This window comes from Dechloromonas hortensis (assembly GCF_009469765.1).
Classification (GTDB): Bacteria; Pseudomonadota; Gammaproteobacteria; order Burkholderiales; family Rhodocyclaceae; genus Azonexus; species Azonexus hortensis.
The window spans coordinates 112,570-167,142 of record NZ_SSSQ01000005.1 but is presented as its reverse complement, the minus strand read 5'-3'; the positions used below and the strand labels follow the sequence as shown (position 1 = coordinate 167,142).

The following is a 54,573-nucleotide window of genomic DNA, read 5'->3' as shown; positions in this document are numbered from 1 at the left end:
GGTCGAGGAAATCGCCATGCTTACCGGATCAGACGCCGGCGCCACCGACGCGCTACCGGCCCCCGGCAGCATCTAGCCATCGGGCTACGGCGCTCCCTAGTGGAGCGCCGCTCACCGCACAGCACCATCCAGCACAGATAATTCTACAAATAACCGGCGCCGCCCGACGCGCGCCGACCCGTTGGGGGAGACTCTCATGAATATCCGTTCGATCCGCGTTCGCCTGCTAGGAATGATGGCCTTGATCACCATCAGCTTCGGCGTTTACCTGACGCGGGACATCGCCGCGAATTTCTTCGCGCTGCAGGAAAGCGGGCGCATCGTCGCCGTCAGCGAGGTGGCTGTCGCCGGCAGCGCCCTGGTCCATGAACTACAGAAGGAGCGCGGTCTGTCGGCCGGCTTCATCGGCAGCAAGGGCGAAAAATTCCGCAGTGAACTGGAGCAGCAGCGCCATGAGACCGACCAGCGGCTGACTGCGCTGGATGAGGCCATCAAGGCCAATGCCGCGGAACTGCCCGAAGAACTGAGCAAGCGCCTGGCCAGCGCCGCCGACCACCTGCGCGAACGGGATGCCAGGCGCAGCGCGATCAGCGCCCTGAGCCTGGCCGGCCCTGATTCCTTCATCTGGTTTAGTCGCGCCATTGAACTCAATCTCGACGCCGTTTCAGCGGTCGCCCCCAATCTCGCCAACGCCGGCATGATGCGGCGTTTTTCCGCCTATGTGATGTTCCTTCAGGCCAAGGAGCAGGCCGGTCGCGAGCGGGCCACCTTGAACAGTGCCTTCGCTGCCGACCAACCGCTCGACCTGCCCCTGCTGCGCCGACTGTCCGGCATCCTGGCCAACCAGGAGACCTATCTGGCCAATTTCCGCAATATGGCCGAGCCTGCTGACGTGGCGGCACTAAACGACTTGCTGGCCTCGCCGGCGGCCCGCGAGACAACCGAGATGCGAGGGATTGCGCTCGACAAGGCGGCCAATGGCGCCTTCGGTGTCGCCCCGGGGACCTGGTTCGCCACAATCACCCGCAAGATCGACGCGATGAAGGGCCTCGAAGACCACATCGCCACGGCAACAGTGGCCAGCGCGACGGAACTGCGCAACACAGCCCGCAACGGACTGATCATCTCGTTGCTGCTGTCGCTGATCGTATCGATCACGGCGATTGTTTTCGGAATATTGCTGGCGCGCATGCTACGCGACGTCCATGCCGTCGCCCTGACCGCGCTCCACCTTGCCGACGGCGACCTGCGTGAAACGGTGACGGTGACCCGGCACGATGAAATCGGCGAACTGCAGGATGCGATCGCCCGCACCGTCAGCAACCTGACGCAGATCATCGGCGAAGTGCGCACCGCCGCCGACAACCTGACCAATGCCGCCGGCCAGGTCTCGGCCACCGCCCAGTCGTTGTCGCAATCGTCGAGCGAACAAGCGGCCTCGGTCGAGGAAACCACTTCCTCGATGGAGCAGATGACCGCTTCCATTTCCCAGAACACCGAGAATGCCCGCGTCACCGATGGCATGGCCGCCAAGGCTGCCCAGGAAGCGGCCGAAGGGGGTGAAGCCGTCAGCAGGACGGTCGATGACATGAAGAGCATCGCCAGCAAGATCGGCATCATCGACGACATCGCCTACCAGACCAATCTGCTCGCTCTCAATGCCGCCATCGAAGCGGCCCGTGCCGGCGATCATGGCAAGGGCTTCGCCGTCGTCGCCGCCGAGGTGCGCAAGCTGGCCGAACGTTCGCAGGTCGCCGCCCAGGAAATCGGCGATCTCGCCTCCTCCTCAGTCAAACAGGCAGAACGGGCCGGCACCTTGCTCACCGAGATGGTCCCGACCATCCGCAAGACTTCCGACCTGGTCCAGGAAATCGCCTCAGCCTCCTCCGAACAGTCGAGCGGCGTCGCCCAGATCAACGGCGCCATGGGCCAGTTGAACCAGGCTACCCAGCAGAATGCCTCGGCTTCCGAGGAACTGGCGGCGACCGCCGAGGAACTCGGCTCGCAGGCCGAGCAGTTGCAGCAGACGATGACCTTCTTCCATCTGGCCCGCGACGACGGCGCCCGCTAGCGTTTCAGCCTCGACAATCGAATGGACTACAGCCAGCTCCCCACCCAGGAAATCGAGCGCCTTGCCCGGACCATCCACCCTGGCGCCTGGGCGATCGAGCCGGAACGGCCGCTGGCGACCCTGCTCGGCTCCTGCGTCGCGGTCTGCCTGTTCGACCCGCAAGCGAGGATCGGCGGGCTGAATCATTTCATGCTGCCGAATATCCGCCGGGGCAGCAACGACGATGTCGATTCCCTGCTCTCCGGCGCCTACGCCATGGAAGCACTTCTCAACGCCCTGCTCCAGCGCGGCGCAAAAAAGACCCGGCTGCAGGCGAAGGCCTTTGGCGGCGGCACCATCATCAACGTCGCCGGGCCGTCGATGAGCATTGGCCTGCGCAATGCCGAATTCACCAAGGAATGGCTGGCGCGCGAGGAGATTCCGCTGCTCGCTGCCGACTTTCTCGGCCCCTGGTCGCGCAAGGTGCTGTTCCTGCCGGCCAGCGGCGACGCCTTTTGCCGGCGCATGGTGACCAACATGGCCACCGCCGAAACGATCGCCCGCGAGGAACAGGGCTACGCCGCGACGCTGGTACAGAAACCGAAAACCACCGACAAGAAAATTGAGTTGTTCTGATGGCCGAACCCAGCCCCATCACCGATCAGGAATTCGCGCTCTTCCAGCGCCTGATCTACAAGATCGCCGGCATCAGCCTGAGCGACGCCAAGAAGGTGCTGCTGGTCGGGCGCCTGACGCGCCGGCTCAAGGTGTACGAACTGAGCAGCTTCAGCCAGTACTACCGGATGCTGGCCAGTGGCGAGCATGCCGACGAACTGCAGACCATGGTCGACCTGCTGACCACCAACGAAACCTATTTCTTCCGCGAAGCCAAACACTTCGATTTCCTGCGCGACGAGATCATCCGCAAGCGCCGGAGCCCGGGCAGCTTCCGCGTCTGGAGCGCGGCCTGCTCGAGCGGCGAAGAGGTGTACACGCTGGCCATGGTACTGGCCGAGAATCTGCCGAACACCCCGTGGGAAATCGTCGGCTCGGACATCAGCACCCAGGTCCTGGCCAAGGCGGCTACCGGCCATTACTCGCTGGCCCGCACCGAGGGCATTCCGCCCGGTTACATGAGCAAGTACTGCCTGAAAGGCGTCCGCTCGCATGCCGGCACTTTCCTGATCGCACCGGAACTGCGCAAGAAAACCCAGTTCTACCAGATCAACCTGATGAATCCGGTCGATGCCGAAATCGGCGAGTTCGAGGTAATTTTCCTGCGCAACGTGATGATCTATTTCGACCCGCCGACGAAAGCGAAAGTGGTGCACAATCTGCTCCCCCGCCTGAAGTCGGGAGGTCATTTGATCATCGGACATTCAGAAACGCTCAATGGCATCACCGACCGGGTAAGTGCGGTTCTTCCGACTATTTATCGCAAACCATGAAGGCCGCAGCCCAAGATATCGACGAGATCTTTCTCAACCCCGGCGAGTTTCACTTTGGCCATGGCAATACGCGCATCTCGACCCTGCTCGGCTCCTGCGTATCGATTACCCTGTGGCACCCGCGCCGACGCATCGGCGGCATGTGCCACTACATGCTGACCGAACGGAAGCGACCGGCAAACGCACCACTGGACGGTCGGTTCGGCAGTGAGGCTTTCGAGCTGTTCTTGCAGCACGTCGAAGCGGCCGGCACCCGTCCCGGCGAATATCAGGCCAAGCTGTTCGGCGGCGGCAACATGCTGAGCGGCCCCTCCGGCGGTCGACTGGAGATTGGCCCACGAAATGTCGCGCACGGGCGGCAACTGCTGGCTTCGCGCCATATCGCGCTGCTCGCCGAACATGTCGGCGGCAGCGGCCGGCGAAAACTGCATTTCGATGTCTGGAGCGGCGATGTCTGGCTGGCCTTTCCCGATGGTTCGGATGCTCAGATAAAGACTGCCCATGGCTGAGAACATCAAGGTAATGATCGTCGACGACTCGGCTCTGGTGCGCCAGGTCGTCTCGCAGGCGCTAACCAGTGCGCCAGGCATCGAAGTGATCGGCACCGCCTCGGACCCGCTCTTTGCCTTGCAGAAGATGAAGGCGCAGTGGCCCGACGTGCTGGTCATCGATATCGAGATGCCGCGCATGGACGGCATCTCCTTCCTGAAGAAGATCATGGCGGAACGGCCGACGCCGGTCGTCATCTGCTCCTCGCTCGCCGAAAAGGGGGCCCAGGCGACATTCGAGGCTCTCGGGGCCGGGGCCGTCTCGATCATCACCAAGCCCAAGCTCGGTCTGAAGAGTTTTCTCGAAGACGCCTCGAACGACATCGTGCAAGCCGTACGCAGTGCGGCGCGGGCCAACATGCAGGCCTTGCGCAGCACCAGCAGCAGCCCGGCTCTGAATCGCCCCAAGCTGTCGGCCGACGTCATGCTCAGCGCCGGCAGCAACCGCGCGCTGGAGCGGACCACCGATCAGGTGGTGGCGATCGGCACCTCGACCGGCGGCACGCAGGCCCTCGAAGCGGTGCTGACCAAGCTGCCGGCCACCGCACTGGGCATCGTCATCGTCCAGCACATGCCGGAAAAATTCACCGCGATGTTTGCCGAACGTTTGCACAACCTCTGCCAGATCGAGGTTCGCGAAGCGAAACATGGTGATCGCGTCATCCCGGGTCGAGCCCTGATCGCCCCCGGCGGACGCCACATGATGCTCAAGCGCAACGGTGCCCAATACGTGGTCGACGTCACCGACGGACCGCTGGTCAATCGCCACAAGCCCTCGGTGGATGTCCTTTTCCGCTCGGTCGCCAAGTTTGCCGGAGCCAACGCACTCGGCATCATCATGACCGGGATGGGTGACGATGGCGCGCGCGGCCTGAAGGAAATGCGCGATGCCGGGGCGAAAACCATCGCCCAGGACGAGGCAAGTTGCGTCGTCTTCGGCATGCCGAAGGAAGCGATCAAGCTCGGGGCGGCGGAGCAAATCCTGCCGCTCGAGCAAATCCCGGCCGCGATTGTCAGCTACGGCAGAGGACTCTGAGAAAGGAAAGCCCATGGATGTTCAGACGGTGCTGGAGACGATAGCGGCCGATGCCGCCCGTGGCGAAATGGTCTTTCCGACCCATGCCCAGATTGCGCTGCGCGTTCAGCGTGCGCTGGACGATCCCGACTGCTCGCTCGAGCAACTGAGCACGCTGATTGCGGCCGAACCGATACTGTCGGCCAAGGTGGTCGGCATCGCCAACTCGGTGGCCTACAACCCGTCCGGCCGGGCGATGAGCGATGTGCGCAGTGCCGTTTCGCGTCTCGGCTTCAACACCCTGCGTTCGCTGGTGACGGCAGTCATCATCCGTCAGATGCAGGAAATGTCCCCCTCCCCGGAACACCGGGCGCTGGCCGGACGCCTCTGGGAACACACCGCTCATGTCGCCGCGCTGGCCCGGGTGATTGCCCGACGCGTTACCAAGCAGGACCCGGAAGCCGCCTTTTTCGCCGGCATCGTCCATGAAGTCGGCGCTTTCTATCTGATTGCCCGGGCGGCAGATTTTCCGGGCTTGCTCACCAGCAATCTTGAACAATGGTGCGGCACCGGCGAAGCCCAGGTCGGGCGTAGCGTATTGCAGGCGCTAGGCGTTCCGGCCAACATTCTGACAGCGATCGAAAAGCTGTGGGATGGCTATCTGGCGATGCCAGCCACCTCACTCGGCGATACGCTGCTGCTTGCCGACCAACTCGCTCCCTGCGAAAGCCCACTGGCCGAACTGGATGGCATGAGCCGGCGGGGCATGACGGCCGATATCGATCTGCTGGTTGGCCAGGAAATGCTGAGTGCCATCCTGGCTGACTCGGCCGAAGAAGTCGATTCCCTGACGGCTGCCCTGAAGAACTGAGGCTGACCACGCGGCGCCCCGTGCAACCGGTGCTCACGGCCGGTTTTTATTCCGGGGCGACCGAAAGCGATTGGCCGATCCGCGCTATGATTTCCCGAGTTGGCATGGCGGCGGCAACGCTGGCATCTCGCTTTCCTGTCGTGGCACGCGGCCATAAAGGCTCAAACCAATCGCCGGAAGAGGAAACATGAGGCTGAAACTCCCCCTTTGGCTGCTCGTAGCATCCCTTTTTCTGCCGGCAGCAACGCTGGCCGCCGATTTCGGCAGCAAAGACGGGCCTGAGCCGGCCAATATCGACCAAATCAGCGAATTCCTGCGCAAGGATCCTTACGACCTGGAATTACTGATCAGCTTTGGCACATCCAAAGGCGGCTCGGCAGGCCACCTTGCCCTGGCCATCCGGGATGGCGTACCGGGCGACGACTTGGTCTATTCAGCCAACTTCTATGCCGATCGCACCGACAAACATGCGACTGGCTTCTACACCAAAGACCTGATGGTCGGCATTCCGAAAAAGGAATACCTGTTCAAGACAACCTCCTCGCTCGATGACACGGCATCGTTCGGACTCGATTTTGGCGAAATCTACAAACGTTCGGTCATCGGCGTTCGCGTCTACGGCGTACCGGCCAACGAGAAGGAAGCCTTGGTCGCCTACTTCAATCGCATCAACGACGACTATCACCAACAGTCCAGCAACACCGAATATCACGACCGGGAAATCAAGTACGACTACATGCACCTCAACTGTGCCAAGACCATCGGCGTTGCCTTCAAGTTCGGCGCCGGTTACCAGGATCTGGAAATCAGCGGCGTAAGACTCTTCTCCCGAGTCCGGGTCGTTGCGGCAGCCAATGCCAATATCCCCACCGAAATGGCGATGAAACTGATTGAAGAATGGCACAAACGCGGCTTTGGCATGGACGTAGTGCTTTACAAGAAATACGGTGCCTCGACCTACATCGACCCGCACGAGGAGGAACAGGTGATGTTCAAGGACCTGCCCAACCGATTTCCCTCGGTGCTGTCCCGCGATTTCCGCCGGGAACAGGGCGCGTACGAGGATTTCGACAATCTCTACGCGATGTACCTGCTCTATAACATGGGCAAATACAGCGTGCTCCTGAACGAGCGGACCAAGCTGCTGGCGACCGAGAAAAGCAAGAACCCGATGCCCTATCCAGGCGCCGCCGAACTAGCCAAACGCAGCGCCAAGTCGGACAGCGCCAAGTATCGCCGGCACCTGCTGTTCAAGCCCAAGGGCACAAGAATCGGCGAGACTGCGGACAACACGCACCTCTACAACTTCAGCGAAAGCGACAAGCGCGCCCCCTGAAAATCACGCCAACCCTGCCGCCGTGAAACCCGCTTTTGCCTTCCTGCCAGCCCTCGTCACGCTCCTCAGCCTGGGCGCCCTGATTGCTCACGGCCCAATCGCGCAACCGGCGAACTATCACGCCTTTGCCGACCCCGACCATCTGCTGGGCATACCCAACGCCAGCGACGTGCTTTCCAACCTTGGGTTTGCCATCGTTGGCCTGTGGGGAATAGTCAAACTCTGGCCGCAGCGTCATCACGCCCGCCTCCAGCCGGCAAGACCGGGCTATGCCCTGTTCCTGGTCGGCCTGACGCTGACGGCACTCGGTTCGGGCTACTACCACCTCGCGCCGGACAATGCGCGGCTGATCTGGGATCGCCTGCCGATTGCGCTGGCCTGCGCCGGCCTGCTGGCCGGGGTGTGGAGCGAAACCGCGCTGCCCAGGAAGCATGTTCCCGCGGCAACCGCGCTGCTTGCCTTGTACTCATTGGCCAGCGTGTTCTGGTGGTCTTTCACCGAGCAGCAAGGGCATGGCGACCTGCGCCCCTACCTCCTGCTGCAAATTCTGCCGATCATGCTGATCCCGCTGTGGCAGACGATCTACCGCTCGGCGACCGCCGATCGCCTGGCCTTTGCCGCGGCCCTGCTGCTCTATGTCTTCGCCAAGCTGGCCGAAATCTATGATCTAGCGCTCTACACCACGACAGACATGCTGATCAGCGGCCATACGCTGAAGCATCTGCTCGCCACCGCCGCTGCGGCCGTACTGGTCGGCCGGCTTATCAAAAGAACCCGGGCCTAAGCCGGCCGCAGGCCAAGACACAACGGCGGGTGTGATGGCTAGCCTAGAAAAATGTCACCCCCTGGGCGAGCGGCAATTCCCGGGAATAGTTGATGGTATTGGTCGCCCGCCGCATATAGGATTTCCAGGCATCGGAGCCTGCCTCACGGCCGCCGCCGCTCGCCTTTTCGCCGCCGAAGGCACCACCGATCTCTGCCCCCGAGGTGCCAATATTGACGTTGGCGATACCGCAGTCACTACCGCAGGCCGACAGAAACAGCTCCATTTCGCGCAGATCACTGGTGAAAATCGCCGAGGCAAGGCCTTGCGGAACGGCGTTGTGCAGTTCGATGGCAGCGACAAGTTCGCGATAGGTCATGACATACAGAATCGGGGCGAAGGTTTCCTGACTGACGAGCGATGTTTGGCGCGGCATTTCGACCAAGGCCGGGCGAACGTAGAAGCCGCCGACGGCTCCCTGCACCGAAACGCTTTCGCCGCCATGGATCCTGCCGCCGTCGGCACTGGCGGCAAGCAGCGCCGATTGGTGGGCGGCGAAGGCGGCGGCGTCGATCAGCGGGCCGATCAGCACCCCATCGCGGCGCGGATCGCCAACCACCAGGCTGGCATAGGCGTGGACCAGGCGGGGCAACAGGACAGGCGCAACCGACTCATGGACGAAGAGCCGGCGCAACGAAGTGCAGCGCTGCCCGGCGGTGCCGGCGGCGGCGAACACGATGGCACGCAGGGCCAGATCGAGATCGGCAGTGGGCGTCACGATCATGCCGTTATTGCCGCCCAGTTCAAGCAGGCAACGCCCGAAGCGAGCCGCCACCCGGGGGGCGACGGCGCGCCCCATGGCGCTGGAGCCGGTGGCGGAGAGCAGCGCCACCTCGGGATTGTCGGTCAGGGCGGTGCCGACGGCGCTGCCGCCAGGCAGCACGGCCGATAATCCGGCCGGCGCTTCCGGCAGCTCGTCAGCGACGGTGGCCAGCAGCGCGTGGCAGGCGAGCGCGGTCAGCGGCGTTTTTTCCGATGGCTTCCAGACCACCGCATCGCCGCAGACCAGGGCCAGCGCCGTATTCCAGGCCCAGACCGCGACCGGAAAATTGAAGGCGGTGATCACCCCGCAAACGCCCAGGGGATGCCAGGTTTCCATCAGGCGGTGGCGCGGGCGTTCGGAGGCAATCGTCAGGCCGTACAACTGGCGCGACAGGCCGACGGCGAAGTCGCAAATATCGATCATTTCCTGGACTTCGCCCAAGGCCTCGGTGCGAATTTTCCCGCTTTCGATGGTCACCAGTTCGGCCAATTCGACCTTGTGCCGGCGCAGGGCCTCGCCGAAGCGGCGCACCAGTTCGCCGCGCCGGGGGGCCGGCACCATGCGCCAGGCGAGAAAGGCGGCCTGCGCGGCAGCAACCGTCGCCTCGACTTCGGTCGGCGTTGAACTGCGCAAGTTGGCCAGACGGGCGCCATCGATCGGCGAATGGACGGCGAGATCGCCGGCCTCCAGCGGAACGGTGTTCCCGAAATCGGCCAGCAGCTTGCGGGCTTGAGCAGCGGTGTTTCCCATGGCAGCCTCCTGATTCAGGCGAATGCAGTGCCTCAATGGCTTGTTTCATTATAGGAAACGCTACGTGGAAGCTTGCCCGACTGGATGCGCAGTGCAGCGCACATGATAAAATTGGCCGCTTTTTTTCCGGAAACGGCGGAGAGCAGCATGAGCAATCTAACCCAAGGCGATCGCGTATTTCACCCCAACCAGAAGGGCTGGGGGCTCGGGAAAGTGCTCAACGTAACGCCCGACAGCATTGACGTTTTCTTTGTCGGCACAGGCGCCAAGCGCCTTTCGCAATCATTTGTCCAGCTTGAAATCGCCGAAGGAACGGCGGCGAAACACCGCCTGCTGGACAACCTGATCGAAACATCGCAAATCGGCAGCGTGGACTTCGTGACACCCGCCATGGCCATCGAACGCTTCCTGGCGATCCACCCGGATGGCTTTTCAGCGCCCAGCTTTGTCAAGGAAGAGCGCGAAGCCAGCGTCCGCGCCCACCAGTTCGCCGTCCAGTTACTCGGTGAAAGCGAGATTTCGGAATTGATCGCCGAAGGCCGCTATCAGGACGTCTGCGATCGTGCGCGGCACATCGAATCGGTGACCAATCTACTGACCAAGGGTGAAAAGACGGCTTTCTACAGCGCGCTGGAGACGCCGATGAACCAAAAGACCTTCTCGATCGGTTTGGCCGCCTACCTTTACGGGACGGATTCGGAAGAAGATCGCTTCAAGGCCTTCACGCGCGTCCTCGACCTGCTCGGCATCAACCGCTGGCCGTATGCGACCCTTTTCGGCTTCATCCGCTTCCCGCAGGAAAAGGCCTTCATCAAGCCGACCGTGATCCAGAATGTGGCCAAGGCATTTTGCTGGCGCATCATCTACAAGGCCGAACCGAACTGGCGTACCTATGCCGCGGTACTGCGGCTTTACAATCACCTGCGCACCAGCCTGGTCGAAGAAGGCCTGATGCCCAGAGACATGATCGACATGCAGTCATTCATCTGGTCGATCGGCCAAAAATAAATCCGGAACCCGCTCGCCGCTGCCGGTCAACGGCGAGCCGCCCCATTATTCGCAAAGGAAAAACATGAACTCGCAAGCATTGGCAGAAAAGCTCAACAAACTCGGTTTCACCCCGGTCGCCCTCAGCGAACCGTCGAAAAAAGAGGACGGGATGATCGTCATCACCAAGGGCGTCCACGTCCAGGTCCCGCTGCACGGCGACGAACCCAACGTGGTTCGCGAGATCAGCAAGGGCGAGTACGAGTTCTACGATGCGCACAAATCGATCAATCGCCTGATCGAGGATCTGCAGGCCGCGCTGCAGGACGAAAAGGCGATGGGTTCGCGCTAATCCCGGATTCCCGGCTCCTCGGCTCGGCGAGCGGTCAACAGCCCGTGTTCAGCGGGATGTTGACCTGATCCGATCAAAGCACGGTCTTGATCAGGAGCCCCAGTACCGCGCAGGCGGCAATGACATGGATGACATTCCGCTGGAAGCGGAACAGCGCGATGGCGGCCGCCAGTGCGATGAGTGCTGAAATCCAGTCGAAACTGCCACCGAAGCCCTTCGGCCACAGCACGTGGTAGCCGAAGAAGATGGCCAGGTTCAGGATGACGCCGACCACGGCGGCGGTGATCGCGGTCAGCGGTGCCGTGAACTTCAGGTCGTTGTGGGTCGTTTCAATGAGCGGCCCGCCGGTCAGGATGAAGATGAACGACGGCAGGAAGGTAAACCAGGTGACCAGGCTGGCCGCCACGGCGCCGGCCAGGAACAGGCTATCGGGGCCGAAGACGGCCTTGAGGTAAGCGCCGACGAAACCGACAAACGCCACGACCATGATCAGCGGCCCCGGGGTGGTTTCGCCCAGGGCCAGCCCGTCGATCATCTGCAGTGGCGACAACCAGCCATAGCCCTCGACGGCGCCTTGATAGACATAGGGCAATACGGCATAGGCCCCGCCAAAGGTCAGCAGGGCCGCCTTGGTGAAAAACCAGCCCATCTGGGTCAGGGTGTGCTCCCAGCCGTAGGCCGCGGTCAGGGCAGCCATCGGAATCAACCAGAGCAACGCACCGGCAACCAGCACCTTGAGCAGATGCGGCCAACTAAAGATGGCATGGGCCGGGGTCGGCGTATCGTCATCGATCAGCGCCCGGCCGAACGACTTATCACTCTTGCCGTGGCCGCCGCCCGCCTTGAACAGTGCCGGTGCAACCCGGCCACCAAAATAGCCGACCAGCGCCGCAGCCACGACGATGGCCGGGAACGGCACGTCAAGCGCAAAGATGGCGACGAACGAGGCAGCGGCGATGGCCCACAGCGCATTGTTTTTCAGCGCCCGCGAGCCGATGCGATGGGCCGCCTGAACGACGATGGCGGTCACCGCCGGCTTGATGCCGTAGAACAGACCGGCGACCAGCGGCATTTCCCCGAAGGCGATATAGACCCAGGACAGGGCAACCAGGATGAACAGCGAGGGCAGCACAAACAGCCCCCCGGCGAAGATGCCGCCCCAGGTACGGTGCATCAGCCAGCCGATATAAGTGGCCAGTTGCTGGGCTTCCGGGCCGGGCAGCACCATGCAGTAGTTCAGCGCATGCAGGAAACGGCGCTCGGAAATCCAGCGCCGGTTCTCGACCAATTCCTGATGCATGATCGAAATCTGGCCGGCTGGCCCGCCGAAACTGATGAAGCCGAGCTTCAGCCAAAAAAGGAAGGCCTGCCAGAAGCTGACCTCGGGCGGCGGAAAATCCGGATTTTCGCTTCGCTCGGCGGAGACTGCCTTGTTCATGATCGGGTTGTTTCTCGCAGGAAACCAGAAGTCCGGCAAAGATACAGCCTCCGGCCAAAAAAAGTCAGCGGCGCCCCCTCCTCCGGCTAAGCTTCGGCACACTCCGCCACCCAGCCCAGGGCCTTGATGCAGGCGCGGGCGATCGGTGGCGAGAGGGCGGCGTGGCCGGCGCCGGCGACCGGGAACCAGGTCGCTTCCGGCCAGGCGCGGTGCAGTTTTTCGGCCGAGCCGGGCGGACAGACCGGGTCGGCCATGCCCTGGACGATGGCGGCCGGGATATGGCGCAGGCGGTCGACGCCGGCCAGCAATTGGCCGTTGGCGACAAAGCAATGATGGGTCAGGTAGTGCATCTGCACCTGAACCTTGGCCAGTTGCCCGGCATCGGGCACGGTGGCCAGCGGTGGCTCGCCCATCAGCGCCCGCTCGTAATCGAGCCAGGCGGTGGCGGCGGCCAGCGCGGCCTGCGGCTCGTTGCCAAGGATGCGCCGGGCGTAGGCGACGAGCAGGCCGTCACGCTCGGCGACCGGCATGGCCGCAGCAAACTTTTGCCAGGCTTCCGAGGCACCGCCATTGGTGCCCTGGACATAGGCCTGGATCTCTTCCGGCGAACCGAGAAAGATGCCGCGCAGCACCAGGCCGAGTACGCGTTCGGGGAAGAGCTGGGCGTAGGTCAGCGCCAGCAGGCTGCCCCAGGAGCCGCCGAAGACGATCCAGGCGCGAATGCCGAGCGCCTCGCGGACATATTCGAGGTCCATCACCAGATCGGCGGTGGTATTGGCCGTGCGTTCGCCGCGCGGCCGGCTACGCCCGGCACCGCGCTGGTCGACAAAAATCGCACGGTAGCGCTTGGGGTCGAACAGCCGGCGCTGGGCCGGCGAGCAGCCGCTACCCGGGCCGCCGTGCAAAAACAGCACCGGCAGGCCGTCGACCGCAGCGCACTCCTCGACATAGAGCAAATGCCCGTCGCCAACTGCCATCTGGCGGGCGCAATTGGCCCGGCTGGCGGGGAAAAGGTGGTCGTCTGGCAATCAGGCCTCGATCAGTCCGTTACGGACCGCAACCAGCGTCAGCTCGGCGGCGTTGTGCACGTTGAGCTTCTGCTTGATGTGATAAAGATGGGTGCCGACCGTGCTTGGGCTGAGACAGAAGTCGGCGGCGACGTCGTTGACCGAGCGGCCTTCGGCCAGCTTCAGGAAGACCGCCAGCTCCTTTTCGGTCAGCGTCTCGACCGGGCTGGCCGAGCCGGACAACTGGGCCAGCGCGACGGTCTGCGCCAGTTCGGGGTCGAGGTAGCGGCGGTCGTTGGCGACCTGGCCGACGGCGCGCAGGAACTCGTCCGGCGACGCCCGTTTGCACAGGTAGCCACGGGCACCGAGCTTGAGGGCGCGTACCGGCACGATGTCGTCGTTATGCGCCGAGAGCATCAGCACCTTGGCCTTGGCCTCCCAGACGAGCAGGCGTTCGAGCGCGGCGAGGCCGCCGATGCCGGGCATCGAGACATCCATCACGACGACGTCGGGATTGGTTTCGGCGTAGAGGCGGACGGCGCTTTCGCCGTTGTCGGTCTCGGCGACCACGCTCGCCCCCGCCCCTTCGAGCAGCAGCCGGAAACCGAGGCGGACGACGGCGTGGTCGTCGGCGAGCAGGATGCGTTTACCTTGCAGTGAGTTGTTCATGCCACTTCCTCCACAGAGATCGCGACGGCCGCGGCCGGCAGCCGAACCAACAGGCGGAAGCCGCCGCCCAGCGGTTTTTCGAATTTGAGATGGCCGCCCAGCGCCGCCACCCGTTCCTGCATGCCGGCCAGCCCGAAGCCGCAGCCGGCCTGGGGCGACGGCCGGCCATCGCAGCCCTGGCCGTTGTCGGCCAGGCTCAACTGCAGCCAGTCGCCCTGCCGGCTGAGCCGCAGATCGACGCGGCTGGCCCGGGCATGGCGGACGACATTGGTCAGCCCTTCCTGGACGATGCGGATGACGGCCTGCGCCACCGCGTCGGCCAGCGGCGACTCGCCCGGCGCCAACTGGCTGCTCAGCGCGATGCCTTCGTTTTGCTGGCGCCAGCCGTTGAGCAACTGCTCCAGCATCGGGACCAGGGCGCGGCCGGCGGCCGGGCGCAGGCGGTGCAGGATATTGCGGACACCGTCCTGCATCTCGCCGGTGACGGCGACGATGCTTTGCGCGTGGCCGTGCAGCGCCGGCTGCTCGCCGGTGCGCTGGACGATGGCACCAGCCAGGGCGCGAACGGCGGTGATGCCCTGGGCCAGTTCGTCGTGCAGTTCGCGGGCGATCAGCTTGCGTTCTTCCTGCAACCGGGCCTGCATCTGCTCGGCGACTTCGCGTTCGGTTTCGAGGTGTACGTTGTCGTTGACCGCCGCCGTCAGGCGGTCGGCCATGCCGTTGAAGGCACGCGACAGGCGGCCCAGTTCCGGCGTCGCGAACACCGGCAGGCGGGTGTCGAAGCGGCCGCTGCCGGTCCGGTCGAGGGCCTGCATAACCTGCTCCAGCGGGCGCAGGGCGCGGTCGAGGGCGCGCCGGCTGGCGACGAAGATGCCGGCCAGCAACAGCACGGCCCAGCCGGCCATGGCCAGCAGGTCGTCCCAGGCGTCGATCAGCGAGCGCGAGGCATCCGGCTGCAGGGTCAGTTGCAAGTCGCCAACGGTCAGGCTGCGACTGGCGAACTGTGGCGCCAGCAAGGCGGCGAACCAGCCCGGCACCGAGCGCCCGGCCTTGTAGGTCGGCGGCGGCGAGCGGTAGAGCACGCTGCCGTCGACCGTCGTCACCGTCAGCGCATTGGCGCGGATGCGGCCGAGCGGCTTGACGATGCCGAGCAGGCGGCCGGGCAGCACGGCCGGCGACAGTTCGCGTAGTTCGCCGGCCAGCGCCTGCAGCCATTGTTCGGAAACCCGGCTCGCCGCTTCAACTTCCTCATGCATCGCGCTGCGCGCGCCGTGCAGCCAGAAGCCGGCGAGGACCAGCAACAGGCTGGCGGCCAGCGCCGTGAAGACGAGGCCGACCCGGGTATGCAGGCTAAGCCTGCGGTCGACCGGTAAAAAATGGCAAAAACCGCGCATCACAGACCGCCGAAGACGTAGCGCATGCCGACCCAGGCGGCACGCGGCGCACCGGGGGCAACGAAGGTTTCGCGGCGCCAGTCGCCGGAATCGTTCTGGAAGGCGCCAGCGCTGTTGAAGGGGTTTTCGGCCAGCGCCGCCGCCGTCGCGTAGCGCTTGTCGAAGACGTTATTGACCTTGGCGAACAGTTGCCAGCCGGCGCCCAGCCGGGCTTCGGCATTCAGGTTGAGGATGGCGTAGCCGGCGGTCTTGCCGGCGCCGTCGAAAGTGCGCGTATTGCCGAAGGCGTCGGTGTAGGTGCCGGCCTGGTGCTGATTGTTTTCGTTGCCGCGGGCGTACTGGCCGGAAAAGGCCTGGACGTCGCCGCCCAGGCGCAGCCAGTCGGTCGCTTTCCAGCTCAGGCCGAGCTTCAGGCTGTGCGTCGGCAGACCGGGCAGGCGGTCGCCCTTCTTGACGTAGATTTCGTCGTCCTGGCCACTGGCCGTACATTCGGCCGCCGTACCGCGCGAACTGTTGTTTTCGGCAAGCAGGCAGGCGCCGGACTGGAAGGTGGCGTGCAGGTAACTGTAATTGGCGAACCAGTCGATGCTGCGCTGGCGGCCGTTGAGGCCAAGTTCCAGACCCTGGCGCTGGGTCTTGCCGAAGTTGGTGAAGTAGCCGGCACTGGTCGAGGTGCCGACGAACAGGATGTCGTCGGTCGACAGTGTGCGGTAGACGCCGGCATTCCAGCCGATATCGGCGCTCAGCTTGCCGCGCAGGCCGGCTTCCAGGGTACGGGCGACGACCTGTTTCAGGTAAGGGTCGGCCGCCATCGAATTGGGCAGCGTGCACGGGTTGGCCGGGTCGGCGCAGCCGAGTTCGATCGGCGTCGGCACCCGGTTGCCCTGGCTGAAGCCGGCGTAGGCATTGAGCGCCGGCACCACCTGCCAGCTCAGGCCGACGGCCGGGTTGAGCTTCTTGTAGCTGTGGTCGCCGTCGAGATTGGGGGCGGTCCGGTTCAGTTCGTCGAAGGTGGTGACGCGGCTCATGTTGTAGCGGGCCGAGCCGGTCAGGTGCAGGTTGGGCAGCAGGCTGTAGGTATCGGTGACGAACAGGCTGGCCGTCCGCGTCGAGCCGTGCAGCGCATTCTGTTCGGTCTCGGCGCCGACCTCGGAGATGCCGCGCGTCGCATCGACGACGCCGAGTTCCTGCGTCTGCTGGAACTTCATCTTGGCGTAGTCCAAGGAAGCGCCGACGGTCAGTTGCTGGCGTGCCGTGTTCAGGTTCCACTGGCCGCTCAGGCCGCTGCCCTGCTGCGTCGTCCGGGTCCGGTTGTTGGCGCCGGACTCCTGGTTCGAGATGCCGTCGTAGGTACCGTCCTCGAAGTCGTCGTTCATGTCGCCGTTCAAGGTGCGCGTCTTGCTGCGCCGATGGTAGATGTTGCCGGACAGGCTTTGCGTGTCGTTCAGCCAGAGGCGGCCGCTCAGGGCGAGTTGGGTCAGGTCGTTCCGCGTCTGGTCGGGGTGGGTGAAGATCTGGTCGCGGCGGGTGGCGTACATCGATTCGGGCAGCAGGCCGTTGCCGGTCATCTTGGTGACGGCCCGGGTCAGCGTCAGGTCGGCCTCGCCGGTCGCGCTCTTGTGCGACAGCTTGCCGAAGAGCTGTTTGGCCTCGGACTTCGAATAGTCGCGCCAGCCGTCTTCCTTGAACCAATCGGCGGCAAGGTACCAGCCGAGCGAGCCGGCGCTGCCGCCATGTTCCAGTTCCAGGTTGCGGCGCCCGAAGCTGCCGCCGGAAACCTCGATCTTGCTGCCCGGATTGCTGAAACCGCTCTTGGTGCGAATGGCCAGCGCGCCGCCCAGCGTGTTCAGGCCGAACACCGGGTTGGAGCCGGGCACCAGGTCGATGCCGGCAATCGCCGAATGCGGCAGCAGATCCCAGTTCACCGTATCGCCGAACGGCTCGTTGATGCGCACGCCATCGAGATAGACCGACAGGCCCTGCGCCGTGCCGAGCAGCGGCGAGGCGGTGAAGCCGCGATAGTTCACATCGGCCTGGTAGGGGTTGCCCTGGATCTCGTTGACATTGACGCTGGGCAACTGGCGCAGCATGGCCTCGGGCAGGTTCAGGCTCTCCTGTTCCTCCAGTTGCTGGCTGCTGATCGACTGCACGTTGGCCGGCACATGCAGCTTCGGCACGCCGAGGCCGGCCAGCGGCGTGTTGCCGACGACTTCGACGGTTTCGGTTTCGATGACCTGGCCGGCGGCGACGGCGGGGCCGAAGGCGGCGGCCAGTGCCAGGGCGAGCAGGGACGGTTGCGGGAATTGTCTCTTCATGTTGCTTTTTTGAGTTTGTAGTTGATCGGAACGACGACCTGGATTTCGTTGGCTTCCAGCGCCTCGGGCAGCGGCGGCAGGCCGGGCAGCGCTTCGACCATGGCCAGCGCGTGCTCGTCGAGCACCGCGAAACCGCTGCTCCGGTCAACCTGGACGCCGAGCAACTGGCCCTTGCGCGCCACTTTCAGACGCAGCCTGACTTCGCCCTCCCAGCCGCGCAGCGCGGCAATGCGCGGGTATTCCTGCTGGCGGGCGAAGAGGTCGCCGAGCCGGCGGCGGTAGCCGTCGAGCAGTTCGCTGTCGGGGCGGGCGGCAGCGCTGGGCGGAGCGGCCGGGCTGGCGGCGGGGCTATGCTCGCTGGCCGCCGCTGCCGGAGCGGCGGGCGTTGCGGGCGCGGTCTGGGCCGGCACATTGGCCGGCCCGGCAGAGGAAGTCTCGGCACGGGCTGAGGGGTGCTCGGGACGGGACGGGAACTGCCGGGCCTTCGGGGGGATGGCGGCGGCAACGCGGGCCGCTGGGGCGGGCGTTGCGGCCGTCGATCCGGATTCGGATGCGGATGGCGCTGGTGCGAGAAAGCGCAGGGTGGCGAAAATCGGCGGCAGGACGACCGGGCTGGCCTGGCGCTGCCCGTTGATGACGGCGAACAGGCCACCGTGCAGGACCAGCGAAAGGAGCAAAATAAGGCCGAAACGGCGGTTGACCGCCGGCCTCGCGGAACGCCCTTCGGCGGCGAGGCGCAGGGAACCCTGAAGCAGCGCGGCGCTCATCATTGCGCCGCCCCCAGCGCTTCCTGCTCGGCGGCCGGGAACAGGTGGCCGACCGAACGCCGATATTCGCTGGCCGCCACCGGCAGGCCGGCGAACTCGGCCGGCAGCGGCAAGGCCAGCACTTCGTTCATGTCCAGCCCTGCGCGTGCCGCCTGCTGCATGGCGCCGCGCAGCCAGAGCAGCCAGGCGCGGGTCTGGCGGATCGGCGCCGCATCGCGGGCGACGGCGCCATGGCCGGGGACCAGCGCCGTGAAGCCGGCTTCGCGCGTCACTGCCTCCAACTGGTCGAGGGCGGCCAGCCAGTGGGCGAGGTCGGCATGCGGCGTGGTCGGGGCGCGGCCGTTGAAGACGAGGTCGCCGGCGAACAGCACGCCGCTGGCCTCGTCGTAGATGGCGAGGTCGGCACCGGTATGGCCGTCGAGGGCGATCAGCCGCAACCGGCGGCCGGCGATCTCGCTGTGGCCGGCCGCCAGCGCCCTGCTCGGAGCGACGACTTCGGTGCCCTTCATCCAGTCGCCGGTCAGGCGGTACAGGTTTTCGGCAAAGGCGTTGCCTTCGCTGGCGATGCCGTCGATGGTGGCAGGCAGCGCGGCGAGCGGCGTGCCGGCGAAGGCCTGGTTGCCGAGGAAATGGTCCGGGTGGTGATGGGTATTGATGACCAGGGCCAGCGGCCGCGGGCTGACCCGGGCGATGGCCTGGCGCATCTGCTGGCCGTAGCGCAGCGAGGACCCGCTGTCGATGACGATGATGCCGCCCGGGGCGACGATGAAGCCGGTATTGACGATATTGCCGCCGTTGGCGGTGCTGAAATCCTCGTTGCGGCCGATGAAGGCGTAAACACCCTCGGCGACCGGCTGCGCCTGCAGGCCGTAGTCGAACTCGGCGGCAGTCGCCAGGCCGGCCAGTGCGCAAAGAACGAGGCTGAACAGCTGTTTCATGGCGCGATGCTGGCCTTGAAGCGGTTGCCGTTGTTGTCGCGGCCGCTGGCTTCGACCGGGCCGCTGACCTGGCCGCGATGCAGCGTGAACACCGGGTTTTCGGCGACCGGCTCGTAAGTCTGGACGCGCATCAGGCGCTGCCCGGCGGCATCGGCGATCTCGATCTCTTCGAGGTGGAAGGCCGGCGTGCCGGCGACCAGGCCGGTATCCATCGGATGCACGATGCTCAGGCGGACGCGGCCGGTCTGCGGCCCTTCCGACCATTGCCGGCCGCTCACCGCGTTCAGCCGCTTCTGCCATTCCTTGGAGGCGGAGGCGGCGGAAGGCGCCGTACAACCGCCGCCGACCGTATTGACCCAGGTTCCGCCGACATGCCAGACGCCGTCGGCGGTGCGCACCGCGGCGCGGACCGGCGTCGATTGCTGCAGCTTGACGCGGAAACCGAGGTAGGCGCCGCTGCCTTCCGGGAAGAAGCGCAGCACCTGGACGATCGGGTTGAAGTCGGCGAAGACCAGCACTTCCTGCACATTCGGCAAGGCGGTGGCATCGATGGTGACCGGCACCTGCATCGGGTTCTCGGCGGTGGACGGAGCAATCACCTTGACCCGCGGATCGAAGAGGACCGGTGCGCCACCCAGCACGGTTTTCTGCATGTCGCCCCAGCGCGCCGAGGCCAGCGGATCGCCACTGTCCTGCAGCGCGGCGGCATCGGCCGGCGGCATCAGCGCGGCCAGCGCAATGGCGGCAATGGTCAGTGGAAATTTCATGCGGTCTGCTCCTCTCGCCCCGACGGGCTGTCCTGCCGAAGAGATGTGCAAGCGGCGTGCCAAAAGCAGCGGCTGGCCCGCCGATGCCGGCCATTCAGGCCTTGGGGGAATTTTGCTCCTTTTGAGCGGTCCACCGTAGCACTGCGATTGCGCAACTTTGGAGCACTTGTGTTCATTTGCAGCAACCCATTCCCGGCCGCGCGCAACACTACGGCAGCAGCAGGCCCGCCGATGCCCACCGGCACCAGCGGCCGGCTTGGCTCGCCGACAGCATGGCACAGCCCTTGCAGACCGCCTCTCCTGCCGGGGTTCGATTCAGGGAATGGAAGGAAGCCCCGGGCATTTCATTCCACAGCGCTGTCAGCCCTCTCCGCCAACGCCGCTGTCGGGATCAATGGATAAACCAAGGAGACAATCCATGCACAGACACACCCTCCCCCAACGGCGCTCGCTCGGCCTTGCCCTGCTGGTCGCCGCGGCCTTCGCCGGCAGCCCGGCAATGGCCAAGGACGTCACCGATGCCGATATCCTCAATGACGCCAAGTCGCCCGGCGATGTCGTCAGCTTCGGCCTCGGCACCCAGGGCCAGCGTTACAGCCCGTCCACCCAGATCAACGCCAAGACCGTCAAGAACCTGGTCCCGGCCTGGTCGATGTCCTTCGGCGGCGAGAAGCAGCGCGGCCAGGAATCGCAGCCGGTCATTTCCGACGGCAAGATGTTCGTCACCGCCTCCTACAGCCGCCTGTTCGCGATCGATGCGAAGACCGGCAAGAAGCTGTGGAAGTACGAGCACCGCCTGCCCGACGGCATCATGCCCTGCTGCGACGTGATCAATCGTGGCGCAGCGCTGTACGGCAACCTGGTCATTTTCGCCACACTCGACGCCCAACTGGTCGCCCTGAACCGCGACACCGGCAAGGTCGTCTGGAAGGAAAAGCTCGGCGACTACGCCGCCGGCTACTCCGCCACCGCCGCCCCGATCGTTGCCAAGGGCAAGCTGATCACCGGCATCTCCGGCGGTGAATTCGGCGCCGTCGGCCGCATCGACGCGCGCGACCCGATGACCGGCAAGCTGATCTGGACCCGGCCGACCGTCGAAGGTCACATGGGCTACCGCTATGAAGACGGCAAGGAAATCGAGAACGGCATTTCCGGCACGACCAACGCGACCTGGGAAGGCGACCTGTGGAAGACCGGCGGCGCCGCCACCTGGAACGGCGCCACCTACGATCCGGACACCAACCTGATCTTCGCCGGCACCGGCAACCCGGCCCCGTGGAACAGCCACCTGCGCCCGGGCGACAACCTGTTCTCGTCGTCCACCGTCGCCATCGACGCCGACACCGGCAAGATCGCCTGGCACTACCAGAACACCCCGCACGACGGCTGGGACTTCGACGGCGTAAACGAATTCGTCTCCTTCGACTACAAGGATCCGAAGACCGGCAAGCTGCTCAAGGCCGGCGGCAAGGCCGATCGCAACGGTTTCTTCTTCGTCAATGACCGGACCAACGGCAAGCTGCTCAACGTCTTCCCCTTCGTCAAGAAGATCACCTGGGCTTCCGGCTACAACATGGAAACCGGCCGGCCGAACTACATCGATGAAGGCCGTCCGGGCGACCCGGCGCAAGGGGCCGACGGCAAGAAGGGCAAGGTCGTCTTCTCGGCGCCCTCCTTCCTCGGCGGCAAGAACCAGCAGCAGATGGCCTACAGCCCGCAGACCGGCCTCTTCTACGTGCCGGCCAACGAGTGGTCGATGGACATCTGGAACGAACCGGTCTCCTACAAGAAGGGCGCCGCCTACCTCGGCGCCGGCTTCACGATCAAGGCGCTGAACGACGACCATATCGGCGTGCTGCGCGCCGTCGATCCGGCCACCGGCAAGATCGTCTGGGAAAACAAGAACTACGCCCCGTTGTGGGGTGGCGTGCTGACCACGGCCGGCGGCCTGGTCTTCTACGGTACGCCGGAAGGCTACCTGAAGGGCGTCGACGCCAAGACCGGCAAGGAACTGTGGTCCTTCCAGACCGGTACCGGCATCGTCGCACCGCCGGTCAGCTGGGAACAGGATGGCGAGCAGATGATCGCCGTCACCACCGGCTGGGGCGGCGCCGTGCCGCTGTGGGGCGGCGACGTCGCCAAGCGCGTGAACTTCCTCGAACAGGGCGGTTCGGTCTGGGTGTTCAAGCTGCACAAGTAAGCAACAGTCTCTCCTGCGGGCGCTCTGGCGCCCGACCCCCACGGCGCGGCGGCTTCGGCCCCCGCGCCGTTTTTCATGGTTTTCAGGCAGTCGACCGGCGGAATGCATCAGCGCGCCACCGCCCGGGCTTCGACAAAGGCCTGGATCGCCCAGACCAGTTCCGGGCTGAGCACGTTTTTCCACGGCGGCATGTGCATGACGCCAACAATGGTTTTTCCGTTCGCCACCGTCTTGCTGAAATAGGCGTCGTTGTCGGCCAGGCAGGCGGCCTGCACGGCCGGCTCGCCGATCCGCCGGCAATAGCGGTTGAGCTGGCGCAGATCGGGCGCCGGGGCGCCGGCCGGATTGGCATCGATGCCGTGGCAGCGGGCGCAGGCTTGGTTGAAGGCGGATTGACCGACTTCGATGGCCCGCGCATTGGCCCGATAGGGATTGGTCCTGACTTCGACGCCGAGGGGCGGCAGGCCGGATTGATCGACCACCGGGGCAACGGCGACTTCGCCAGCCACCGCCACAGCCACGAAGGCCAGGCAGCCAGCCAGCAGCCCGAAGCCGCGAGAAAGAGAAAGCCGAAGGCGCAGCGTCATTGCCAGTCCTCCGTCGGACAGCCGGTGCAGCCTTCGAAAAAGGCGTCGGGGAAAATGGTGTAGCGGCGATAGGCCCCTTCGAGATTGGCATCCTGCAGATTGACCGTGACGAACTTGGCTTCCTGCAGATTGGCGTTGCTCAGCCGGGCACCGGCGAACCAGGCGAAATTGAGCTTGGCCGCTTCGAGATTGGCCGCGGTGAGGTCGGCCCCGGAAAAGTCGGCCCGAAACAGGCGGGCGAACTCGAGATCGGCCCCCACCAGCCTGGCCTGGCGAAAGGTGGCGGTCGGGCCGCTGGCCTTGTTCAGGCGAGCCGCCGTCAGATCGGCCCTATCGAAAATGGCCCCGGCCAGATTGGCGCCGCGCAGATCGACGCGGGCCATTTTGGCGCCGGTGAAGTCGGCGCCGGCCAAGTTCTTGCCGGCCAGGTTGGCGTGGCGCAGATCGGCGCCGGGGCAGCGGGTATGCGGCCAGATGCCGCAGCCGTTGATGATCAGGGGCTCGATATTTTCCGGCGGCGCGGCGAATGCTGCGGTCGACAGCGTAAAAAAGGCAAAAATCAGGCAACGTCTCATCAATGACTCATCCGTTGGCAAAGCTGCCCCAGGCCCGGGCCGCCGACGCACCATGCGGCGCCGGCGGCTGGCGGCGGCGACCGCAGGGAGACGGCCGCCGCTGGACTTGAGGTGCTTATCGGGCTCGCAGATAAAATGGTTTGTCATTCCCGCGAAGGCGGGAATCCAGAAAAATCAATGAACTGGATCCCCGCCTTCGCGGGGATGACGAATATTTCAGCGTCTCCTTAGCGCTTGGCCATCTTCGGCAGCTTGAAGACCCACATCGAGCCACCCTGCGTCACCTGCTTGGTCAGGTCGGCCAGATCGCCGCCCCACAGCGGCACGGCGCCGCCGTAGCCGGACTGGATACCGATGTACTGCTCGCCATCCATTTCCCAGGTGATCGGCACCGAGACGACGCCGGAACCGGTCTGGAACTTCCATAGCTCCTTGCCGTTCTTGGCATCGAAGGCCTTGACGTAGCCGTCCGAAGTGCCGGTGAACAACAGGCCACCGGCGGTGGTCAGGGTGCCGGCCCAGAGCGGGAATTTCTCCTTGTGTTCCCAGGCGATCTTGCCGCTCTTCGGGTCGATGGCGCGCAGGATGCCGACGTGGTCGTCAAACAGCTTCTTGATCCGGAAGCCCTGGCCGAGGTAGGCGGAGCCGGCCTTGTAGGTCAGGTGCTCGGTCCAGTAGTCCATCGCCCAGTGGTTGGCGGGAATGTAGAACAGGCCGGTGTTCGGGCTGTAGGACATCGGGTGCCAGTTGGTCCCGCCGAGGAAAGGCGGCGAGACGAAGACCGATTCGCCCTTTTCGGCGCCCGGCTTGGGGGCCGGCGGCCGGTTGTCCTTCTCGATCGGCTTGCCGGTCTTGAGGTCGAAGCCGGAGGCCCAGGTGATGCCGTCGACAAACGGCCAGGCGCCGATCAGCGACGTCGGCTTGTTCGGGTAGCCGGCGCCGGTCGCCAGCTTTTCGCGGTCGGTGACGAAGAAGAAGCCGTTGCGATCGGCGTGGGCCGAGGCCTTGACCGTCTTGCCGCTCTTCGGGTCCTTGTACTCGAAAAGGACCACCGAGTTGTTGCCGGAAAAGTCCCAGGCATCGTTCGGCGTGTGCTGGTAGAAGCCCTTCAGTTCGCCGGTATTGGCATCGACGTAGGCCTGACCGGAGGTGAACAGGCTGTCCCAGTTGCGCGGATCGTCGCCTTCCTTGGTCCGCTTCCAGGTATTCCACGGCGCCGGGTTGCCGGCCCCGATCACCACGGTGTTGGTTTCGATGTCGAAGCTGGCCGTCTGCCACGGCGCGCCACCGCCGTGGTTCCAGGCCTCGACCAGCTTGCCGTCGGCGTCGCGCGGCCAGGACGGGGCGTTGGCATCGCCGGTCGTGACGCTGTCCTTGCCGTTCAGGCGGCCCATGTGGCCTTCGACCAGCGGCCGCGCCCAGACTTCCTCGCCGGTCTCCGGGTCGCGCGCGAACAGCCAGCCGACGACGCCGAATTCGTCACCCGACGAACCGTGCACCAGCAGCACCTTGCCGCTTTTCTGGTCCTTCACCACAAACGGCGCGCCGGTCATCGTGTAGCCGACCTTGTGGTCGCCGAACTTCTTCTTCCAGACGACCTTGCCGGTGTCCTTGTTGAGGGCGACGATACTGGCGTCGAGCGTGCCGAAATAAATCTTGTCGCCGTAGATGGCCGGGCCGCGATTGACCACGTCGCAGCACGGGCGGATGTCGTCCGGCAGGCGGGCCTCGTATTCCCAGATCCGTTTGCCGGTCTTGGCATCGATCGCGAAGATCCGGGAATAGGAACTGGTGGCGTAGATGACGCCGTCGTGCACCAGCGCCTGCCCTTCCTGGCCGCGCTGCTTCTCGCCGCCGAAGGAAAAGCTCCAGGCCGGGACCAGGGCCTCGACGTTCTTCGTATTGACCTTGCTCAGCGTGCTGTGGCGCTGCGCCTTCAGGCCGAGGCCGTAGGAGAGCACGTCGCCGGGCGTCTTGTCGTCGTTCAGGATGTCCTCCCAGCTCACCTTGCTGCCGGCCATCGCCGGGGCGCAAAGGGTGGCGGCCACGAGGGCGGCGAGAAGGGTCGGGCGGGGGTTGAACCGGGTTGCTTGCATTTTTTCTTTCGTCTCCAGATTGGTGTCGTAACGTTCCCGATGCTTCGGGCCGGCCTGGCCATGGCGACAGGCGAGCCGAGTATAGGAAGCGGATTTGCCCGCCGTCCCGGGAGAAGCTCCCCGACAAACCGGGAAAAATTCCCGAGCGCAGGGCGCTCGGTACGAAACCTGCTCTTCCCTTCTCATTGCAGACAACGGGGCCGGCGATGGATCTACGACGAAGACTGGTGGGCTATCTCGGCGCCCTGCTCGGCGGCCTGATGCTGATGGCGATCCTGATCAACCTGCATTCGCTGCGCGCCGACCTCAATGCCGAAGTCGATGCCTCGACCCAACTGGTCAAGGTGCTGCTCGCCGCCGGCCAGCCGGCGACCAGTCCGGCCCAGTTGCAGGCGCTGTTGGGCGAAGCGCCGCTGCGCCACCTCAGCATCCAGCCTGGCCCCGGGGCCGCCGCCGGCGAGAGCAGCCGCAGCTGGCTGAGCGCCCTGCTCGGCCTGGCGCCGCGCCACGAACCGGCGCAGACCATCCGGCTCGGCGAGCAGACCTTGCACATCGCGCCCAACCCGGCCTCTGAAATCGAGGAGCGGCTGGGCGACACTGTTCGACTTTGCATCACCCTGTTGTTCTATTCTGGAGCAACCCTGCTCGTTGCCTGGTGGGCGGCGCATCGCGCGCTGAGCCCGGTGCGCGAACTGGAAGCCGGCCTGCAGCGCCTGGCCCGCGGCGAAGCCGAAGCCGCCCTGCCCCCTTTCGCGCTGCGCGAGTTCAGCCGCGTTGCCGGCGCCATCGACGATCTGGCCGCCGCACTCAACGAGGGGCGGGCCGCCCAGCGCCAACTGGCCCGGCAGTTGATCGAGGTGCAGGAAGCCGAACGCAAGACACTGGCAAGGGAATTGCATGACGAGATGGGGCAGACGCTGACCGCCATCGGAGTGACCGCCGCCTATCTCGAACGCCATGCCGGCCAGCTCGACGCCGGCCGGGTCGCCGAATGCGCGCAGGACCTGCGCCGTGACGTCAAGACCAGCGGCGAGCAACTGCGCGGCATGCTCAGGCAGTTGCGGCCGCATGGCCTGGACGCCGGCGGGCTGGCCAGCGCCTTGCGCGAACTGGTCGGCAACTGGCAGCAGCGCGAGTGGGGCATCGACTTTCAGCTGACGATGCCGCCAGCGCTGCCGGCACTCGGCGAGGCCGCCGGTCTGGCGCTGTACCGCGTCGTGCAGGAGGCGCTGACCAATGTCGTCCGCCACAGCGGTGCCCGGCATTGCCGGGTCAGCATCGGCATCGCGGTGGACGAACTGCGGCTGGCGATCGAAGATGACGGCCAGGGGCTGCCGGCCAGCGCTGCCGCCCACCGGGGCGGCCTGCTCGGCATGGCGGAACGGCTGGACATGGTCGGCGGCCGGCTGGAAGTGGCCGGCGGGCCGGGCAAGGGGCTGCAGCTGCGGGTCAGCCTGCCGCTGACCGGTGAAGAACAACAGGAGGAGCAACCGTGATCCGCATCATTCTGGTCGATGACCACGCTGTCGTAAGAACCGGCTACCGTCGCCTGCTCGACGCCGAGCCGGGCCTGCAGGTGGTCGGCGAAGCCGCCAGCGCCGACGAGGCCAACGCCCTCGTCCTGCGCACGACGGCCGATGTCGCACTGGTCGATCTCAGCCTGCGCGGCAGCAGCGGCATCGAAGCCATCCGCGGCATGCTGGCCCGCTGCCCAACGCTGAAAGTGCTCGTCCTCTCCATGCACGAAGGCGCCGGCCACGTCACCCAGGCCCTGCGCAGCGGCGCCCTCGGCTACCTGACCAAATATTGCGAGCCGGGCGAGGTAATCGACGGCATCCGCCGCATTGCCGCCGGTAAACGCGTCTTTTCACCCGAAATTGCCCAGGTGCTGGCCGAAGAGGCGATCGATGGCGACGGCGCCCTCGCCCATCTGACGCCGCGCGAATTCGAAGTGCTGCGCATGCTGGTGCACGGCGAATCGGCCACCGGCATCGCCAGCTCGATGCACCTCAGCCCGAAAACGGTTCTCAACTACCTGACCCTGATCCGGCAAAAGCTCGACGCCGACAACGATTTCAAACTGCTCCACCTGGCCGCCCGCCACGGCCTGGTGGACATGAACCACGCGCTGGGCGCCTGAACCGCCCGCTTTTCAATGACCACCGGAGACAATCCATGAATAAAACCACCCTCAGATCCAGCCTGGCCGGCCTGCTCATGCTCGCCGCCAGTACGCTGGCCAGCGCCGCCGAGCACGCCACGCCGCGCGAGGCCCGCGCCCTCTTCGACCAGGCCGTCAAATACCTACAAGCCAACGGCCCGGAAAAAGCCTGGGCCGCCTTCAACAACAAGAAGGGCCCCTTCGTCAAAAAGGATCTCTACGTCTACGTCATCGACCTGCAGGGCACTTACGTCGCCAATGGCGCCGCCCCCGACAGCCTGATCGGCCTCAAGGTGCTGGACACCGTCGACGCTGCCGGCAATCCGCTCTTCCGCCAGATGATCGCCGTCACCGACAAGCAGCAGGAAGCGCGCATCCGCTACGTCTGGCTCAACCGCCAGAGCAACCACGTCGAACCGAAGGTCGCCTGGCTGCACCGCGAAGGCCAGCACATCCTCGGCGTCGGCTACTATGCCCCGCGCTCGACCGCCGACGACGCCAAGAAACTGCTCGACGCGGCCAGCGCCCAGGTCAAGAAACAAGGCATGGCCAAGGCCCTGGCCAGCTTCAACGACCCGCGCGGCCCCTTCGTGCGTGACGACCTCTACGTCTTCGCCATCAACCTGGCCAGCGGCAAGTTCGAAGCCCACGGCATGAACCCGAAATGGACCGGCACCAACGCCAGCGACCTGCACGACGTCGAAGGCCACCCGCTGGTCAAGGACATGCTCGAACTGGCCAAGAGCAAGGGCGAAGGCACGGTCGACTACGTCTGGCGCAACCCGGTCACCAACAGCGTCGAAAAGAAACGCACCTTCATCCGCCGCGAAAACGGCAGCCTGATCGGGGTCGGTTTCTACACCGAGTAAAGCCTGATCGCTCCAACCGGACGACCGCTGCGGTCGACCGGGTAAAAAGGGCAAAAAGCAAAATGGCGCATCGATCGGATGCGCCATTTTTATTGGCGGGGAGCAGATCGCCTGCGCCGGCAGGAACTACGCGTTGCCCTCGCCTTTCAACGCCAGGAATTCGTCGATCAGGCGGACCAGGATTTCTTCTTCGTCACCGTCGTCGAGGCCGAGCAGTTCGGCGACCATTTTGACCTTGCCCGGATTGACGCGCTGGCGGGGCGCAGCGGGCGGCGTGACCGGGGCGGCCGGCGCCTCTTCCCAGGGCGGGATGCTGGCGGTGGCGGGTGCCGTGGCGACCGGTGCCGCCGCTGCGGGAGCGGCTTCCGGTTCGGCTTCTTCCTTCTTGCGGCGACGGCCCCCTTCTTCGGAGAGCGCGCTGTCGATGACTTTCTTGGCCAGTTTTTCGCCTTCCGGCAGTTGCGCGGTCTGGACGATCAGCGTTTCGGCGCGAGCTTCGTTTTTCTGGGCGAGTTTTTCGAGCTGGATGGCGGCGCCGGTGCTGGCGATCTTGCCGGAATCGAGCAAGGCGCTGACTTTCGGCGACAGGTTGGCGGCGGCGGTGGCCTGGCTGAGCCAGGCGGAGCTGCGGCCAAAGTGGTCGGCGGCGGCTTCCGGCGTTTCGAAGCGCTGGGCGATGTTCTGGATGGCGTTGGCCATGTCGCGCGGCTCCAAGGCAGCGCGCACGCCGAGGCCGAGGTTTTCGAAAATGCGCACTTCCAGTACTTCGTCGGCCGGGCAGGCGTGGATCAGGGCCGGCACGCGCTGCTCGCCGGCCAGTTGGGCGGCACGCCAGCGCCGTTCGCCGACGATCAGGCGATAGCGCCCGCCACTGTCGGCCGGCTGGACGACCAGCGGGTGGATCAGGCCTTTCTTGGCAATGGCATTGGCCAGGCCCTTGAGGCTGGTTTCGTCGATTTGCTGGCGCGGATGCGCCGGGTCCGGCTCGATCAGCGTCACGTCGAGCATCTGGAACTGGATGGATGTGTCTTTGAAAGTCATGGCGGCTCGGCAAATCGGAAAGGGGCAGCATGTTCACCGGGATCGGACCATTTTTCAAGCCCAAGCGCTGCATTCGGGCAATTTGCCCTGCCCCATGGGTGCACCGCTCCAGAATTGAGCACCTGCTCCGGCGTTGATCAGGTGCATGACAAAGCAGTGTGTCACCCGCCGCCAACCAAAACACTTAAGTCATTGATTCAATGCAACCTTCAAAGCATTGGCACAGCTAGCGACGGCTTGGCACACGGCATGCACTTTATTAGGCACGAGACAGACAGGTAGCAATGTTCGATTTGAACCACGACCTGTCGGCCTTGAACCATTGTTCGCAACTCAATTTAAGAAACTGGAGACAAACATGCTCTACGCAGCTCCCGGTAACGCCGGCGCCAAAATCGCCTACAAGGCCAAGTACGACAATTTCATCAACGGCAAATGGGTTGCCCCGGTCAAGGGTGAATATTTTAGCGTCGTGACCCCGGTCAACGGCAAGCCTTACACCATGGCCGCCCGCTCCACCGCCGAAGACGTCGAACTGGCGCTCGACGCCGCCCACGCTGCTTTCCCGAAATGGGGCAAGACCGATGCGGCGACGCGTTCGAACATCCTGCTCAAGATCGCCGACCGTCTCGAAGCCAACCTCGAACTGCTGGCCTATGCCGAGACCGTCGATAACGGCAAGCCGATCCGCGAAACCCTGGCGGCCGACATCCCGCTCGCCGTCGACCACTTCCGCTACTTCGCCGGCTGCCTGCGCTCGCAGGAAGGCGGCATCTCGGAAATCGACGAGAACACCATGGCTTATCACATCCACGAGCCGCTCGGCGTCGTCGGCCAGATCATTCCGTGGAACTTCCCGATCCTGATGGCGGCCTGGAAACTGGCCCCGGCCATCGGCGCCGGCAACTGCGTCGTGCTGAAGCCGGCCGAATCGACCCCGATCTCCATCCTGATCCTGGCCGAACTGATCGCCGACATCCTGCCGCCGGGCGTGCTGAACATCGTCAATGGTTTTGGCCGCGAAGCCGGCATGCCGCTCGCCACCAGCAAGCGGATCGCCAAGATCGCCTTCACCGGCTCGACCTCGACCGGCCGCGTCATCGCCCAGGCCGCCGCCAACAACCTGATTCCGGCCACGCTGGAACTGGGTGGCAAGTCGCCCAACATCTTCTTCGCCGACGTCATGGACAAGGATGACGGCTTCCTCGACAAGGCCATCGAAGGTCTGGTGCTGTTCGCCTTCAACCAGGGCGAAGTGTGTACCTGCCCGAGCCGTGCCCTGATCCAGGAATCGATCTACGAGAAGTTCATGGAGCGTTGCCTGAAGCGCGTTGCCGCGATCAAGCAGGGCAGCCCGCTCGACACCGACACCATGATGGGTGCCCAGGCCTCGCAGGAACAGATGACCAAGATCCAGTCCTACCTGCAGCTCGGCAAGGACGAAGGCGCCCAGGTCCTGATCGGTGGCGAACGCGCCCACCTCGGCGGCGACATCGAAGGCGGCTTCTACATCCAGCCGACCCTGTTCAAGGGCCACAACAAGATGCGCATCTTCCAGGAAGAAATCTTCGGGCCGGTGCTCGCCGTGACCACCTTCAAGGACGAAGCCGAAGCCCTGGCCATCGCCAACGATACCCCGTACGGCCTCGGCGCCGGCGTCTGGAGCCGCAACGGCAACGTCGCCTACCGCATGGGTCGCGCCATCCAGGCCGGCCGCGTGTGGACCAACTGCTACCACGCCTACCCGGCGCACGCTGCCTTCGGTGGCTACAAGGAATCCGGTATCGGCCGCGAGACCCACAAGGTCATGCTCGACCACTACCAGCAAACCAAGAACCTGCTGGTCAGCTACGCCGAACAGAAGCTGGGCTTCTTCTAACCGGGCAACGCATCTCCTCCACTGGCCCAGTTGCGGGCAACTCTTCGGGGGCGGGCAACCGCCCCCTTTTTTTAGCGGGCCGTTCTGAAAATCGGGAGAAATCCATGGTCGACCGCGTCATTGCCACCGAAGCCACGCTGGAACTGATCAAGCAGCTGCAGGCCAAGCATGGCGAACTGATGTTCCACCAGTCCGGCGGCTGTTGCGACAACAGCGCCGCCAACTGCTACCTGCCCGGCGAACTGACCATCGGCGCCGGCGATGTCCTGCTCGGCCAGATCGGCGGCGTGCCCTTCTACATCAGCAAGTCGCAGTACGAGTACTGGAAGCACACGCAACTGATCATCGACGTCATCGACGGTCACGGCGGCACCTTCTCGCTCGAAGGCCCGGAAGGCAAGGCCTTCCACACCCGCTCGCGCGTTTTCAACGACGCAGAATGGGCCGAACTGCAAGCTGCCGGCCTCGTCTGACGGCAGCCATTTTTACAAGGAACCGAAACATGAAGTCATCCGCCACCGCTTTGTTGCTGCCCCTGCTCGCCGCCAGCCTGCTGACGCTGACCAGCCCGGCCCAGGCCTCCGAAGCCATCGTCAAGAAGGCACGCTGCGTCGCCTGCCATACCGTCGACGCCAAGCGCGTCGGCCCCGCCTACAAGGACGTAGCCGCCAAGTACCGTGGCGACGCCGGCGCCCCGAGCAAGCTGTTCGACAAGGTGCGCGCCGGCGGCAGCGGCAACTGGGGCGAAATCCCGATGCTCCCGCACGGTGCCGACAAGATCAGCGATGAAGATCTGAAAGCCGCCATTCAGTGGATCCTCAGCCTGAATTGATGGCGCCTTGGCAAAAAAAATCCGCCGCGCTTGACCAAAACCGGTCAAACGCGGCTATAATGCGCGCCCTTTCGCGTTCTTAGCTCAGTTGGTAGAGCGTCGCCCTTACAAGGCGAATGTCGGCGGTTCGACCCCGTCAGGACGCACCAGTGCTCTGGTGGTGAAATTGGTAGACACGCTATCTTGAGGGGGTAGTGCCGTAAGGTGTGCGAGTTCGAGTCTCGCCCAGAGCACCAAAAGAAAGTACAAAGCAGTCCGATAAAGGCCGAAACAGCTTGTTGATACAAGGGTTCCGGCCTTTTTTTCGTCTACTGCTCTCGAACATGCAATATTGAAATCCGACACTCGCTCTCGGTCAGGCGATTTTGGCTGATACGCCGGAAGCTGGGCGCATCAGGCGCAAGCGGCCGCCAGATTGCTTCAGTAGGTTGTACCGTAATAGGCGTGGACGCTCTTTTCCCAGGTGCTATCGGCCATGTTGGGCCAGTTGTCGCTATCGAATCCCGGGGCATTCTTCAGGCGTTCTTCGTCGGTATCCATAATAAGGCGCTTGTTTTCAGTGTCGACCTTCAGGGCGCTCCAGGGTACGGCAAACAGCTTTTCGCCGAGGCTGAGGAAGCCGCCGAAGGAGAGCACGGCGTAGCAAACTCTGCCGCTTTCGATGTCCAACATGAGTTCCTTGATGCTGCCCAGCTTTTCACCTTTCGGGTTGTACACATCGTCACTGCTCAGCGTGCTGGCGCTGAGTAATCTTGAGCCACGACGGGTGGTATTGATTACTTCGGTGTTGATCGTATCGTTCATTTGATGCTCCTGAATTTGTTTGGTGAATGACTGAATGGGAAAGAGATTGTTGGCTGAAGGGTTCGGCCAAGGCTTCGAATATCTATTTCCCCTTGCTGGCGTCCTTGATGTCTTCTTTCAGGTCGCCGTAGGCGGCCTGGATTTTTCCGCCAGATTTTTGAATCTTTCCTTTCAACTCCAGATCGTCGTTGCCGACGAGGTTGCCGGCAACTTCCTTGACTTTGCCTTTGGCTTCTTCGAGACGCCCCTTGGCTTGATCCTTGTTCATGGTGAACTCCTGATAACTAGATGAATGGAACGGGTGCCTGAGTTGCGATCCGGCATCCGTGATGGAGAGAATAGGTAAGGCGACGCCGAAAATCGGTGCGCTGGGACGCTTAACAAACGGGCCTGGCCAACGTTGGCGAGCAGACAAATTGGCCGTACGCGCGGCCTGATAACCGGCGTTTTTCACCGAAATCTCTCAAAGGAGATCGACTGGCAAGGCGGACGCAAAACGGTGCGTCAGCTATCTATTCAGTCGTTTTGCCGTTGAATTGCTCAGTGTCCCCCTCAGCGTCGGCACGGGTCTCGTGAACGACGCCATCCCGATGATTGGGTGGGGCATAGAGCGTATAGAGCTTGAGCGGCACGCTGCCGGTGTTGATGATGTTGTGATTCACCCCGGCCGGCACGAGTACTGCGAAGCCAGCTTGAATCGGCGTTCTGGCGCCATTCAGAACGGCTTCGCCGGAACCTTCTTCGACACGGAAGAACTGGTCGACCTGATGAATCTCTGCGCCGATGTCTTCCTGCGGCTTCAGGGACATCAGCACGAGCTGGGATTTTTTGCCGGTATATAGCACTTGGCGAAACTTGTCGTTTTTGACGGCGAGACTCTCGATGTCCTGCACAAAGCCCTTCATCACAACTCCTTTTTTACGGCGCTCGGTGCTTTATCGCAGGCCAAAAAATGAGAGTACGGCGATCACGACAACGATCAGCCCGACGATGTAGATAATGTTGTTCATTAGCGTTTCCTTTCGCTTAATCGGCTGGGCAATTCGTATTGCCCAGCCGATTTCACCTTACTCCGCACTTCCGTCACGCTCTGTACGCCAGCACGCACAAAAGCCTGCCTTGCCCTACCAAAGCAATGGCTGTTCACTGCTCTGAGTAAATTCGCTGGCGGCTGGCATCGTCGAACTGTCGGTTGATAAGGCTTCGTCGCAGAAATATGGCAACACCATGCCATTGGCAGAATTCTCGACAGCGACAGCGCGAATGACTGCGGCATGCGTCCTGACCGCACCAAAAACTGTCGCGATGGACACATCGGCCGCATCCCGGCCTGTACCGAAACGGACGAACCCCATCGGAATCCCGGTGCCGGAAGGATCGAAGATATACCAGCGGTAACCGAGGTAAACCTCGACGTAGGCCTGAAAATCGGGCGGACCGAGCGTCGGGTCGGCTCCGTAATCCGTGCCTGTGGCGAAGCGGGCCGGAATGTTGAGGGCGCGGCAAAGGGCGATCATCAGGTGAGCGAAATCGCGACAAACGCCGACACGTTGAATGAGCGTATCGATCGCCGAAGTGTTGGTGTTCGAACTGTTCAGTGCAAAGGTGACATGCCTTTTGACCCAGTCCTGTATTGCCTGGACCCGGCTATATCCTTGCGTCAGTTTTCCGAACTCGTTGTTGGCCAGCTTGATCAGCAGGTCCGACTGGCAATACCGGCTGGGATAGATATAGCCAATGACCTCGGGCGGCATGTCACACACAGGGACTTCGGCGATTTTGACCGGATCGGCCAAGTGATGCATCAGGTCGATCTGCGCGGAGTAGCCAAGACTCAAGGCACCTGGAGCCGCATGCAACTGCAGATAGCGATTGCCGGTTCCGGGCGCCGTATACATCCTGGGCGAGATGGGCTGGTTCAGCGTCAGGTTTTCGGTGGAAACCCGCTGATTCGGCGTCTGTGCGGCATGTATGTTGAAAACGAAATCGGCACCTGCGCCGTCAATTTCATACGTTAAGTCAATCTGCAAGTCGATCCGGATCATGAAGTGGGCGAGCTTTCGATTGTTGGGCAACCCAACCATAAGTCAGCCTCGCCGCAAACACTGTGCGCCGGGACACAGAGCGATGGCTGAGGTTTGCTTTGCTCATACCGTCTCCAGGAGCAAGACCTGTTTCAAGCCCGGCGCCCCAACCGCTCGGCAAGCCAAGTCCCCGGCAACTTTTCGTTAGCCACGTCCAACTGAAGCGAATCGCGGATAATTGCCACCTCTCTTCTACGGCACGACGCCAATGTCCTTCGCCCCTTTCAAACCCTACGCCATTGCCGGTGCCGTGCTCGCCGCCGCTTGCGCCGGCCTGGTCGCCAGCGACCGGATCAATACCGACGATCTCGTCCTGCTGTTGCCGACCATATTTCTGCTCGGTGGCTGTTTTGCCTTTATTCACGCCATCGTGGTCGGCATTGCCGCTTATCGCGGCAAGCGCTCACGCAAGACCGGCGAGCCGGTGCGTTTTTCCGATGGCGTCAATCTGATGCTCTTTGCCAGCATCCTGATCGGTGCCATGGCGGTGATCGGCTCGCACCCGTGACCTGCCGCCTTCTGGCGTTGCTGGCGATTACTCGGTAAGCTGCAGCCGTCCATCCCGAGCAAGCACATAGCGAGGCGAACATGAGCGATGTTGAATCGGCCCCGGCGGCGGCCAAGCAATCCAACCCCAACAAACTGCTGATCATCCTGATCGGCTGCGCACTGGCCCTCTCCCTGGTCAATACGGCCCTGTTGGTGCTCAACCCGACGGCGAGCAAGGTCGAAGCCTTCAACGAGAGTCTTAAAACCGACCTCGCCGAGAGCATTGCCAGCGTTCACAAAAAAGTTGATGGGCTGCGCAGTGCCGAAATCGAGTGGCAGGCCGTGCTGAAGAAGGCCAGCGAGAAGCCGGACGCGACCTACAAGATCGTCAAGTCCGGCGATGGCTTGCTGACGCTGACCGAAATTGAAAGCGTCGCTCCGGTGGCGGCCGAAGCCGCCGCCCAGGAGGCGAAGAAATAGCCCGGCCGGCGGTGCAAGCGCCTCGACCAACCCGCCGCCGTGCGGGTTTTTTCTTGCCTTTAATTTGATCCAGATCCTTCTGGCGGCGGCCAAACGGCGCACAATCCGATCATGCGAAGACGCTCCAGAAAAACGATTTTGCTGGCAGCGATTGCTGCCGGATTGCTCGCGGCCGGCATCGCGCTGGCCACCGGGGCTGAGTTGTACCTGACGCTGGGCTTTGTGATTGCCTGCATCGCCGTCATCGTCTGGGTCTATTGAATTGGCGGGCACCGGACAAGCTGGGCATTTTTTGCCTTTCCAGGCCGTCGACCGCCGGACTCGCCACCGGCGATGTGACAAGGCTGTGACAGAGCACTGCTCCAGCACAGCACAACTGTTCAATTCCTGAACAACTTGCCGGGCAACATGCGACGCAAGGTGCCATCACGCTGAATGGCATGCTTGGCGGCGCCAGCCACATGCAAGGCAACCAAGCCCGCTCCGCCCCAAGCCGCCGCCACGTGCAGCAGCTTGAACACGCCGTTCAGCCCCTCATCCGGCCAGCCGGCCTTGAGCACTTCCAGACCGAAGAATTTCAGCGGATAGGAGGAGAAGGACGAGGCCAGATAGCCGGCCAGCGGCGCCAGCAGCAGGAAGGCGTAGAGCGCGTGGTGGGTCAGGTGGGCGAGTTTCGCTTCCCAGTCGGAGACGGTGAGCGGTGGCGGCGGTTCCCGGCGACGCCAGGCAAGGCGGATGGCGAGCAGCAGCAGGACGAGCAGGCCAAAGGACTTGTGCAGGCTGTAGGCCGCGGTGCGCTCGGCGCCCTTGGGGAGATCGATCATCGTCCAGCCGCGCCAGAGCAGCCAGCAGACGATGACCGCCATCGCCCAATGCAGAATGATGGCCGGCAGGGAGTAGCGGGTGCCGCTCATCGGATGCTGACGCCCCAGGGCAGTTCGCCGACTTCGATATCGCTCAGCTTCTTGAAGCTGGCGGTATCGATCACCGAAACGCTGTTCGAGCGCCCGTTGGCAACGTAGAGCTTGGCGCCATCCGGCGTCAGCGCCATGTTCCACGGCCGCTTGCCGACTTCGACGCTGGCCACCACGGTATTGCTGGCGGTATCGATCGCCATCACCGACGGGTCGCGCCCATTCGAGACGAAAACCCGCTTGCCGTCGGGGTGTACCGCCAGGCCGTTCGGGTATTGCCCGGCCTGGATTTCGGCGACCACCCGCTGCTGCGCAACGTCGATCGCATAGACCTTGCCGGCCATTTCGCAGGCGACGTAGGCGCGACTGCCATCAGGCAGGAAGGCGATGCCGCGCGGCCGCTTGCCGACTGCAATGCTCGCCACCTGGCGACGGGCCGCGACATCGATGACGTCGAGTTGCTCGGCCTCTTCGGCGCTGACGTAGAGCCAGCGGCCATCGGGGCTGAACACGGCATGCTCGGGATTGCGGCCACGCACCTTGATGCGGGCCACTTCCCTGCCCTCCGGCGCGGTCAGCAGGACGACGCTGTTGTCGTCCTCGACGGCCACCGCCAGCAGCTTGCCATCGGCCGACAGGCTGATGCCTTCCGGCGAATCGCCGAGGCGAACGCTGCGCAGCAGCTTGCCGGCAGCGGTATCGACAATGAGCAGGCTGCCGGCCTTGGCGTCGGTCAGATAGAGATGCGCGCCATCGCTGGCCGAGCCGCGCGGCCGCTGGCCGACGACGATCTCGCCCTGACGCCGGTCGGTCGCCGTATCGATGATGCTGACGCTGGCCGATTTTTCGTTCGGTACATAAGCCAGCGGGCCAGCCAGCGCCGGGCCGGCAAAGGCCAGCGCCAGCGCGGCAAGAAGCGGAGTCAGGGAGCGCATATCGACCTCAGGCTGGGAGATGGGAAATACCGTGACGCTTGAAAATGGCCGCCACCGTACCATCGCGCTTCAGATCGGCCAGGGCCGCGGCAATCGCCTCAGCCAGTTCCTTTTCCTCAGCCTTGACAGCCATGCCGAGTGGCCAGCCGTCGATCTTCAGTTCGGCGAACTTCGGCGTATCGAGCGCGTACCCCTGTTGACCCTTGAGGCCGGCTTCCAGTTCAGCGCGCGGCGCCAACACGGCGGCCAGTTCGCCTTTGGCAAAGGCCTGCGTCGCCTCGCCGACCGTCGCAAAATGCACGACGTTCTCGCGCAGCCGGCCGTTCAGCACGCCAAGCAGGAAGGAGTCGGCCAGCGACGCCGTTTCGACGCCGATCTTTTCCCGGGTGAAGATTTCCAGCGCCACCGCCGCCGACCCGGACAGCGCCGGCACGCGTTCCGGCTTGCGGGCCAGGGCCAGCGATTCGCGATGATAGGCGCCGAAGATGCGCACCTTGTCGTTGGCCCGCGCCAGATGCTCGTCGACCGGCACATGCAGCATCACATCAGCCGGCTGGGTGCCCAGGTAATGGCCTTTCCAGACCATGTTGCGCAGGTCGTCGTTCATGTCCTCGTCGGCATTGAAACCGACGATTTCCGGGGCCAGGCCGAGCTTTTCGGCAATCGCCCGCCCGAGATCGGCATCGATACCTTTGCCGCCCTTCATCGAGTAAGGCGGAAAATCGTTATAGACGGCGATGCGCAGGCGGCCGCGCTGGCGAATGGCAGCCAGCCCGTCTTCATCAGCCACGGCCGGCAGCGCCAGCAGGAGCGGCGAGGCGGCGAGCGCCTTCAGCCAGAGGCGGCGATCAGTCTTCATGGACAGTTTCCAGCCAGGTACGGATGGCCCACATCGCTTCCTGGCTCAGCGTGCCTTCGAACGGCGGCATATAGACACGGCCGTCGCGCACGGCACCCTTGCGGATGCGCTGCATGAACACTTCGTCGCCTTCGTCGCCGAGCGGCAGGTAACGCAGGTCCGGGGCGATGCCGCCGGAAATGGCGCCGAGGCCATGGCAGCGGGCACAGTTCTGGTTGAAGGCGGAATCGCCGATGCGAATCGCCGTCTTGTCCTTGCGGTAAGGGTTGGCGGCCTGCCAGTCGGCGCCCAGGTTTTTCAGGCCGGTGGTGTCGACCGCCTGCGGCACGACGTCGCCGTGGGCGAAAACTTCCGGGACGGCTGCGCCAATAAAGAGGGCACCGATAACAGCACCGAGATAGCGGACAGATTTTTTCACAATGGCTCCTTTGGTGAGTACGTTTAACAGCTTGTGTGCTCAACCTTCTGCAAAGCCTGTGCCAGGGACGCGATGCTGTCCAGCGAGAAATGCAAATGCCTCCATCGCAACTATTGATCCCGGGGCCGGCAACTCCCCGAGGAAAATATGGTCCGATGTGGCACAGCATTTGCTCATCTTTCCGCAGCAGTGCTCGGTGCATTGCTTATAAAATGTGCAAGTGTTACGTTATGAAACAACAAAAAATACAAAAAACGACAACTGGAATGCTGGAGGAGAGATGGGACAACTTCAACTTGCGGCCGAGACACATGGCCAGCGCCTGCAACAAGCCCGGCAGCTGTTCTTCGACCGCGGCAACCTGCCCGAGGGCCTGGTCGATCCGCTGATCCTCCGCTCCTGGGAACGCTGCCTGCGCTTCGGCCTGACCGAGCAGCACCCGCTGCCCGGTGTTGAATCGCTCGACCGTGTCGCACTGAAGACCGAGCAGGACCGCAACCGCTACCTGCTGGCCCAGGGCCGGCCGATCATGGAACATGTGTTCGAACAGATCCGCGAATCGGGCAGCATGGTCGTCCTCGCCGACGCCAACGGCTTGCTGCTGGAAACCGTCGGCGACCCCGACTTCGTCGACCGCGCCGACCGCATCGCGCTGATGGCCGGCGCCTCCTGGGATGAAAACCAGCGCGGCACCAACGCCATCGGCACCGCCCTGGCCGAAGAAGCGCCGACCGAAGTGCTCGGCGCCGAACACTTCCTCGAACACAACGGCTTTCTGACCTGCTGCGCCTGTCCGATCTTCGGGCCGGATGGCCGGGTGATCGGCGTCCTCGACATTTCCGGCGACTATCGCAGCCAGCAACGGCACACCCTCGGCCTGGTCCGCCTGTCGTCGGCCATCGTCGAAAAGCGCCTGTTCGAAACGATCCACGCCCGCGACATCCTGGTCTGCTTCCATAGCCGGGCCGATTACCTGGGCAGCCCCAAGGAAGGCATCGCCGCCGTCTCGCCAGACGGCCAAGTGCTGGCGGTGAACCGCAAGGGCCTCGAACTGCTCGGCATCCGCCAGGTCGATGCCGTGCGCCGCGACTTCTCGATCGTTTTTGAAAGCAACCTGTCCGCCCTTGTCGACCGCCTGCGCGGCAACACGCAAGGCAGTTGCGAAATCTCGGTCAATGGCAAGCAGATCCACGTCCAGTTGCGCGGCCAGTTGCCGCCGCTGAGCATCGCCGGCCGGGTCTATGACGAGCCGACCGCCGTTCGCCCGCCCCCGCGCCGCCAGGAAAACGCTGCCGCCCCGCAACTGACGCTGGACACCCTGAACACCGGCGACGCCCGCCTGCAGGCCGCCATCGACCGCTCCCGGCGCATTCTCGGGCGCGACATCCCGATCCTGATCCAGGGCGAATCCGGGGCTGGCAAGGAAATGTTCGCCAAGGCCTTCCACAACAGCGGCTCACGGCAGAGCGGCCCCTTCGTTGCGCTGAACTGTGCCTCGATTCCGGAAACGCTGATCGAATCGGAACTCTTCGGCTACCAGGGCGGCGCCTTCACCGGCGCCCGCAAGGAAGGCGCCCCCGGCAAGATCCAGCAGGCGCACGGCGGCACCCTCTTCCTCGACGAAATCGGCGACATGCCGCTCAACCTGCAGGCCCGCCTGCTGCGCGTGCTGCAGGAACGCTGCGTGACCCCGCTCGGCAGCACCCGCGCCATCCAAGTCGATATCTCGCTGGTTTGCGCCACTCACCGGAAACTGCGCGAGGAAGTGGCGCGCGGCAGCTTCCGCGAAGACCTTTACTACCGCCTGAACGGCATGTGCGTCACCCTGCCCGCCTTGCGCGAGCGGACCGACATCCGCCAGATGGTCGGCAAGCTGGCCGCTGCCGAAACCGGCAACCGGACCCCGGTCCGCTTTACGGAAAGCGCCATGCAGGCGCTGGAAAGCTATAGCTGGCCGGGCAATATCCGCCAGTTGTTCAACGTCATCCGGGTCGCCATCGCGCTGCTTGACGACGGCGAAACGCTGATCAGCGAAACCCACCTGCCGGAAGAGCTGTTCGAAAGCCTGCCCATCGCCCCCAGCGTGCCGCTCGCCAACAGCGACGTCTGGGCCGCGGCGCCGCTCGACAATGCCGGCAGTCTCGAAGAGATCGGCCGCCAGGCCGCCCTGCGCACGCTGGAAGCGGCCGGTGGCAATATCTCGGCGGCAGCCCGCCAGCTGGGGATTAGTCGCAATACGCTGTATCGCAAACTGGGCAGGCTGTAAGGCCGCCCCCAGCGAACGCAAAAGGCCCGGTGATCCGGGCCTTTTTTACAGCCAGGGCAAGGGATTGCGGCTCAGCGCAACGCTGACGATATAGCCGTAGGCAAGCAGCGCCAGAACAAAGTAGCGGGCGCGGATCGCCTTGGTCCGGCCGCGCTTCAGGGCCATCGCGCCGAGCACGATATAGGCGAGCAGACCGCCCAGCTTGGCGGTCAGCCAACCCTGGACGAACGGATACTGACCGCTGAGAAAGGCCATGCTCAGCGCACTGCCGAGCAGTAGCGTATCGACGACATGCGGCAGGACGCGGACCAGCCGCTGCTGCAGCATCGGCGAGTCGCGCAGCATCCACCAGCCGCGCAGGCAGAAGCCGAGACCGCTGAGGACGACGCAGGTGACATGCAGATGTTTCAGGGCGAGATAGATCATTTGCTCCCGGCCAACTTGGCCGCCAGCTTGACCTGGATATCCCGGCCGAACTGGCGATAGCGGCGGATGGCGCCAAACAGGTTGAACCACAGCCAGCCGCTGGCCAGCGCGAAGCCCAGGCCGGCCGGTCGGGCCAGCCAGTCGGGGAAGAACACCGCGGCCAGCAACAGCGCCAGCGCCGCCGCGTAGGCGATCATCTGCCGCTGCATGTCGGTATCGGCCAGGATCTTGTTCATGCTCGGCGCCGGAACCTTGGCCTGCCCCTGGTTCTGCAGATGGGTCCAGGCCAGGAAGGGCACGATTTTATAGAGCATGCCGACGATGAAAGGCAGAAAACCGCCGCCGACCAGCAGGATACCAAAGAGCAAGGTCCAACCAGCTGAATCGGTGGCAGCCGGCCAGAGTGCTGCGGTCAACAGCATCAAAAGGGCAAAAATGCTCGCCGTCAGCCCCAGTTGCCAGTAATGGTAGGTGGCATCGGCCCGCGCCCGCCGCCGTTGTTGCTGCAGGCGCAGCGTCAGACCGGCGAAGGCGATGCCGACGATCGCCGCCAGCCCCTGGCAAAGCCGGATCAGCGCGCTGAGGTCAAAAAATACGGCGGCGCTCCACAACAACAGCAAGCTCAGCATGGCCAGCGGAAACCACCAGCTCGGCTTGGCCGGATAACCCGGCGTCAGCTGGAACATCGGGACCACGACGTAGGCGATGGCGGCGAGCAGCACGCCGGCCCAGCCGCCCAGGCCCCAGCCGGCATGCAGGTCGGTCAGCACCGGCAGCGGCAAAGCCCAGCCATGGGCCAGCGCGAAGGCCATCACGGCACCGAGGGCGACGACGCCGAACAGGCCGAACAAGGCCAGCTTCAGGCCACGAATGGTCGGGCTGGTCGACGGCACGCCGATCAGCGCCAGCGTCGTGGCGACCAGGAAAACCAGTACCGTCGCGGCAAGCAGCAAGGCGGCAGCGCTCAATAGCAGCGGCTGGCCCAGATAGAAGCCACCGGCCAGCAGCAAGGCACCGATACTGAGGCCGAGATGCAGAATCGTCGCGATCAGCAGCGGGCGTTTCAGGTTGGCCCCGGCCACCACGGGCAGGATCTGGATCAGCGCGCCGAGCATGACCTGCAGCATGAAGCCGACCGTCATCAGGTGGGTCGCGGCCAGCGTCGCCGGCATCCAGCGCGAGGCGAACAGGGCCGGCCCTTCGAGTAGCAGCAACAGCCCGGCGAGCACGGCGAACAGCGGCGCCGTGACAAAAAACCGGAGCGGTGCCGCGAAGGGAGGCGTGTTTTCGAAAGAGAGCAAGGCTTGCATCGGGTGATGCGGCTCAGCTTGCGCGCATCACGGCCAGATCAGGATTTCGTAGGTACCGTCCGGCATCAGTTCGGTCTCGTAGGCGTGACCGTTCTGCTTCAGCACCTTGTAGAGCGGATGCGGCTCGCGGTAGAGCAGCAGCAGCATCTTCTCGCCATCCTTCAGGAGATCGAGCATTTCCATGGTCTTGACGAAAGGCTCCGGCGGCTCCATGAAACGGGCGTCGACGACATGCGGGGTTTTGGGATGACTCATGCTTCGGACAATTCGCTTTCCAGGTGTTGAAGGACGGCCGGCAGTTCCTCGGTCAGATGCTGGTCGCACATCGGGTAGAGAATATTCTCTTCCTTCATGTTGTGCTGCTGCATCATGATCAGCAGGGTTTCCGCCTGGCCGAGGTAATCCTCGGTATTGCCCGCGCCCAGCGCAGCGGCTGCTTCATCGAGCAGCGCACGCATCTGGGCATGTTCCATGCGCATGACCTGGGTCGGCCCCATGCTCATGCCGGTCTTGGCTTCGAAAGTCGGGAAAAGCGTCTTTTCCTCGGCTGCGAAATGGGCCAGGATGGCCGACTGGAAATGCGCGAAGGCCGCACGGGCGGCTTCGATATTGTTCTTGGCCATGGCCTGCTCGGCCTCGGCAAACAGATCATCGCAATGGCGATGATCGTCGGTCATGAAAGTTCTGATGGTGGTCATGGCTCACTCTTGGCGTTGGGCTAGGGCCCCATTCTCGGGGCCACCGCCAGCGGCCACCTTGACCGCCGTCAAATCCCGCAAGAATCAGGCTTTGACGATACCGACCTGCAGGTCGTCGAACCAGTTGATGAAGCGCTGGACGTCGGCACCACGGTAGATCGCGCCGTGCTGCGGGCAGAGCATGTCGATATCCATCTGCGACACCCGCTCGCACCAGCGGCGCTTGGCCTCGTTCGACCCCATCCAGCGCCGGTGAAAACCTTCGGCATGGCGGATGTGACGATCGAAGTCCTCGACGAACAGGCTGTCTTCACCAGGTGGCAGGAGTGCCGCGCCAACGTCGCCGGAGAACATCACCTTGGCGATCTTGTCGTAAAGGTTGAAATTGCCGGACGAATGCAGGTAATGCGCCGGCACCGCCTGCAGGATCAGGCCTTCCAGCGAAATGTCGGTGCCTTCGTCGGGGATCGGCACGAAGGTATCCGCCGTACCGCCGAAATGCGGGATGAAACTGCTCCACAACCAACTGACGTAGCAGCGCATGCCAGGATTGAATTCGAGCCACAGGGCCAGTGAGGAACAGATGTCCGGGTCCTGGTGCGAGGCGAAGATGCCGGCCAAGGCCGAAGGATCGAACTCGGCCGACAGCGCCGAAAAGACGGCCGGGAAGATTTCCGCGCCGCCCGGGTCGAGCAGCAGCCCCTTGCCGCCATGGGTCACCAGGTATTCGTTGGTATCGACCAGGTAATTGGGCTTCTCCGGGTCGCGCACGATCGCCACCCACTTATGGTTGCCCTGCTGGAAAATGGTCTTTGTTGTTTTCATGTATCCCCTCCCGGAATCTCAATGGCCAGTGAAAAAGGCCGAACGGCGCAAGGATTCGAGCGAACCGCGAATCTCTTCGACAATGCCGTCGAACTCGCCGGAAACCTGCGACAGCGACGGGGCAAAACTCTGCCCGTAGGCAGCCTCGATCTTGGCTGACTTGGCCAACACACCACCCAGTTCGACCATCTGGAAAGCATCCTCGAGGGCCCGCTTCAGTTGGCCGCGCAGGCTGGCCAGCTTTTGCCGATGTGCTTCATTCTCATCCTCGCGCCGCTGCAGCACGGCAATTGCTGCCGATTGCGGCGCCAGTTCAGCCGCCTCGCGCAGCAGTCGGGCAAAGCGGATGTCCTGCAGCACGATGGAGACCTCGTTGACACAGCCGTGGATCAGACCGGTCAGCGCCTCCATGCAGGTCCGCAGATCCTGCGAGAAAACGCGCAATTCGTTGGACAGCACGCCAAAGCCGCGGGCTGCCGTACCGGCCCGCTTGGCCAGGAAAATGGCGTTGAGCGCCATGATGTTGATCTTGAAGGAAACCCCGACCACGCGCTTGATTTCTTCATTGATGCGCACGATGCGCAATAGGTCGTCACCAGCCGGCGGCGGCCGGGCTGTGCTCATCGTCAGGGCATTCATCATCATCCAGGCACCGTGGAACTATCCAGTCAGCGGCTAATGTATCAATTCAAGCCGGGACCGGATAGCCCGGCGGTGCTTGGCGGCAGACGGTGCGCTACTTTTCCAGGACGTAGGTGCCCGGCGCATCGGCCAGCGCCGGGAACTTGCGATTGGCCGCCGGATAGGCTTCGACCAGATCGCCGGTCCGTTCGCCCAGCCAGTTCGTCCAGTCGTCCCACCAGGTGCCCGGCTTCTTCTCGGCGCGGTCGAACCAGTGCTCCCAGTGCTCGTTGCGTTCCGGTTCGGCAATCCAGTAGGCACGCTTCGGCGGGTTGGCCGGCGGGTTGACGATGCCGAGGATATGACCCGAGGAGGACAGCACGAATCGCACGGAGGCCGCGACATTGACGTATTTGCGGATGCGGTAGCACTGCTTCCATGGCGCGATATGGTCATCCTCTGCCGTCACCGCATAGAGCGGCTGCGTGATGCGGTCGAGGTCGATCGACTCGCCGGCGATTTCCAGTTTGTCGCGCTTGATCAGGTTGTTGTGCAGATACATTTCGCGCAGGTAGAAGGAATGCATGGCCTGCGGCATGCGCGTCGTATCCATGTTCCAGAACAGCACATCGAACGGTGGCAGGCTTTCGCCGAGCAGGTAGCTGTTCACCCAGTAATGCCAGATCAGGCTGTTCGAACGCAGCAGGCGGAAGGAGGTGGCCATTTCGCCGCCGTCGAGATAGCCCTTCTTGGCCATCGACTCTTCCAGCGCGCCGACACAGGCTTCGTCGATGAAGACATCGATGTCGCCGGGGTGCGAAAAATCGGTCAGCGTCGTGAACAACGTCCAGTGTGCCACTGGCACCTTGTCGGCACCGTAGCGCTTGTTGGCCCAGGCCATGTAGGTGCTGACCAGCGTGCCACCAATGCAGTAGCCGACCAGATGCACCTGCGGCACCTTGCAGAACTCGCAGGCGACACGGACGGCTTCATCGACACCTTCGAGCAGGTAGTCGTCGAGACGGATATCGGCCAGATCCTCGCCCGGGTTCTTCCAACTAGTGATGAAAACCGAGAAGCCCTTGTCGGTCAGGTGCTTGACCATGCTCTTCTTGGCCGTCAGGTCGAGGATGTAGAACTTGTTGATCCAGGGTGTCGTGATGACGATGGGCGTCGCCCGCACCTTGTCGGTGGTCGGTGCGTAGTGGATCAATTCGACCAGGCGATTGCGGAAGACCACCTTGCCCGGCGTCGTCGCCAGATCCTTGCCGACGGTGAAAGCATCCGGCTCGACCATCAGGATATTCTTGGCCTTGGCATCGCGTTGCAGGTTTTCCCAGCCCTGACGCAGACTTTCGCCGTTAGTCTCGACGAAGCGCCGCATGGCGACCGGGTTGAGCCAGAAATAGTTGGTCGGCGCCACCATGTTCAGCCATTCGCGCAACCAGAAGGCGGCCCGCCGGCGTTCCTTGTCGGACAGGCCAGGCGTCTCGAAATACATGTCCTGCAAGCGATGGGTAAAGGCCAGATACCATTCCTTGATGATGTCCCACGAAGCCGACTCGGTCCACACCGGCGCGGCAAAACGGGAATCGTCGGCATTCGGCTTGATCACGTCGTCCGACGGAATGCCGATCGCCCGCCGCATGACGTGCGACTGAAGCGCAAAAAGATCGCCCGACAGGGCGTTGACCGCACGGGTCAGCTCCTGCGGGTGCATCATCCAGGCCATGTGGGCGTTGAGCAACGAGGTGGTGACCCCATAGGGATCGAGGGCGTTGCTGATCGCCTTGCTGGTCGTTTCAAGCGGACTCAGGCTGCTGATATCGATGCCATTGTGGCGGGCTGTTCCATTACCGGACATTTGACTTACCTCTTCCTGAATATTCCAAGTTTACCGAGAACATGTTACAGCGAGACCGACTCGCCGGGGAGCGGCAGATGTACCGCCGACCAGCCAAGCTGTTCCTCGATGGCGCGCTTGAAGGCGGCCGACGCCCCCGGCTCCCCATGCACCACGAAAGTCCGCCCCGGCGCTTTGTGAAAGCCGTGCAACCAGTTGAGCAAGGCCGCCTGGTCGGCATGCGCCGATAAGCCGCCGACCGTATAGATGCGCGCCCGCACCGGTACGGCCTGGCTAAAGATATGGACCAGCCGGGCGCCATCGACCAGTCGCCGGCCGAGCGTACCGGCCGCCTGGAAACCGGTGATCAGCACGCTGCATTCGCTGCGCGGCAGGTTTTCGCGCAGGTGATACTTGATGCGACCAGCCTCGCACATGCCACTGGCCGAAATGATCACCGCGCCGTGGCGCACTTCATTGAGCGCCTTCGAGGCCTCGACATCGGCGACGAACTCGACCTTCATCTGGGCCGGGTGGGCCTGTTGCCAGGCAATCAGCTCACGGGTTTCCGGGTCGAGCAGTTCCTGATGATCGAGCGTGATGCGCGTCGCACTGTTGGCCATCGGGGAATCGACATAAACCTTGAGCGGCGACAGCCGTTTGCGGCGGACCAGATCGGCCAGCGTGTAGAGCATTTCCTGCGTCCGCCCGACGGCAAAGGCCGGAATGATCAGGTTGCCACTCGCAGCCCGGGTCCGTTCGATTGCGCCAATGATTTCCTCCTCGGTTTCCGGCAGGGAGCGGTGCAGGCGGTTGCCGTAGGTCGACTCGATCAACAGCACATCGGCCGTCGGCACGACCTTTTCCGGATCGCACAGCACCGGCCGGTCCGACATGCCGAGATCACCGGAGAAGATCAATCGACGCGGCCGTCCCTCGCCCCCCAGATTCACCTCCAGCCAGGCCGAGCCGAGGATATGACCGGCATCGTGAAAACGCACCCGGACCCCGTCGGCCGGCACCAGCTCGACACCGTAACGAACCGACCGCAACTGCGACAAGGTGGCCAGGGCCTGCGCCACCGAGTAGAGCGGCGCCGGAATGCCGCGCTCGTTCTTGCCGCGCCGGCGGCGATGGCGCAACTGCCACTCTGCTTCCTTTTCCTGGATATGGGCGCTGTCCGGCAGCAAAACTTCGAGCAGCGCAATGCTGGCCGGCGTCGCATAGATCGGCCCCTTGTAGCCGAGCATGGTGAGGCGGGGCAGCAGGCCGGAATGGTCGATGTGAGCATGGGTGAGCAGCACGAAATCGATCTGCCGGACATCGAAGCCGAAATCGAGCGCCCGCTGATTCTTCTGGCGCGCCTCCGGCCCGCCCTGGAACATCCCGCAATCGACCAAAAAGCGGCTATCTCCGGTCTCGACCAGAGTACAGGAACCGGTCACTTCACCGGCCGCTCCGAGAAAAGTCAGTCGCATGTTTATATTCCTCCCGACTTGGCGTAGCATGAACCTCAAGAAGGCTGAATGCAACGCCAGCAGACTGTTTCAGGAGGTAGACCCAATCATGTTCAAGCACATTCTCGTACCGACCGATGGCTCAGAACTTTCGCGCGCCACCGCCAAACGTGCCGTTTCGTTTGCCAAGGAATGCGGCGCCCGGGTAACGGTCTTTTTCGCCAAACCCGAGTATCCGATCGCCTACTTCGGCGAGGGGGCATTGATCGACCCGACCACGCCGGAGAAATTTGCCGAACTGGCCGACCAGCAAGCCAATGAATACCTCGGCGAAGTCCAGAAGGAGTGCGCCGAAGCCGGGGTCGAATGCACGGTGACCTCAGCCACCAGCGACGTCCCCTACGAAGCCATTATCGAAGCCGCCGAAAAGTCCGGCTGCGATCTGATTTTCATGGCTTCTCACGGTCGACGCGGCATCAGCGGCTTTTTACTGGGCAGTGAAACCAACAAGGTGCTGACCCATTCCAAGGTACCGGTGCTGGTTTACCGCTAGGTTTGCCGTCAGTCCAGCAGCGGCCGCTGCTTGGGCAGTTCGTTGAAAACCGCCCGCCCCGGCCACGGGACGCGGCGGTTTTTTGCTGCCGCCCCCGGGCAACCGGCTGGCTCAGCGCTTCAGGCAGTCGTTGCTGGCCGGACGAATTCGGCAGAGCACCTTGCCGCTGTCGGTATCGACGAAATCAACCTCGTCGAGCACGCTGACCAGATAGCGCTTTTTCAGCGTGAAATCGGTTGGCTTGCCGTAAGTGGCTTTCCAGAAGGTCGTGCTCTCGCTGATCAGCGGCTCGATCAGATGGCCCTTGGCGCGCAGGCCGAGATGGCCGACTACGGCGGCCGGCAGATCGGCGACGAAGCCGGCGTCGTCATCGACGACACGCGGATAGAAATCGTAGAGGTTGTCGAAGGCCAGGAAGTAGTCGTAACGCCAGCTGACCTTCATCTGCTGCGTGACGCCGATCTTGTCCTCGTGCGCGTATTCGCCGCGCTCGACGGCAACCGATTGCAGCGGCAGGAATTTGTAGCGGTAATAGTCGTCGACCGCCGGATCGGCCAGCGGGCGCCAACTCCAGCCTTCGGCAATCTGATTGAAGGCCATCCGGTAGCGGACCTGCGCCCTTTCACCGGCGACCTCGACGCTGAAACCCGAACTGGCGGCCAGATCGACGTCGACTTCGACAGTCTCTCCCGGCGACGGCGGGTGACCGGCCTTGACCTGGGCAGCCAGACGCTCGAACTGCTGTTCGGCGCTGTCCAGCGCAGCGGCTGGCGTCAAAAAAGCGGCGGCCAAAGCCGCCGTCAAACAATGCCTGAGGAAAAACATATCACTCTCGCAACACCACCGGAAAGGCAGCGCACGGACGCCAGAATGCCGCCATCGAGACGGCTTGCCCATGATGCACATCAACAATTCCTGATGCATTCAGACCTGGGCCCGGCTTACCCTCCGGCAAACGGCTAACGGCTGCAAACCGGGGCGATCGCCATCGGGCCACGCAGGTCGGGCCGCTGGTAGGTGGTCCGAACGATGCCCGTGCTTGCATCGAACAGTACGTCGAAGCGGGCCAACTGGTTCCAGTCGTCGCAGAACAGCCACTCCCAGACCAGTTCGTTGCGCGCCTTGAAAAATACGGTCCACGCCGGATTGGGCGGGCCGAGCAGACGGAGGATGTCGTTCTGGTCGTGCTTGTCCGGCCGGATCTGCGCGAAATGGCGGGTGTCGAGGACATTCTCCAGCCGGATCAAACGCTGATCCGGCCCGAAAAAGGCCATGAAGGTATGGACTCCCTGCGGCCCGCGCGGGAAAGCCAGTTGCTGGCTGCCGTCCGTGTCCTTCCAGCGCAGCGCCGGCGGCCCCATTTGGGCGACCACCTCGTCGATCTGCGCAATGCCGGGCTGCAAGCCGCGACCGTCGTTACCGGCGCAGGCGGACAAAAGCAGAATAGCGCAGAGCAGGCAGATTTTGCGGATCATGGTGGACTCCTCATCGCTTCAGGCCATGCCTGCGGTGGACGTGGCAAATTCGGCCAAAACCGGCGCCGCGACCGGCTCGCCCAGAGCCGCCCAGAAATCCAGTTCCAGCCGCGAGCACAGCTTCTGCAACAGTGCGAAGGCAGCGTCGATATGGTTTTCCGCCGCCGCACTCGGGGCCGCCCCCAGTTCGAACTCTTCGCCACGCACGCAGAGCACGAAGGCCGGTGGCGCCGCGCCGCCTTCGGTCTGCCGGTAGACCTGAAGCACCGACTCGGGCGGCAGCGCATGTGTGCTATGCGCCAGACCGGGCACCGCCTCGATGCGCCGGAAGGTGAATGGACCCGGTGTCCGTTCGCCGGCATCGATGAACAGGGCGAGTTGCCGGCCCGGCAAGTCGAGGACGTGCTCGATATTGAGCTGGAAGTCCTCGATCAGTTCGATCTGCCCGGCCAGTCCTTCATCGTCGAGCCAGTCGGCCAGTCGAGCGCAGAGCAGCGGGCCGATGGCGTCATCGCCCCGGCTCGGGTTGCCGACCGCGAAGATGACCAGTGGCGCCGTCATGCCCGGCTCAGCGCATGCACAACCTGCCCTTCGACATCGACCAGCTCGACGGCAAGCGGCATCTTGCCCAGCGCGTGCGTCGCGCAGGACAGGCAGGGGTCGAAGGCGCGGATGGCGACTTCGATGTGGTTGAGCAGGCCTTCGGTGACTTCGCGGCCATTCAGGTAGCGCCGCGCGACATGGCGGATCGCCTCGTTCATCGCCTGGTTGTTGTTGGTCGTGGACACGATCAGGTTGGCCATCGTCACCACGTCGTTCTCGTCCACCTGGTAATGGTGGAACAGCGTGCCGCGCGGCGCCTCGATGACGCCAACTCCTTCCATCTGCCGTTCGCCTTCGACCATCAGGTCTTTCGACAGCAGGTCGTCGTCGTGCAGCAGTTCCTTGATCACCTCGGCGGCGTGCAGCATCTCGATCATCCGCGTCCAGTGGTAGGCGAGCGGCGCGTGCAGCGGCGAGCCGCCGGCGTAATCGACGAATTCCTTGCGCTCGTGCTCGGCGAACGGCGTCGAGATCTGGTTGCAGTTCTGCACCCGGGCCAGCGGGCCGACCTTGTACCAGCCGTGTTCCTTGCCGAGCGATTTGAAGAAGGGAAATTTCATGTAGCTCCACGGCCGCACTTCTTCCTCGATGTACTGGTGGTATTGCTGGTAATCGACATGGTCGAAGATCAACTTGCCGTTGTCGTCGCGGGCGCGCAGCGTGCCGTGATAGAAATCGAGGTCGCCGTTGTGGCCGACCAGCGACATGAAGTTGGAGCGGAAGATGCCGAAGCTGTTGTACAGCCCCGGGTCCTGCGTATGCACTTTCTGGATCAGGTGCACCGCGTCGCGCGACCATTGGACGATGTGGTAGATATCCTTGAGCAGTTCGTCGCGCTCAGCGGTACTCAGCGACTTGTTCATGCCACCCGGCACCGCCCCCGTGCCATGCACCCGCTTGCCGGCCGTGACGCGGATCACCTCCTGGCCGAAGCGGCGCAGCAGGACGCCGCGCTTGGCGGTTTCCGGGTGGGCCAGGGCGACGCCGACGATGTTGCGCTTGGTCACCTCGCTGTCGAAGCCGAACAGCAGGTCGGGCGAACAGAGGTGGAAGAAGTGCAGCGCGTGCGATTGCAGCATCTGGCCGTAGTGCATCAGCCGACGCAGCTTTTCGGCGGCCGGCGTCAGCTTCTTGGCGCCGACGATGACATCGAGCGCCTTCGACGCGGCGAGATGGTGCGACACCGGGCAGATGCCGCACAGGCGCTGGACCATGACCGGCACCTCCCAATACGGCCGGCCCTGGATGAATTTCTCGAAGCCCCGGAATTCGACGATGTGGAGGCGCACCTGGTGCACCTTGTTCTGGTCGTCGAGCAGGATGGTCACCTTGCCATGCCCTTCGACGCGCGACACCGGATCAATGGCGACGCGGCGCAGGGTTTCGGGGTGCTGGGCAGTTTCAAGGTTGTAGGTCATGTCCTCACCTCGGCTAATCGTAATGCATCAAACCGTGGCCGAGCGTCGGTTCGCGGCCGGCCAGCAGGTCGGTCAGCACTTTCCAGATGGCGTCGGCCGAGGGCGGGCAACCGGGGATGAAATAGTCGATCTTCACGACTTCGTGGATCGGGTGCACCTTGTTCAGCGGCAGCGGCAGTTCTGGGTCGTTCGGGATCATGCCGTTGGCCAGCCCCGGGCTGGTGTGATAGACCTCTTCGAGAATGGTGGTCAGCGGCAGGTGGTTGCGCTGGGCCGGCAGGCCGCCATTGACCGCACAGGCACCGAGTGCGACCAGTATCTTGCAGTTCTGGCGGAACTCGCGCAGAACATGCACGTTCTCGGCATTGCACAGGCCGCCTTCGATCAAACCGATGTCGGTGCCCGGGCTGACCGTCTTGATGTCGGTCAGCGGCGAACGGTCGAACTCGATGTGTTCAAGCAGCGTGAACAGCCGCTCATCGATGTCGAGGAAGGACATGTGGCAGCCGAAGCAGCCGGCTAGCGAGGTCGTCGCCACCCTGAGTTTGCGGTTCTCGCTCATCTCAGCGGCCCTCCGTCGTTTCGGAAATCGGCGCCTTGTCGTACTTGCGCTCGCCGATCGGCACTGCGAAACCGTGCCGCTTGGGCAGGATGACGCCGACCGGGCAGACCTGCGCCGCCTTGTCGGCCAGCGTGAAGTTGGTATCGGCCAGGCGGCCGGACTTGGCATTGACGATCAGATGGGTCTTGATGCCGCGCCCGGACAGCGCGAAAACGTTCTTGCCATCGACATCGCGGCTGGCCCGCACGCACAGCGAGCAGAGGATGCAGCGATTGAAGTCGAGCAAAACATCGGGATGCGAGGCGTCGACCGCCCGACTCGGGAAAAAATGGTCGAAATGCGGGCTCATCATGCCCAGGTGATAGGCCGTGGCCTGCAACCGGCAATTGCCGCTCGTCTCGCAGGAGGGACAGAAATGGTTGCCCTCGACGAACAGCATCTGGGTCAGCGCCCGGCGTTCGTCGTTGAGCTCTTCGGTCTCGCTCTCGACCACCATGCCGGGCAAGGCGCGCATCGTACAGGAGGCCGTCTGCCGGCCGTTCACCTTGACTGTGCACAGCTTGCACGAGCCGTGCGGCTTGAAGTCCGGGTGGTAGCACAGGTGCGGAATGAAGACCCCGGCCGCGTCGGCGGCCTGCAGGATGGTCTGGCCCTCGGCGAAGGGAATGGTTTTGCCGTCGAGCGTGAAGGTATGGCTCATGCTGCACCTCCATGTTTGCTGGAGAGGTGGGCGCCGGCATCGTCGCGCCCGGTCATCTGCCGTGCTTCGGCCAGCGCCCGGTCGAGGTCGAAGGCCGGCGTGAAGTCCTGCTGCGTCATCCGCTGCTCGTAGGCCGGCCGGAAGCGGGCGATGGTGTCGAGTACCGGATTGCAGGCGGTATGGCCGAGGCCGCAATGGCTCATTGCCTGAAGCAACTGGTTCAGTTTCTCGATTTCGGCAAAGTCGTACGGTGAACCGACGCCGTTGTGCAATTTATCCATCAGGTTCTTGAGCAGCGACGTGCCGACCCGGCACGGCGTGCAGAAGCCGCAGCTTTCATGCTGGAAGAAATGGA

At 63.7% G+C, this 54,573-nt stretch carries 59 protein-coding genes and 2 tRNA genes (2 of these 61 cut by a window edge); 25 read left to right on the top strand and 36 right to left on the bottom strand.

What is annotated here, in order from left to right:
- From GH663_RS10760 to GH663_RS10720, 9 genes are all read left to right on the top strand, one after another.
- Positions 1-76: the final stretch of a chemotaxis protein CheW gene (locus GH663_RS10760; protein ID WP_153131652.1), read on the top strand. 479 nt of this gene lie to the left of the window's left edge; the window shows 76 of its 555 coding nt (coding positions 480-555); the start codon falls outside the window, past its left edge; its stop codon occupies positions 74-76.
- A gap of 120 nt (positions 77-196) precedes the next feature.
- The gene (locus GH663_RS10755; RefSeq protein WP_153131650.1) at positions 197-2,071 is read left to right on the top strand and encodes a methyl-accepting chemotaxis protein; all 1,875 of its coding nucleotides are present in this window, start codon (positions 197-199) and stop codon (positions 2,069-2,071) included.
- Between the two features lie 21 nt (positions 2,072-2,092).
- Positions 2,093-2,686 (top strand): chemotaxis protein CheD, encoded by a 594-nt coding sequence (locus GH663_RS10750; RefSeq protein ID WP_153131648.1) that lies wholly within the window; start codon positions 2,093-2,095, stop codon positions 2,684-2,686.
- Complete coding sequence (locus GH663_RS10745) at positions 2,686-3,498, top strand: CheR family methyltransferase (protein WP_153131646.1); 813 nt, start codon at positions 2,686-2,688, stop codon at positions 3,496-3,498. Before GH663_RS10750 ends, GH663_RS10745 begins: the two co-directional genes overlap by 1 nt.
- Positions 3,495-4,007 carry a chemotaxis protein CheD gene (locus GH663_RS10740; protein WP_153131643.1) on the top strand — a complete coding sequence of 171 codons (513 nt, stop codon included), beginning with the start codon at positions 3,495-3,497 and terminating at the stop codon, positions 4,005-4,007. Before GH663_RS10745 ends, GH663_RS10740 begins: the two co-directional genes overlap by 4 nt.
- A complete protein-coding gene (locus tag GH663_RS10735; protein WP_153131641.1) occupies positions 4,000-5,082 on the top strand; it encodes a protein-glutamate methylesterase/protein-glutamine glutaminase in 1,083 nt (360 codons plus the stop codon). The genes GH663_RS10740 and GH663_RS10735 overlap by 8 nt, the downstream gene beginning before the upstream one ends.
- A gap of 13 nt (positions 5,083-5,095) precedes the next feature.
- Positions 5,096-5,932 carry an HDOD domain-containing protein gene (locus GH663_RS10730; RefSeq protein WP_153131639.1) on the top strand — a complete coding sequence of 279 codons (837 nt, stop codon included), beginning with the start codon at positions 5,096-5,098 and terminating at the stop codon, positions 5,930-5,932.
- Positions 5,933-6,119: 187 nt separating this feature from the next.
- Entirely contained in the window at positions 6,120-7,268 is a 1,149-nt protein-coding gene (locus tag GH663_RS10725; protein ID WP_211371121.1) for a hypothetical protein, read from the top strand.
- A 22-nt stretch (positions 7,269-7,290) separates the two neighbouring features.
- On the top strand, positions 7,291-8,052 hold the full coding sequence (locus GH663_RS10720) for a hypothetical protein (protein ID WP_066882653.1): 762 nt from the start codon (positions 7,291-7,293) through the stop codon (positions 8,050-8,052).
- 43 nt (positions 8,053-8,095) lie between these two features.
- On the opposite strand, the gene amaB is transcribed toward GH663_RS10720, so the two are convergent.
- Positions 8,096-9,604 carry an L-piperidine-6-carboxylate dehydrogenase gene (amaB, locus tag GH663_RS10715; protein ID WP_066882654.1) on the bottom strand — a complete coding sequence of 503 codons (1,509 nt, stop codon included), beginning with the start codon at positions 9,602-9,604 and terminating at the stop codon, positions 8,096-8,098.
- Between the two features lie 147 nt (positions 9,605-9,751).
- Here amaB and GH663_RS10710 point away from each other — a divergent pair, with 147 nt between their 5' ends.
- Together GH663_RS10710 and GH663_RS10705 are read left to right on the top strand one after the other, a co-directional pair.
- Positions 9,752-10,612 (top strand): DUF3553 domain-containing protein, encoded by an 861-nt coding sequence (locus GH663_RS10710; RefSeq protein WP_157651260.1) that lies wholly within the window; start codon positions 9,752-9,754, stop codon positions 10,610-10,612.
- Between the two features lie 64 nt (positions 10,613-10,676).
- Entirely contained in the window at positions 10,677-10,943 is a 267-nt protein-coding gene (locus tag GH663_RS10705) for a hypothetical protein (RefSeq protein ID WP_066882656.1), read from the top strand.
- A 73-nt stretch (positions 10,944-11,016) separates the two neighbouring features.
- Here GH663_RS10705 and chrA read toward each other — a convergent pair whose 3' ends face one another.
- From chrA to GH663_RS10665, 8 genes are all read right to left on the bottom strand, one after another.
- Entirely contained in the window at positions 11,017-12,381 is a 1,365-nt protein-coding gene (gene chrA / locus GH663_RS10700) for a chromate efflux transporter (RefSeq protein ID WP_153131635.1), read from the bottom strand.
- Between the two features lie 86 nt (positions 12,382-12,467).
- Positions 12,468-13,409, bottom strand: coding sequence for a prolyl aminopeptidase (gene pip / locus GH663_RS10695; protein WP_066882658.1), 942 nt, complete (start codon positions 13,407-13,409; stop codon positions 12,468-12,470).
- On the bottom strand, positions 13,410-14,057 hold the full coding sequence (locus GH663_RS10690) for a response regulator (protein WP_153131633.1): 648 nt from the start codon (positions 14,055-14,057) through the stop codon (positions 13,410-13,412).
- Entirely contained in the window at positions 14,054-15,451 is a 1,398-nt protein-coding gene (locus tag GH663_RS10685; protein WP_153131631.1) for a HAMP domain-containing sensor histidine kinase, read from the bottom strand. Before GH663_RS10685 ends, GH663_RS10690 begins: the two co-directional genes overlap by 4 nt.
- A complete protein-coding gene (locus tag GH663_RS10680; RefSeq protein WP_066882661.1) occupies positions 15,451-17,766 on the bottom strand; it encodes a TonB-dependent receptor in 2,316 nt (771 codons plus the stop codon). The genes GH663_RS10685 and GH663_RS10680 overlap by 1 nt, the downstream gene beginning before the upstream one ends.
- On the bottom strand, positions 17,763-18,536 hold the full coding sequence (locus GH663_RS10675; protein WP_153131629.1) for an energy transducer TonB: 774 nt from the start codon (positions 18,534-18,536) through the stop codon (positions 17,763-17,765). The genes GH663_RS10680 and GH663_RS10675 overlap by 4 nt, the downstream gene beginning before the upstream one ends.
- The gene (locus GH663_RS10670; protein WP_066882663.1) at positions 18,533-19,471 is read right to left on the bottom strand and encodes a quinoprotein relay system zinc metallohydrolase 1; all 939 of its coding nucleotides are present in this window, start codon (positions 19,469-19,471) and stop codon (positions 18,533-18,535) included. The genes GH663_RS10675 and GH663_RS10670 overlap by 4 nt, the downstream gene beginning before the upstream one ends.
- Complete coding sequence (locus GH663_RS10665; protein WP_066882664.1) at positions 19,468-20,238, bottom strand: quinoprotein dehydrogenase-associated SoxYZ-like carrier; 771 nt, start codon at positions 20,236-20,238, stop codon at positions 19,468-19,470. Before GH663_RS10665 ends, GH663_RS10670 begins: the two co-directional genes overlap by 4 nt.
- Before the next feature lie 418 nt (positions 20,239-20,656).
- On the opposite strand from GH663_RS10665, the gene GH663_RS10660 reads away from it, so the two are divergent.
- A complete protein-coding gene (locus GH663_RS10660) occupies positions 20,657-22,438 on the top strand; it encodes a PQQ-dependent methanol/ethanol family dehydrogenase (protein WP_153131627.1) in 1,782 nt (593 codons plus the stop codon).
- A gap of 107 nt (positions 22,439-22,545) precedes the next feature.
- Here GH663_RS10660 and GH663_RS10655 read toward each other — a convergent pair whose 3' ends face one another.
- From GH663_RS10655 to GH663_RS10645, 3 genes are all read right to left on the bottom strand, one after another.
- Positions 22,546-23,025, bottom strand: coding sequence for a c-type cytochrome (locus tag GH663_RS10655; RefSeq protein WP_066882666.1), 480 nt, complete (start codon positions 23,023-23,025; stop codon positions 22,546-22,548).
- Complete coding sequence (locus GH663_RS10650) at positions 23,022-23,600, bottom strand: pentapeptide repeat-containing protein (protein WP_153131625.1); 579 nt, start codon at positions 23,598-23,600, stop codon at positions 23,022-23,024. The genes GH663_RS10655 and GH663_RS10650 overlap by 4 nt, the downstream gene beginning before the upstream one ends.
- A gap of 227 nt (positions 23,601-23,827) precedes the next feature.
- Positions 23,828-25,696, bottom strand: coding sequence for a methanol/ethanol family PQQ-dependent dehydrogenase (locus GH663_RS10645; RefSeq protein WP_153131624.1), 1,869 nt, complete (start codon positions 25,694-25,696; stop codon positions 23,828-23,830).
- 206 nt (positions 25,697-25,902) lie between these two features.
- Between GH663_RS10645 and GH663_RS10640 the strand changes: the two genes are divergently transcribed.
- Genes GH663_RS10640 through GH663_RS10630 form a run of 3 tightly spaced genes read left to right on the top strand, consistent with a single transcriptional unit; the run spans position 25,903 to position 28,726 of the window.
- The gene (locus GH663_RS10640; protein WP_153131622.1) at positions 25,903-27,192 is read left to right on the top strand and encodes a sensor histidine kinase; all 1,290 of its coding nucleotides are present in this window, start codon (positions 25,903-25,905) and stop codon (positions 27,190-27,192) included.
- A complete protein-coding gene (locus GH663_RS10635) occupies positions 27,189-27,836 on the top strand; it encodes a response regulator (RefSeq protein WP_211371120.1) in 648 nt (215 codons plus the stop codon). The genes GH663_RS10640 and GH663_RS10635 overlap by 4 nt, the downstream gene beginning before the upstream one ends.
- A gap of 35 nt (positions 27,837-27,871) precedes the next feature.
- The gene (locus GH663_RS10630) at positions 27,872-28,726 is read left to right on the top strand and encodes a cache domain-containing protein (RefSeq protein WP_153131620.1); all 855 of its coding nucleotides are present in this window, start codon (positions 27,872-27,874) and stop codon (positions 28,724-28,726) included.
- Between the two features lie 126 nt (positions 28,727-28,852).
- Here GH663_RS10630 and GH663_RS10625 read toward each other — a convergent pair whose 3' ends face one another.
- The gene (locus tag GH663_RS10625; RefSeq protein ID WP_153131618.1) at positions 28,853-29,767 is read right to left on the bottom strand and encodes a ParB/RepB/Spo0J family partition protein; all 915 of its coding nucleotides are present in this window, start codon (positions 29,765-29,767) and stop codon (positions 28,853-28,855) included.
- Between the two features lie 358 nt (positions 29,768-30,125).
- On the opposite strand from GH663_RS10625, the gene exaC reads away from it, so the two are divergent.
- The 5 genes from exaC (at position 30,126) to GH663_RS10600 (ending at position 32,714) form a co-directional block, all read left to right on the top strand.
- Positions 30,126-31,646 (top strand): acetaldehyde dehydrogenase ExaC, encoded by a 1,521-nt coding sequence (gene exaC / locus GH663_RS10620; protein WP_153131616.1) that lies wholly within the window; start codon positions 30,126-30,128, stop codon positions 31,644-31,646.
- 104 nt (positions 31,647-31,750) lie between these two features.
- Positions 31,751-32,119, top strand: a complete 369-nt coding sequence (locus tag GH663_RS10615) for a DUF779 domain-containing protein (protein ID WP_153131614.1) — start codon at positions 31,751-31,753, stop codon at positions 32,117-32,119.
- A gap of 29 nt (positions 32,120-32,148) precedes the next feature.
- Positions 32,149-32,478 (top strand): c-type cytochrome, encoded by a 330-nt coding sequence (locus tag GH663_RS10610; protein ID WP_211371119.1) that lies wholly within the window; start codon positions 32,149-32,151, stop codon positions 32,476-32,478.
- Positions 32,479-32,551: 73 nt separating this feature from the next.
- A tRNA-Val gene (locus GH663_RS10605) sits at positions 32,552-32,627 on the top strand.
- 2 nt (positions 32,628-32,629) lie between these two features.
- Positions 32,630-32,714 (top strand) — tRNA-Leu (locus GH663_RS10600).
- Positions 32,715-32,898: 184 nt separating this feature from the next.
- Here GH663_RS10600 and GH663_RS10595 read toward each other — a convergent pair.
- From GH663_RS10595 to GH663_RS10580, 4 genes are all read right to left on the bottom strand, one after another.
- A complete protein-coding gene (locus GH663_RS10595; RefSeq protein ID WP_153131612.1) occupies positions 32,899-33,282 on the bottom strand; it encodes a PRC-barrel domain-containing protein in 384 nt (127 codons plus the stop codon).
- Positions 33,283-33,364: 82 nt separating this feature from the next.
- A complete protein-coding gene (locus tag GH663_RS21195; RefSeq protein ID WP_246181555.1) occupies positions 33,365-33,736 on the bottom strand; it encodes a CsbD family protein in 372 nt (123 codons plus the stop codon).
- A 58-nt stretch (positions 33,737-33,794) separates the two neighbouring features.
- Complete coding sequence (locus tag GH663_RS10585) at positions 33,795-34,187, bottom strand: cupin domain-containing protein (protein ID WP_153131610.1); 393 nt, start codon at positions 34,185-34,187, stop codon at positions 33,795-33,797.
- Between the two features lie 219 nt (positions 34,188-34,406).
- Positions 34,407-35,327: a transglutaminase-like domain-containing protein gene (locus GH663_RS10580; protein WP_153131608.1), complete on the bottom strand. Its 921-nt coding sequence runs from the start codon at positions 35,325-35,327 to the stop codon at positions 34,407-34,409.
- A gap of 247 nt (positions 35,328-35,574) precedes the next feature.
- On the opposite strand from GH663_RS10580, the gene GH663_RS10575 reads away from it, so the two are divergent.
- From GH663_RS10575 to GH663_RS20985, 3 genes are all read left to right on the top strand, one after another.
- Positions 35,575-35,874, top strand: a complete 300-nt coding sequence (locus GH663_RS10575) for a hypothetical protein (RefSeq protein WP_153131606.1) — start codon at positions 35,575-35,577, stop codon at positions 35,872-35,874.
- 80 nt (positions 35,875-35,954) lie between these two features.
- Complete coding sequence (locus GH663_RS10570; protein ID WP_153131605.1) at positions 35,955-36,335, top strand: hypothetical protein; 381 nt, start codon at positions 35,955-35,957, stop codon at positions 36,333-36,335.
- A 111-nt stretch (positions 36,336-36,446) separates the two neighbouring features.
- Positions 36,447-36,596 carry a hypothetical protein gene (locus GH663_RS20985; protein WP_170291397.1) on the top strand — a complete coding sequence of 50 codons (150 nt, stop codon included), beginning with the start codon at positions 36,447-36,449 and terminating at the stop codon, positions 36,594-36,596.
- 119 nt (positions 36,597-36,715) lie between these two features.
- Here the strand turns inward: GH663_RS20985 and GH663_RS10565 are convergent, their stop codons facing one another.
- Genes GH663_RS10565 through pedF form a run of 4 tightly spaced genes read right to left on the bottom strand, consistent with a single transcriptional unit; the run spans position 36,716 to position 39,461 of the window.
- On the bottom strand, positions 36,716-37,249 hold the full coding sequence (locus GH663_RS10565) for a cytochrome b (protein ID WP_153131603.1): 534 nt from the start codon (positions 37,247-37,249) through the stop codon (positions 36,716-36,718).
- Positions 37,246-38,184, bottom strand: coding sequence for a beta-propeller fold lactonase family protein (locus tag GH663_RS10560; RefSeq protein WP_153131600.1), 939 nt, complete (start codon positions 38,182-38,184; stop codon positions 37,246-37,248). The genes GH663_RS10565 and GH663_RS10560 overlap by 4 nt, the downstream gene beginning before the upstream one ends.
- Positions 38,185-38,191: 7 nt before the next feature.
- Positions 38,192-39,043, bottom strand: coding sequence for a substrate-binding periplasmic protein (locus GH663_RS10555; protein ID WP_153131597.1), 852 nt, complete (start codon positions 39,041-39,043; stop codon positions 38,192-38,194).
- The gene (gene pedF, locus GH663_RS10550; protein WP_153131595.1) at positions 39,033-39,461 is read right to left on the bottom strand and encodes a cytochrome c-550 PedF; all 429 of its coding nucleotides are present in this window, start codon (positions 39,459-39,461) and stop codon (positions 39,033-39,035) included. Before pedF ends, GH663_RS10555 begins: the two co-directional genes overlap by 11 nt.
- A 280-nt stretch (positions 39,462-39,741) precedes the next feature.
- Here pedF and GH663_RS10545 point away from each other — a divergent pair, with 280 nt between their 5' ends.
- Entirely contained in the window at positions 39,742-41,727 is a 1,986-nt protein-coding gene (locus tag GH663_RS10545) for a sigma-54-dependent Fis family transcriptional regulator (RefSeq protein WP_153131593.1), read from the top strand.
- A gap of 45 nt (positions 41,728-41,772) precedes the next feature.
- Here GH663_RS10545 and GH663_RS10540 read toward each other — a convergent pair whose 3' ends face one another.
- The 8 genes from GH663_RS10540 to GH663_RS10505 form a co-directional block, all read right to left on the bottom strand.
- Entirely contained in the window at positions 41,773-42,150 is a 378-nt protein-coding gene (locus tag GH663_RS10540; protein WP_153131780.1) for a SirB2 family protein, read from the bottom strand.
- Positions 42,150-43,463 carry a hypothetical protein gene (locus GH663_RS10535; RefSeq protein WP_153131591.1) on the bottom strand — a complete coding sequence of 438 codons (1,314 nt, stop codon included), beginning with the start codon at positions 43,461-43,463 and terminating at the stop codon, positions 42,150-42,152. The genes GH663_RS10540 and GH663_RS10535 overlap by 1 nt, the downstream gene beginning before the upstream one ends.
- Before the next feature lie 27 nt (positions 43,464-43,490).
- Complete coding sequence (locus GH663_RS10530; protein ID WP_066882687.1) at positions 43,491-43,718, bottom strand: DUF2249 domain-containing protein; 228 nt, start codon at positions 43,716-43,718, stop codon at positions 43,491-43,493.
- Positions 43,715-44,161: a hemerythrin domain-containing protein gene (locus GH663_RS10525; protein WP_066882688.1), complete on the bottom strand. Its 447-nt coding sequence runs from the start codon at positions 44,159-44,161 to the stop codon at positions 43,715-43,717. The genes GH663_RS10530 and GH663_RS10525 overlap by 4 nt, the downstream gene beginning before the upstream one ends.
- 84 nt (positions 44,162-44,245) lie before the next feature.
- Positions 44,246-44,986, bottom strand: coding sequence for an oxygen-binding di-iron domain-containing protein (locus tag GH663_RS10520; RefSeq protein ID WP_153131589.1), 741 nt, complete (start codon positions 44,984-44,986; stop codon positions 44,246-44,248).
- Between the two features lie 18 nt (positions 44,987-45,004).
- On the bottom strand, positions 45,005-45,631 hold the full coding sequence (locus tag GH663_RS10515) for a chemotaxis protein (protein ID WP_246181554.1): 627 nt from the start codon (positions 45,629-45,631) through the stop codon (positions 45,005-45,007).
- 91 nt (positions 45,632-45,722) lie between these two features.
- The gene (locus GH663_RS10510; RefSeq protein WP_153131588.1) at positions 45,723-47,471 is read right to left on the bottom strand and encodes a PHA/PHB synthase family protein; all 1,749 of its coding nucleotides are present in this window, start codon (positions 47,469-47,471) and stop codon (positions 45,723-45,725) included.
- A gap of 44 nt (positions 47,472-47,515) precedes the next feature.
- Positions 47,516-48,928, bottom strand: a complete 1,413-nt coding sequence (locus GH663_RS10505) for an MBL fold metallo-hydrolase RNA specificity domain-containing protein (protein WP_153131586.1) — start codon at positions 48,926-48,928, stop codon at positions 47,516-47,518.
- Positions 48,929-49,016: 88 nt separating this feature from the next.
- On the opposite strand from GH663_RS10505, the gene GH663_RS10500 reads away from it, so the two are divergent.
- Positions 49,017-49,460, top strand: a complete 444-nt coding sequence (locus GH663_RS10500) for a universal stress protein (protein ID WP_153131584.1) — start codon at positions 49,017-49,019, stop codon at positions 49,458-49,460.
- Between the two features lie 111 nt (positions 49,461-49,571).
- Here GH663_RS10500 and GH663_RS10495 read toward each other — a convergent pair whose 3' ends face one another.
- The 7 genes from GH663_RS10495 to GH663_RS10465 all read right to left on the bottom strand — a co-directional run.
- On the bottom strand, positions 49,572-50,285 hold the full coding sequence (locus GH663_RS10495) for a hypothetical protein (RefSeq protein WP_211371118.1): 714 nt from the start codon (positions 50,283-50,285) through the stop codon (positions 49,572-49,574).
- A gap of 134 nt (positions 50,286-50,419) precedes the next feature.
- Positions 50,420-50,935, bottom strand: coding sequence for a hypothetical protein (locus GH663_RS10490; protein WP_153131579.1), 516 nt, complete (start codon positions 50,933-50,935; stop codon positions 50,420-50,422).
- An 18-nt stretch (positions 50,936-50,953) separates the two neighbouring features.
- Positions 50,954-51,496 (bottom strand): hydrogenase maturation protease, encoded by a 543-nt coding sequence (locus GH663_RS10485; RefSeq protein WP_153131577.1) that lies wholly within the window; start codon positions 51,494-51,496, stop codon positions 50,954-50,956.
- Complete coding sequence (locus GH663_RS10480) at positions 51,493-52,956, bottom strand: Ni/Fe hydrogenase subunit alpha (protein ID WP_153131576.1); 1,464 nt, start codon at positions 52,954-52,956, stop codon at positions 51,493-51,495. The genes GH663_RS10485 and GH663_RS10480 overlap by 4 nt, the downstream gene beginning before the upstream one ends.
- A 13-nt stretch (positions 52,957-52,969) precedes the next feature.
- Positions 52,970-53,518, bottom strand: coding sequence for an NADH-quinone oxidoreductase subunit B family protein (locus GH663_RS10475; RefSeq protein WP_153131574.1), 549 nt, complete (start codon positions 53,516-53,518; stop codon positions 52,970-52,972).
- A gap of 1 nt (position 53,519) precedes the next feature.
- Complete coding sequence (locus tag GH663_RS10470) at positions 53,520-54,218, bottom strand: 2Fe-2S iron-sulfur cluster-binding protein (RefSeq protein WP_153131572.1); 699 nt, start codon at positions 54,216-54,218, stop codon at positions 53,520-53,522.
- Positions 54,215-54,573, bottom strand: the final stretch of a protein-coding gene (locus GH663_RS10465) for an NAD(P)H-dependent oxidoreductase subunit E (RefSeq protein ID WP_153131776.1). The gene runs 1,525 nt beyond the window's last position; 359 of the gene's 1,884 nt are visible here — the last part of the coding sequence; its start codon lies off the right edge, out of view — the gene reads right to left on this strand; its stop codon occupies positions 54,215-54,217. Before GH663_RS10465 ends, GH663_RS10470 begins: the two co-directional genes overlap by 4 nt.

What these genes read in the sequence shown, in the direction of transcription:
- GH663_RS10495 (WP_211371118.1), bottom strand. Translation starts at nt 50,285, where the DNA reads ATGTTTTTCCTCAGGCATTGTTTGACGGCGGCTTTGGCCGCCGCTTTT.
- GH663_RS10710 (WP_157651260.1), top strand. Translation starts at nt 9,752, where the DNA reads ATGAGCAATCTAACCCAAGGCGATCGCGTATTTCACCCCAACCAGAAG.
- GH663_RS10650 (WP_153131625.1), bottom strand. Translation starts at nt 23,600, where the DNA reads ATGAGACGTTGCCTGATTTTTGCCTTTTTTACGCTGTCGACCGCAGCA.
- GH663_RS10725 (WP_211371121.1), top strand. Translation starts at nt 6,120, where the DNA reads ATGAGGCTGAAACTCCCCCTTTGGCTGCTCGTAGCATCCCTTTTTCTG.
- GH663_RS10485 (WP_153131577.1), bottom strand. Translation starts at nt 51,496, where the DNA reads ATGACGGCGCCACTGGTCATCTTCGCGGTCGGCAACCCGAGCCGGGGC.
- GH663_RS10555 (WP_153131597.1), bottom strand. Translation starts at nt 39,043, where the DNA reads ATGAAGACTGATCGCCGCCTCTGGCTGAAGGCGCTCGCCGCCTCGCCG.
- GH663_RS10630 (WP_153131620.1), top strand. Translation starts at nt 27,872, where the DNA reads ATGAATAAAACCACCCTCAGATCCAGCCTGGCCGGCCTGCTCATGCTC.
- GH663_RS10510 (WP_153131588.1), bottom strand. Translation starts at nt 47,471, where the DNA reads ATGTCCGGTAATGGAACAGCCCGCCACAATGGCATCGATATCAGCAGC.
- GH663_RS10515 (WP_246181554.1), bottom strand. Translation starts at nt 45,631, where the DNA reads ATGATGATGAATGCCCTGACGATGAGCACAGCCCGGCCGCCGCCGGCT.
- GH663_RS10500 (WP_153131584.1), top strand. Translation starts at nt 49,017, where the DNA reads ATGTTCAAGCACATTCTCGTACCGACCGATGGCTCAGAACTTTCGCGC.
- GH663_RS10660 (WP_153131627.1), top strand. Translation starts at nt 20,657, where the DNA reads ATGCACAGACACACCCTCCCCCAACGGCGCTCGCTCGGCCTTGCCCTG.
- GH663_RS10565 (WP_153131603.1), bottom strand. Translation starts at nt 37,249, where the DNA reads ATGAGCGGCACCCGCTACTCCCTGCCGGCCATCATTCTGCATTGGGCG.
- GH663_RS10530 (WP_066882687.1), bottom strand. Translation starts at nt 43,718, where the DNA reads ATGAGTCATCCCAAAACCCCGCATGTCGTCGACGCCCGTTTCATGGAG.
- GH663_RS10505 (WP_153131586.1), bottom strand. Translation starts at nt 48,928, where the DNA reads ATGCGACTGACTTTTCTCGGAGCGGCCGGTGAAGTGACCGGTTCCTGT.
- amaB (WP_066882654.1), bottom strand. Translation starts at nt 9,604, where the DNA reads ATGGGAAACACCGCTGCTCAAGCCCGCAAGCTGCTGGCCGATTTCGGG.
- GH663_RS10750 (WP_153131648.1), top strand. Translation starts at nt 2,093, where the DNA reads ATGGACTACAGCCAGCTCCCCACCCAGGAAATCGAGCGCCTTGCCCGG.
- GH663_RS10490 (WP_153131579.1), bottom strand. Translation starts at nt 50,935, where the DNA reads ATGATCCGCAAAATCTGCCTGCTCTGCGCTATTCTGCTTTTGTCCGCC.
- GH663_RS10625 (WP_153131618.1), bottom strand. Translation starts at nt 29,767, where the DNA reads ATGACTTTCAAAGACACATCCATCCAGTTCCAGATGCTCGACGTGACG.
- GH663_RS10705 (WP_066882656.1), top strand. Translation starts at nt 10,677, where the DNA reads ATGAACTCGCAAGCATTGGCAGAAAAGCTCAACAAACTCGGTTTCACC.
- GH663_RS10575 (WP_153131606.1), top strand. Translation starts at nt 35,575, where the DNA reads ATGTCCTTCGCCCCTTTCAAACCCTACGCCATTGCCGGTGCCGTGCTC.
- GH663_RS10670 (WP_066882663.1), bottom strand. Translation starts at nt 19,471, where the DNA reads ATGAAACAGCTGTTCAGCCTCGTTCTTTGCGCACTGGCCGGCCTGGCG.
- GH663_RS10655 (WP_066882666.1), bottom strand. Translation starts at nt 23,025, where the DNA reads ATGACGCTGCGCCTTCGGCTTTCTCTTTCTCGCGGCTTCGGGCTGCTG.
- GH663_RS10740 (WP_153131643.1), top strand. Translation starts at nt 3,495, where the DNA reads ATGAAGGCCGCAGCCCAAGATATCGACGAGATCTTTCTCAACCCCGGC.
- GH663_RS10475 (WP_153131574.1), bottom strand. Translation starts at nt 53,518, where the DNA reads ATGAGCGAGAACCGCAAACTCAGGGTGGCGACGACCTCGCTAGCCGGC.
- GH663_RS10560 (WP_153131600.1), bottom strand. Translation starts at nt 38,184, where the DNA reads ATGCGCTCCCTGACTCCGCTTCTTGCCGCGCTGGCGCTGGCCTTTGCC.
- GH663_RS10665 (WP_066882664.1), bottom strand. Translation starts at nt 20,238, where the DNA reads ATGAAATTTCCACTGACCATTGCCGCCATTGCGCTGGCCGCGCTGATG.
- GH663_RS10525 (WP_066882688.1), bottom strand. Translation starts at nt 44,161, where the DNA reads ATGACCACCATCAGAACTTTCATGACCGACGATCATCGCCATTGCGAT.
- GH663_RS10520 (WP_153131589.1), bottom strand. Translation starts at nt 44,986, where the DNA reads ATGAAAACAACAAAGACCATTTTCCAGCAGGGCAACCATAAGTGGGTG.
- GH663_RS10570 (WP_153131605.1), top strand. Translation starts at nt 35,955, where the DNA reads ATGAGCGATGTTGAATCGGCCCCGGCGGCGGCCAAGCAATCCAACCCC.
- GH663_RS20985 (WP_170291397.1), top strand. Translation starts at nt 36,447, where the DNA reads ATGCGAAGACGCTCCAGAAAAACGATTTTGCTGGCAGCGATTGCTGCC.
- GH663_RS10735 (WP_153131641.1), top strand. Translation starts at nt 4,000, where the DNA reads ATGGCTGAGAACATCAAGGTAATGATCGTCGACGACTCGGCTCTGGTG.
- GH663_RS10585 (WP_153131610.1), bottom strand. Translation starts at nt 34,187, where the DNA reads ATGAAGGGCTTTGTGCAGGACATCGAGAGTCTCGCCGTCAAAAACGAC.
- GH663_RS10580 (WP_153131608.1), bottom strand. Translation starts at nt 35,327, where the DNA reads ATGATCCGGATCGACTTGCAGATTGACTTAACGTATGAAATTGACGGC.
- GH663_RS10470 (WP_153131572.1), bottom strand. Translation starts at nt 54,218, where the DNA reads ATGAGCCATACCTTCACGCTCGACGGCAAAACCATTCCCTTCGCCGAG.
- GH663_RS10480 (WP_153131576.1), bottom strand. Translation starts at nt 52,956, where the DNA reads ATGACCTACAACCTTGAAACTGCCCAGCACCCCGAAACCCTGCGCCGC.
- GH663_RS10615 (WP_153131614.1), top strand. Translation starts at nt 31,751, where the DNA reads ATGGTCGACCGCGTCATTGCCACCGAAGCCACGCTGGAACTGATCAAG.
- GH663_RS10745 (WP_153131646.1), top strand. Translation starts at nt 2,686, where the DNA reads ATGGCCGAACCCAGCCCCATCACCGATCAGGAATTCGCGCTCTTCCAG.
- chrA (WP_153131635.1), bottom strand. Translation starts at nt 12,381, where the DNA reads ATGAACAAGGCAGTCTCCGCCGAGCGAAGCGAAAATCCGGATTTTCCG.
- GH663_RS10545 (WP_153131593.1), top strand. Translation starts at nt 39,742, where the DNA reads ATGGGACAACTTCAACTTGCGGCCGAGACACATGGCCAGCGCCTGCAA.
- GH663_RS10675 (WP_153131629.1), bottom strand. Translation starts at nt 18,536, where the DNA reads ATGATGAGCGCCGCGCTGCTTCAGGGTTCCCTGCGCCTCGCCGCCGAA.
- GH663_RS10640 (WP_153131622.1), top strand. Translation starts at nt 25,903, where the DNA reads ATGGATCTACGACGAAGACTGGTGGGCTATCTCGGCGCCCTGCTCGGC.
- GH663_RS10645 (WP_153131624.1), bottom strand. Translation starts at nt 25,696, where the DNA reads ATGCAAGCAACCCGGTTCAACCCCCGCCCGACCCTTCTCGCCGCCCTC.
- GH663_RS10730 (WP_153131639.1), top strand. Translation starts at nt 5,096, where the DNA reads ATGGATGTTCAGACGGTGCTGGAGACGATAGCGGCCGATGCCGCCCGT.
- GH663_RS10535 (WP_153131591.1), bottom strand. Translation starts at nt 43,463, where the DNA reads ATGCAAGCCTTGCTCTCTTTCGAAAACACGCCTCCCTTCGCGGCACCG.
- GH663_RS10690 (WP_153131633.1), bottom strand. Translation starts at nt 14,057, where the DNA reads ATGAACAACTCACTGCAAGGTAAACGCATCCTGCTCGCCGACGACCAC.
- GH663_RS10595 (WP_153131612.1), bottom strand. Translation starts at nt 33,282, where the DNA reads ATGAACGATACGATCAACACCGAAGTAATCAATACCACCCGTCGTGGC.
- exaC (WP_153131616.1), top strand. Translation starts at nt 30,126, where the DNA reads ATGCTCTACGCAGCTCCCGGTAACGCCGGCGCCAAAATCGCCTACAAG.
- GH663_RS10685 (WP_153131631.1), bottom strand. Translation starts at nt 15,451, where the DNA reads ATGCGCGGTTTTTGCCATTTTTTACCGGTCGACCGCAGGCTTAGCCTG.
- GH663_RS10755 (WP_153131650.1), top strand. Translation starts at nt 197, where the DNA reads ATGAATATCCGTTCGATCCGCGTTCGCCTGCTAGGAATGATGGCCTTG.
- GH663_RS10610 (WP_211371119.1), top strand. Translation starts at nt 32,149, where the DNA reads ATGAAGTCATCCGCCACCGCTTTGTTGCTGCCCCTGCTCGCCGCCAGC.
- GH663_RS10680 (WP_066882661.1), bottom strand. Translation starts at nt 17,766, where the DNA reads ATGAAGAGACAATTCCCGCAACCGTCCCTGCTCGCCCTGGCACTGGCC.